63 protein-coding genes and 1 pseudogene (2 of these 64 only partly in view) are annotated in these 53,720 nt (G+C 56.5%); 43 read left to right on the top strand and 21 right to left on the bottom strand.

The window, feature by feature from the left end; translation table 11 throughout:
* Positions 1-655 carry the 3' portion of a 4-hydroxy-tetrahydrodipicolinate synthase gene (gene dapA, locus AC0L6A_RS15475; protein ID WP_473291241.1) on the top strand. 227 nt of this gene lie to the left of the window's left edge, so only the last 655 of its 882 coding nucleotides appear in the window; its start codon lies off the left edge, out of view; its stop codon occupies positions 653-655.
* 94 nt (positions 656-749) lie between these two features.
* Positions 750-1,226 carry an SsrA-binding protein SmpB gene (gene smpB, locus AC0L6A_RS15470; RefSeq protein WP_246927905.1) on the top strand — a complete coding sequence of 159 codons (477 nt, stop codon included), beginning with the start codon at positions 750-752 and terminating at the stop codon, positions 1,224-1,226.
* A gap of 2 nt (positions 1,227-1,228) precedes the next feature.
* Here smpB and AC0L6A_RS15465 read toward each other — a convergent pair whose 3' ends face one another.
* From AC0L6A_RS15465 to AC0L6A_RS15455, 3 genes are read right to left on the bottom strand one after another with little or no spacing between them, the layout of a single operon-like run.
* Positions 1,229-2,989 (bottom strand): bifunctional molybdopterin-guanine dinucleotide biosynthesis adaptor protein MobB/molybdopterin molybdotransferase MoeA, encoded by a 1,761-nt coding sequence (locus AC0L6A_RS15465; RefSeq protein ID WP_473291239.1) that lies wholly within the window; start codon positions 2,987-2,989, stop codon positions 1,229-1,231.
* A complete protein-coding gene (gene mobA, locus AC0L6A_RS15460; protein ID WP_473291238.1) occupies positions 2,986-3,621 on the bottom strand; it encodes a molybdenum cofactor guanylyltransferase MobA in 636 nt (211 codons plus the stop codon). The genes AC0L6A_RS15465 and mobA overlap by 4 nt, the downstream gene beginning before the upstream one ends.
* Positions 3,618-4,508, bottom strand: a complete 891-nt coding sequence (locus tag AC0L6A_RS15455) for a formate dehydrogenase accessory sulfurtransferase FdhD (RefSeq protein ID WP_473293524.1) — start codon at positions 4,506-4,508, stop codon at positions 3,618-3,620. Before AC0L6A_RS15455 ends, mobA begins: the two co-directional genes overlap by 4 nt.
* Positions 4,509-4,555: 47 nt before the next feature.
* On the opposite strand from AC0L6A_RS15455, the gene AC0L6A_RS15450 reads away from it, so the two are divergent.
* Positions 4,556-5,266 (top strand): AzlC family ABC transporter permease, encoded by a 711-nt coding sequence (locus tag AC0L6A_RS15450; RefSeq protein ID WP_473291236.1) that lies wholly within the window; start codon positions 4,556-4,558, stop codon positions 5,264-5,266.
* Entirely contained in the window at positions 5,266-5,598 is a 333-nt protein-coding gene (locus tag AC0L6A_RS15445; RefSeq protein ID WP_473291234.1) for an AzlD domain-containing protein, read from the top strand. The genes AC0L6A_RS15450 and AC0L6A_RS15445 overlap by 1 nt, the downstream gene beginning before the upstream one ends.
* A gap of 30 nt (positions 5,599-5,628) precedes the next feature.
* Here AC0L6A_RS15445 and AC0L6A_RS15440 read toward each other — a convergent pair whose 3' ends face one another.
* The 3 genes from AC0L6A_RS15440 to AC0L6A_RS15430 all read right to left on the bottom strand — a co-directional run bounded on the left by AC0L6A_RS15440 (position 5,629) and on the right by AC0L6A_RS15430 (position 6,938).
* Positions 5,629-6,225, bottom strand: coding sequence for a hypothetical protein (locus tag AC0L6A_RS15440; protein WP_473291232.1), 597 nt, complete (start codon positions 6,223-6,225; stop codon positions 5,629-5,631).
* 37 nt (positions 6,226-6,262) lie between these two features.
* Positions 6,263-6,397, bottom strand: a complete 135-nt coding sequence (locus tag AC0L6A_RS15435; protein WP_473291231.1) for an aa3-type cytochrome c oxidase subunit IV — start codon at positions 6,395-6,397, stop codon at positions 6,263-6,265.
* A gap of 94 nt (positions 6,398-6,491) precedes the next feature.
* Positions 6,492-6,938, bottom strand: coding sequence for a DUF6173 family protein (locus AC0L6A_RS15430; protein ID WP_473291229.1), 447 nt, complete (start codon positions 6,936-6,938; stop codon positions 6,492-6,494).
* Between the two features lie 163 nt (positions 6,939-7,101).
* Between AC0L6A_RS15430 and AC0L6A_RS15425 the strand changes: the two genes are divergently transcribed.
* On the top strand, positions 7,102-8,052 hold the full coding sequence (locus AC0L6A_RS15425; RefSeq protein ID WP_473291227.1) for an NAD(P)-dependent oxidoreductase: 951 nt from the start codon (positions 7,102-7,104) through the stop codon (positions 8,050-8,052).
* On the opposite strand, the gene AC0L6A_RS15420 is transcribed toward AC0L6A_RS15425, so the two are convergent.
* Together AC0L6A_RS15420 and AC0L6A_RS15415 are read right to left on the bottom strand one after the other, a co-directional pair.
* Positions 8,049-9,092, bottom strand: coding sequence for an MBL fold metallo-hydrolase (locus AC0L6A_RS15420; protein ID WP_473291226.1), 1,044 nt, complete (start codon positions 9,090-9,092; stop codon positions 8,049-8,051). The two genes, AC0L6A_RS15425 and AC0L6A_RS15420, sit on opposite strands and share 4 nt — an antisense overlap.
* Positions 9,089-10,810, bottom strand: coding sequence for an acyl-CoA dehydrogenase (locus AC0L6A_RS15415; protein WP_473291224.1), 1,722 nt, complete (start codon positions 10,808-10,810; stop codon positions 9,089-9,091). Before AC0L6A_RS15415 ends, AC0L6A_RS15420 begins: the two co-directional genes overlap by 4 nt.
* A gap of 94 nt (positions 10,811-10,904) precedes the next feature.
* Here AC0L6A_RS15415 and AC0L6A_RS15410 point away from each other — a divergent pair, with 94 nt between their 5' ends.
* Positions 10,905-11,861, top strand: coding sequence for an L-threonylcarbamoyladenylate synthase (locus tag AC0L6A_RS15410; RefSeq protein WP_473291222.1), 957 nt, complete (start codon positions 10,905-10,907; stop codon positions 11,859-11,861).
* Positions 11,862-11,866: 5 nt separating this feature from the next.
* Here the strand turns inward: AC0L6A_RS15410 and AC0L6A_RS15405 are convergent, their stop codons facing one another.
* Positions 11,867-12,445 (bottom strand): YqgE/AlgH family protein, encoded by a 579-nt coding sequence (locus tag AC0L6A_RS15405; protein ID WP_473291221.1) that lies wholly within the window; start codon positions 12,443-12,445, stop codon positions 11,867-11,869.
* A 103-nt stretch (positions 12,446-12,548) separates the two neighbouring features.
* On the opposite strand from AC0L6A_RS15405, the gene AC0L6A_RS15400 reads away from it, so the two are divergent.
* The 10 genes from AC0L6A_RS15400 (at position 12,549) to AC0L6A_RS15355 (ending at position 22,118) form a co-directional block, all read left to right on the top strand.
* Positions 12,549-13,376 (top strand): protein-disulfide reductase DsbD domain-containing protein, encoded by an 828-nt coding sequence (locus tag AC0L6A_RS15400; protein ID WP_473291220.1) that lies wholly within the window; start codon positions 12,549-12,551, stop codon positions 13,374-13,376.
* Between the two features lie 216 nt (positions 13,377-13,592).
* Positions 13,593-13,820, top strand: a complete 228-nt coding sequence (locus AC0L6A_RS15395; RefSeq protein ID WP_473291218.1) for a DUF6732 family protein — start codon at positions 13,593-13,595, stop codon at positions 13,818-13,820.
* Between the two features lie 3 nt (positions 13,821-13,823).
* Positions 13,824-15,056, top strand: a complete 1,233-nt coding sequence (locus tag AC0L6A_RS15390) for a sirohydrochlorin chelatase (protein WP_473291217.1) — start codon at positions 13,824-13,826, stop codon at positions 15,054-15,056.
* Positions 15,053-15,709, top strand: coding sequence for a precorrin-8X methylmutase (locus AC0L6A_RS15385; RefSeq protein WP_473291216.1), 657 nt, complete (start codon positions 15,053-15,055; stop codon positions 15,707-15,709). The genes AC0L6A_RS15390 and AC0L6A_RS15385 overlap by 4 nt, the downstream gene beginning before the upstream one ends.
* Positions 15,706-16,905: a precorrin-6y C5,15-methyltransferase (decarboxylating) subunit CbiE gene (gene cbiE, locus AC0L6A_RS15380; protein ID WP_473291214.1), complete on the top strand. Its 1,200-nt coding sequence runs from the start codon at positions 15,706-15,708 to the stop codon at positions 16,903-16,905. Before AC0L6A_RS15385 ends, cbiE begins: the two co-directional genes overlap by 4 nt.
* Positions 16,902-17,603 (top strand): precorrin-2 C(20)-methyltransferase, encoded by a 702-nt coding sequence (gene cobI / locus AC0L6A_RS15375; protein WP_473291213.1) that lies wholly within the window; start codon positions 16,902-16,904, stop codon positions 17,601-17,603. The genes cbiE and cobI overlap by 4 nt, the downstream gene beginning before the upstream one ends.
* Positions 17,594-19,393, top strand: a complete 1,800-nt coding sequence (cobJ, locus tag AC0L6A_RS15370) for a precorrin-3B C(17)-methyltransferase (RefSeq protein WP_473291211.1) — start codon at positions 17,594-17,596, stop codon at positions 19,391-19,393. The genes cobI and cobJ overlap by 10 nt, the downstream gene beginning before the upstream one ends.
* A complete protein-coding gene (gene cobM, locus AC0L6A_RS15365; RefSeq protein ID WP_473291209.1) occupies positions 19,390-20,181 on the top strand; it encodes a precorrin-4 C(11)-methyltransferase in 792 nt (263 codons plus the stop codon). Before cobJ ends, cobM begins: the two co-directional genes overlap by 4 nt.
* 51 nt (positions 20,182-20,232) lie before the next feature.
* Positions 20,233-21,663, top strand: coding sequence for a cryptochrome/photolyase family protein (locus tag AC0L6A_RS15360; protein WP_473291208.1), 1,431 nt, complete (start codon positions 20,233-20,235; stop codon positions 21,661-21,663).
* Between the two features lie 101 nt (positions 21,664-21,764).
* On the top strand, positions 21,765-22,118 hold the full coding sequence (locus tag AC0L6A_RS15355) for a hypothetical protein (protein WP_473291207.1): 354 nt from the start codon (positions 21,765-21,767) through the stop codon (positions 22,116-22,118).
* Positions 22,119-22,172: 54 nt separating this feature from the next.
* Here the strand turns inward: AC0L6A_RS15355 and AC0L6A_RS15350 are convergent, their stop codons facing one another.
* Entirely contained in the window at positions 22,173-23,345 is a 1,173-nt protein-coding gene (locus AC0L6A_RS15350; RefSeq protein ID WP_473291205.1) for a MalY/PatB family protein, read from the bottom strand.
* A 102-nt stretch (positions 23,346-23,447) separates the two neighbouring features.
* Here AC0L6A_RS15350 and def (AC0L6A_RS15345) point away from each other — a divergent pair, with 102 nt between their 5' ends.
* From def (AC0L6A_RS15345) to AC0L6A_RS15325, 5 genes are read left to right on the top strand one after another with little or no spacing between them, the layout of a single operon-like run.
* Positions 23,448-23,969 (top strand): peptide deformylase, encoded by a 522-nt coding sequence (gene def, locus AC0L6A_RS15345; RefSeq protein ID WP_473291204.1) that lies wholly within the window; start codon positions 23,448-23,450, stop codon positions 23,967-23,969.
* Entirely contained in the window at positions 23,966-24,463 is a 498-nt protein-coding gene (def, locus tag AC0L6A_RS15340) for a peptide deformylase (RefSeq protein WP_473291202.1), read from the top strand. Before def (AC0L6A_RS15345) ends, def (AC0L6A_RS15340) begins: the two co-directional genes overlap by 4 nt.
* The gene (gene fmt / locus AC0L6A_RS15335; RefSeq protein WP_473291201.1) at positions 24,460-25,359 is read left to right on the top strand and encodes a methionyl-tRNA formyltransferase; all 900 of its coding nucleotides are present in this window, start codon (positions 24,460-24,462) and stop codon (positions 25,357-25,359) included. Before def (AC0L6A_RS15340) ends, fmt begins: the two co-directional genes overlap by 4 nt.
* A gap of 38 nt (positions 25,360-25,397) precedes the next feature.
* Positions 25,398-25,637, top strand: coding sequence for a GlsB/YeaQ/YmgE family stress response membrane protein (locus AC0L6A_RS15330; protein WP_473291199.1), 240 nt, complete (start codon positions 25,398-25,400; stop codon positions 25,635-25,637).
* A 35-nt stretch (positions 25,638-25,672) separates the two neighbouring features.
* Positions 25,673-26,335, top strand: a complete 663-nt coding sequence (locus AC0L6A_RS15325) for a hypothetical protein (protein WP_473291197.1) — start codon at positions 25,673-25,675, stop codon at positions 26,333-26,335.
* A gap of 12 nt (positions 26,336-26,347) precedes the next feature.
* Here AC0L6A_RS15325 and rnhA read toward each other — a convergent pair whose 3' ends face one another.
* The 4 genes from rnhA to AC0L6A_RS15305 all read right to left on the bottom strand — a co-directional run bounded on the left by rnhA (position 26,348) and on the right by AC0L6A_RS15305 (position 29,053).
* Positions 26,348-26,800 carry a ribonuclease HI gene (gene rnhA, locus AC0L6A_RS15320; protein ID WP_473291196.1) on the bottom strand — a complete coding sequence of 151 codons (453 nt, stop codon included), beginning with the start codon at positions 26,798-26,800 and terminating at the stop codon, positions 26,348-26,350.
* Positions 26,793-27,383 carry a class I SAM-dependent DNA methyltransferase gene (locus tag AC0L6A_RS15315; protein WP_473291194.1) on the bottom strand — a complete coding sequence of 197 codons (591 nt, stop codon included), beginning with the start codon at positions 27,381-27,383 and terminating at the stop codon, positions 26,793-26,795. The genes rnhA and AC0L6A_RS15315 overlap by 8 nt, the downstream gene beginning before the upstream one ends.
* 49 nt (positions 27,384-27,432) lie before the next feature.
* Complete coding sequence (gene ispH / locus AC0L6A_RS15310; RefSeq protein WP_473291192.1) at positions 27,433-28,392, bottom strand: 4-hydroxy-3-methylbut-2-enyl diphosphate reductase; 960 nt, start codon at positions 28,390-28,392, stop codon at positions 27,433-27,435.
* A 103-nt stretch (positions 28,393-28,495) separates the two neighbouring features.
* On the bottom strand, positions 28,496-29,053 hold the full coding sequence (locus tag AC0L6A_RS15305; RefSeq protein WP_473291190.1) for a LabA-like NYN domain-containing protein: 558 nt from the start codon (positions 29,051-29,053) through the stop codon (positions 28,496-28,498).
* A 102-nt stretch (positions 29,054-29,155) separates the two neighbouring features.
* On the opposite strand from AC0L6A_RS15305, the gene folK reads away from it, so the two are divergent.
* The 12 genes from folK (at position 29,156) to recO (ending at position 38,447) form a co-directional block, all read left to right on the top strand.
* Positions 29,156-29,752 carry a 2-amino-4-hydroxy-6-hydroxymethyldihydropteridine diphosphokinase gene (folK, locus tag AC0L6A_RS15300; RefSeq protein WP_473291189.1) on the top strand — a complete coding sequence of 199 codons (597 nt, stop codon included), beginning with the start codon at positions 29,156-29,158 and terminating at the stop codon, positions 29,750-29,752.
* A gap of 81 nt (positions 29,753-29,833) precedes the next feature.
* On the top strand, positions 29,834-30,190 hold the full coding sequence (gene rpoZ / locus AC0L6A_RS15295) for a DNA-directed RNA polymerase subunit omega (RefSeq protein ID WP_473291187.1): 357 nt from the start codon (positions 29,834-29,836) through the stop codon (positions 30,188-30,190).
* 61 nt (positions 30,191-30,251) lie between these two features.
* The gene (locus AC0L6A_RS15290) at positions 30,252-32,360 is read left to right on the top strand and encodes a RelA/SpoT family protein (RefSeq protein WP_473293522.1); all 2,109 of its coding nucleotides are present in this window, start codon (positions 30,252-30,254) and stop codon (positions 32,358-32,360) included.
* Positions 32,361-32,393: 33 nt separating this feature from the next.
* Positions 32,394-33,041: a DUF2062 domain-containing protein gene (locus AC0L6A_RS15285; protein ID WP_473291185.1), complete on the top strand. Its 648-nt coding sequence runs from the start codon at positions 32,394-32,396 to the stop codon at positions 33,039-33,041.
* A 36-nt stretch (positions 33,042-33,077) separates the two neighbouring features.
* Complete coding sequence (locus AC0L6A_RS15280; RefSeq protein ID WP_473291184.1) at positions 33,078-33,830, top strand: pyridoxine 5'-phosphate synthase; 753 nt, start codon at positions 33,078-33,080, stop codon at positions 33,828-33,830.
* The gene (locus AC0L6A_RS15275; protein ID WP_473291183.1) at positions 33,827-34,450 is read left to right on the top strand and encodes a LysE family translocator; all 624 of its coding nucleotides are present in this window, start codon (positions 33,827-33,829) and stop codon (positions 34,448-34,450) included. Before AC0L6A_RS15280 ends, AC0L6A_RS15275 begins: the two co-directional genes overlap by 4 nt.
* Positions 34,447-34,845, top strand: coding sequence for a holo-ACP synthase (gene acpS, locus AC0L6A_RS15270; protein WP_473291182.1), 399 nt, complete (start codon positions 34,447-34,449; stop codon positions 34,843-34,845). The genes AC0L6A_RS15275 and acpS overlap by 4 nt, the downstream gene beginning before the upstream one ends.
* A gap of 116 nt (positions 34,846-34,961) precedes the next feature.
* Positions 34,962-35,741 carry a signal peptidase I gene (lepB, locus tag AC0L6A_RS15265; RefSeq protein ID WP_473291180.1) on the top strand — a complete coding sequence of 260 codons (780 nt, stop codon included), beginning with the start codon at positions 34,962-34,964 and terminating at the stop codon, positions 35,739-35,741.
* Positions 35,738-36,418, top strand: a complete 681-nt coding sequence (gene rnc, locus AC0L6A_RS15260) for a ribonuclease III (RefSeq protein WP_473291178.1) — start codon at positions 35,738-35,740, stop codon at positions 36,416-36,418. Before lepB ends, rnc begins: the two co-directional genes overlap by 4 nt.
* 4 nt (positions 36,419-36,422) lie before the next feature.
* Positions 36,423-37,340 (top strand): GTPase Era, encoded by a 918-nt coding sequence (era, locus tag AC0L6A_RS15255; protein WP_473291177.1) that lies wholly within the window; start codon positions 36,423-36,425, stop codon positions 37,338-37,340.
* Entirely contained in the window at positions 37,340-37,669 is a 330-nt protein-coding gene (locus tag AC0L6A_RS15250; protein WP_473291176.1) for a DUF1491 family protein, read from the top strand. Before era ends, AC0L6A_RS15250 begins: the two co-directional genes overlap by 1 nt.
* Positions 37,670-37,706: 37 nt before the next feature.
* Positions 37,707-38,447 carry a DNA repair protein RecO gene (gene recO / locus AC0L6A_RS15245; protein WP_473291174.1) on the top strand — a complete coding sequence of 247 codons (741 nt, stop codon included), beginning with the start codon at positions 37,707-37,709 and terminating at the stop codon, positions 38,445-38,447.
* On the opposite strand, the gene AC0L6A_RS15240 is transcribed toward recO, so the two are convergent.
* Positions 38,428-38,820 carry an META domain-containing protein gene (locus tag AC0L6A_RS15240; protein ID WP_473291173.1) on the bottom strand — a complete coding sequence of 131 codons (393 nt, stop codon included), beginning with the start codon at positions 38,818-38,820 and terminating at the stop codon, positions 38,428-38,430. The two genes, recO and AC0L6A_RS15240, sit on opposite strands and share 20 nt — an antisense overlap.
* Positions 38,821-38,859: 39 nt before the next feature.
* The gene (locus tag AC0L6A_RS15235) at positions 38,860-39,420 is read right to left on the bottom strand and encodes a TetR/AcrR family transcriptional regulator (RefSeq protein ID WP_473291171.1); all 561 of its coding nucleotides are present in this window, start codon (positions 39,418-39,420) and stop codon (positions 38,860-38,862) included.
* Between the two features lie 85 nt (positions 39,421-39,505).
* Between AC0L6A_RS15235 and AC0L6A_RS15230 the strand changes: the two genes are divergently transcribed.
* Positions 39,506-39,928, top strand: coding sequence for a DUF3995 domain-containing protein (locus AC0L6A_RS15230; RefSeq protein WP_473291170.1), 423 nt, complete (start codon positions 39,506-39,508; stop codon positions 39,926-39,928).
* On the opposite strand, the gene AC0L6A_RS15225 is transcribed toward AC0L6A_RS15230, so the two are convergent.
* Positions 39,925-41,574 (bottom strand): acyl-CoA dehydrogenase family protein, encoded by a 1,650-nt coding sequence (locus AC0L6A_RS15225; RefSeq protein ID WP_473291168.1) that lies wholly within the window; start codon positions 41,572-41,574, stop codon positions 39,925-39,927. The two genes, AC0L6A_RS15230 and AC0L6A_RS15225, sit on opposite strands and share 4 nt — an antisense overlap.
* 286 nt (positions 41,575-41,860) lie before the next feature.
* Here AC0L6A_RS15225 and AC0L6A_RS15220 point away from each other — a divergent pair.
* Positions 41,861-42,531: pseudogene (locus tag AC0L6A_RS15220) on the top strand (TSUP family transporter).
* Here AC0L6A_RS15220 and AC0L6A_RS15215 read toward each other — a convergent pair.
* Together AC0L6A_RS15215 and AC0L6A_RS15210 are read right to left on the bottom strand one after the other, a co-directional pair.
* On the bottom strand, positions 42,528-43,352 hold the full coding sequence (locus AC0L6A_RS15215) for an alpha/beta hydrolase family protein (RefSeq protein ID WP_473291167.1): 825 nt from the start codon (positions 43,350-43,352) through the stop codon (positions 42,528-42,530). The pseudogene AC0L6A_RS15220 and the gene AC0L6A_RS15215 overlap by 4 nt on opposite strands.
* 109 nt (positions 43,353-43,461) lie before the next feature.
* Positions 43,462-45,060: a phosphoenolpyruvate carboxykinase gene (locus tag AC0L6A_RS15210; protein ID WP_473291165.1), complete on the bottom strand. Its 1,599-nt coding sequence runs from the start codon at positions 45,058-45,060 to the stop codon at positions 43,462-43,464.
* A 374-nt stretch (positions 45,061-45,434) separates the two neighbouring features.
* Here AC0L6A_RS15210 and AC0L6A_RS15205 point away from each other — a divergent pair, with 374 nt between their 5' ends.
* The 7 genes from AC0L6A_RS15205 (at position 45,435) to AC0L6A_RS15175 (ending at position 50,996) form a co-directional block, all read left to right on the top strand.
* Entirely contained in the window at positions 45,435-46,139 is a 705-nt protein-coding gene (locus AC0L6A_RS15205; RefSeq protein ID WP_473291163.1) for a response regulator transcription factor, read from the top strand.
* A gap of 93 nt (positions 46,140-46,232) precedes the next feature.
* Complete coding sequence (locus tag AC0L6A_RS15200) at positions 46,233-47,981, top strand: sensor N-terminal transmembrane domain-containing protein (RefSeq protein WP_473291162.1); 1,749 nt, start codon at positions 46,233-46,235, stop codon at positions 47,979-47,981.
* Positions 47,978-48,421, top strand: a complete 444-nt coding sequence (locus tag AC0L6A_RS15195; RefSeq protein WP_473291160.1) for an HPr kinase/phosphorylase — start codon at positions 47,978-47,980, stop codon at positions 48,419-48,421. The genes AC0L6A_RS15200 and AC0L6A_RS15195 overlap by 4 nt, the downstream gene beginning before the upstream one ends.
* 82 nt (positions 48,422-48,503) lie before the next feature.
* Positions 48,504-49,412 carry an RNase adapter RapZ gene (gene rapZ / locus AC0L6A_RS15190; RefSeq protein WP_473291159.1) on the top strand — a complete coding sequence of 303 codons (909 nt, stop codon included), beginning with the start codon at positions 48,504-48,506 and terminating at the stop codon, positions 49,410-49,412.
* Position 49,413: 1 nt separating this feature from the next.
* A complete protein-coding gene (locus tag AC0L6A_RS15185) occupies positions 49,414-49,806 on the top strand; it encodes a PTS sugar transporter subunit IIA (protein WP_473291157.1) in 393 nt (130 codons plus the stop codon).
* A gap of 6 nt (positions 49,807-49,812) precedes the next feature.
* The gene (locus tag AC0L6A_RS15180) at positions 49,813-50,085 is read left to right on the top strand and encodes an HPr family phosphocarrier protein (protein WP_473291156.1); all 273 of its coding nucleotides are present in this window, start codon (positions 49,813-49,815) and stop codon (positions 50,083-50,085) included.
* Positions 50,086-50,138: 53 nt separating this feature from the next.
* A complete protein-coding gene (locus tag AC0L6A_RS15175) occupies positions 50,139-50,996 on the top strand; it encodes a lysophospholipid acyltransferase family protein (protein ID WP_473293520.1) in 858 nt (285 codons plus the stop codon).
* A 51-nt stretch (positions 50,997-51,047) separates the two neighbouring features.
* Here AC0L6A_RS15175 and AC0L6A_RS15170 read toward each other — a convergent pair whose 3' ends face one another.
* On the bottom strand, positions 51,048-51,923 hold the full coding sequence (locus AC0L6A_RS15170) for a 3-hydroxybutyryl-CoA dehydrogenase (RefSeq protein ID WP_473291154.1): 876 nt from the start codon (positions 51,921-51,923) through the stop codon (positions 51,048-51,050).
* A gap of 194 nt (positions 51,924-52,117) precedes the next feature.
* Between AC0L6A_RS15170 and AC0L6A_RS15165 the strand changes: the two genes are divergently transcribed.
* The gene (locus AC0L6A_RS15165; RefSeq protein WP_473291153.1) at positions 52,118-52,948 is read left to right on the top strand and encodes a DUF6473 family protein; all 831 of its coding nucleotides are present in this window, start codon (positions 52,118-52,120) and stop codon (positions 52,946-52,948) included.
* 80 nt (positions 52,949-53,028) lie between these two features.
* Here the strand turns inward: AC0L6A_RS15165 and AC0L6A_RS15160 are convergent, their stop codons facing one another.
* A protein-coding gene (locus AC0L6A_RS15160; RefSeq protein WP_473291152.1) for an electron transfer flavoprotein subunit alpha/FixB family protein crosses the window boundary here: on the bottom strand, positions 53,029-53,720 show its 3' portion. The gene runs 235 nt beyond the window's last position; the window shows 692 of its 927 coding nt (coding positions 236-927); its start codon lies off the right edge, out of view; its stop codon occupies positions 53,029-53,031.

Raw genomic sequence — 53,720 nt, 5'->3', positions numbered from 1 at the left:
GGGTGCCGGGTCGAACAACACCGCCGAATCGCTGCGGTTTATGGAGCACGCCAAGCGTGTAGGTGCCGCGGCTGGTCTGGTCGTCACACCTTACTACAACAAGCCGACCCAGCGCGGGTTGATTGCCCATTACGAGACGTTGGCCAACGCGGTTGATCTGCCCATCGTGATCTACAACATTCCGGGCCGCTCGGTTGTTGATATGACACCTGAAACCATGGGGGCTTTGTCCAAGCACAAAAACATCGTGGGCGTTAAAGACGCGACCGGCGATCTGGCGCGGGTCAGCTTTCAGCGCATGACCTGTGGTGCGGACTTCATCCAATTGTCGGGCGAAGACGCCACGGCACATGGATTCAACGCTCAAGGTGGTGTTGGCTGCATCTCAGTCACCGCGAATGTGGCCCCGCGCCTTTGTGCGGACTTGCAGGCAGCAACGCTGTCGGGTGATTTCGCAAAAGCGTTGGAGATTGCCGACAAGCTGATGCCCTTGCATCAAGCGATCTTCATGGAGCCAGGTTTGTGTGGTGCCAAATACGGCCTGTCTAAACTGGGCCGCTGCGGCACCGAAGTGCGCAGCCCGCTGACCGAGATCACGGACGAGACCAAATCCGCAATCGACGCTGCCATGCGTCGCGCCGGGTTGATCAACTGATCCAAAGTTAAAAGGGGCCGTGCAATGTCGCGGCCTTTTTCTTTGCGCGCGCGATGGGCTGGACAGTTCGCAGTCCAAGCCCTACATCCGGACCATGGCTAAGACGAAAGAAGATCCCAATTACAAAGTGATCGCCGACAATCGGCGTGCGCGGTATGACTACGCGATCGAGGAAGATATCGAATGCGGTATCATCTTGATGGGGTCCGAGGTGAAATCTTTGCGTCAGGGTGGGGCGAACATTGCCGAAAGCTATGTGGCAGTTGAAGACGGCGAACTTTATCTGACCAACAGCTATATTGCGCCCTACAAACAGGCCATCACTTGGGGACATCTGGAGCGGCGCAAGCGCAAGCTTCTGGCGTCAAAACGCGAGATTTCCAAGATGTGGAATGCAACCAGTCGCAAGGGTATGACCCTTGTGCCGCTGGTCATCTATTTCAATCACAAAGGTCTGGTGAAGGTGAAGGTCGGCATTGCCAAGGGTAAGAAAGCCCATGACAAACGCGCGACTGAAGCCAAGCGTGATTGGGGCCGTCAGAAGCAGCGTTTAATGCGTCACGGCGACTGAGGTCAGACAATTCCAAAACTTGCGTAAGGTAGGAAGCGGACGGGTGCGCCTGGTGAGATTTCCATTGCCTCATCGGGAAGCTCCACAAGACCAGTAGCCCAGCTAAGACCAGAGATGCGGCCAGAGCCTTCGGACTTAAACGCTTCAACCTGACCGTCTTCATTCACGCGCGCGCGCAGGTATTCACGGCGGCCCGCTTTTTTGGATTTCTTGAAGGCTGCCGGCAAGGTGATCGCATCTGTCCCCAACCAAGCCCCCCCTGCCAGAACCGAGAATGCAGGGCGGGCGAAAATCAACGTGGTGACAAGGGCCGCGACCGGGTTGCCGGGCAGGCCGAAGACCGGAGTGCCATTCCACTGGGCCAACACCAGCGGGCGGCCCGGCTTGATGGCAATGCGCCAGTGATGCAGAGATCCAGTTTCTTTCAAAAGCGCCGAGACATGGTCTTCGTCACCCGCCGAAGCCCCGCCAGAGGTGAGGATCACATCTGCTTTGGTGGCTGCGGCGTCAAACGCAGCGCGCAGCGCGTCGCGGTCATCGGCCACATGACCAAGGTCGACAGGGGTGTATCCCCAACCCTCGGCCAGTGACAGAAGCATCGGGCGGTTGGCGTCAAAGGTGCGGGCAGGGTCCAGCGTGCTGCCAGGCTCTGCGAGCTCATCGCCGGTGGACAGGACGCCCACCCGCAAACGTTTGAAGACCTGCGCGTTGGGTAGGCCAAGCGCTGACAGAAGCGCCACGTCTGGTGCACGCATTTTGTGGCCTGCGGATAGGGCAAGCTTGCCGGCTTCCACATCCTCGCCAGCCGCGCGGGCGTTGGCGCCGGGTTTTACGCCTGCTGGGAAACGCAGCGTTTGCCCGTCAATTTGAACGTCTTCTTGCAAGACCACCGTATCCACGCCTTCGGGCAGCAACGCGCCGGTCAGAATGCGAATGGCATGGCCTTTTGGCACCGTGCCGGTGAAAGGGTCGCCCGCAGCGGCGCGATCTGCGATCAGGGGCAGTTCGATCACGTCACCCTTCGGCAGATCCGCATAAGCAAAAGCGTAGCCATCAACTGCGGAGTTTGCTCCGGGCGGATTTGAGCGGGCGGCCATGTGGTCCGACGCAAGGATACGGCCGCGTGACTGCGCTGTGGGCGCAGTTTCGGTGTCGACCACGGGTGCGAGGCGGGATTTCAACGTATCCAGCGCCTCGTCCACCGGGGTCCAATGCACGCCGGGTGGCAGGGCAAAGCAGTTATTTTTCAACCCGTAGGATTTACGCGGAGCAAGGCCGGTGGTCTCTGCGATGAAGTCTGCGATTGCTGCGGTGTCATCCAGATCGAAGATTGGAAGGTCCAAGTCGGGCAACAGCTCATCGCTGGCCACGGCGCGGATCGTATCATTGGAGGGTGCTAATAGCGCTTCGCCGGTGGCAGCACGGTGAGCTTCGATCTTGGGATGCGGCGCGCCTTTGAATCCTTCAACCAGCACAAGGTCACAGGGCTTCAGGCCCCGGATCAGCTCGGCCAATCGGGGTTCAGGATCATCGCGCAATTCGTGCAAACTGGCGATGCGGGCGGATGATACCAGCACAACCTCTTGCGCCCCCGCGACGCGGTGTCGGTGGGTGTCAGTGCCAGGTTTCTCAAGATCCACACCGTGGTGGGTGTGTTTGAGCGTCGAAACCCTTAACCCCTGCGCAGTAAAATGCGCCACAAGCCGTTCCATCAACCCGGTCTTTCCGCTGTTCTTCCAGCCAGTGACACCGAAAATTTTCATTGGGTGGTCTCCAGCAAAGCTTGCGCATGGGCAAGATCGTCCGGCGTGTTCACATTGAAGAACGGATCGAACGGCGTTGGCGGAAAGCTTGCAACTGCTGCGCCGTGTTTGTCGGTCCACAGTACCACTTTGCGCAAGCCGCCCTTCAATGCCTCGCGCAGATCATCGCGCAACGAGACTGGCCACAGCCCAAAGGTAGGTTGCCGCATCGCACCTCGTTGCGGATCAAGCGTGGCCGCCAAAGCAATCTCAACACCGTCGCGCTGTGCGGCGATCATCAGGCGATCTGCCAGATCGCGCGGAAAGAACGGGGTGTCAGCAGCAGCAGATATGACATGGGTCGCACCGGTCTCAGCCGCCCAATCAAGACCCGCCAGCACGCCCGCCAATGGCCCGGCGAACCCTTCAATACTGTCGGGCAGAACTGGTAGACCAGTGTCCGAAAACCGGTCCGGATCACCATTGGCGTTCAAAGCCATCGCGCCGACTTGGGGGGCGAGCCGATCAATCACACGAGTTAATAGCGTGCCGTCGCCCAAAGGCAGCCGCCCTTTGTCGAGTTGTTGGTCTTCTCCACCGCCCATCCGGGTGGCAAGACCCCCAGCAAGGATTATGCCTGCTGGCCGGGTCATTTCGCGGCCCCTTTCCGACGGTGCTTGCCATCTTCGCGTACCATGTGGGATGGGTCTACATCGCGGATCAGGCGGTCTTCACCCGACAAGCATGTAAACCGCTGGCCGCGCATGCGCCCGATCAGGGTCAGGCCGATATCCTGTGCAATCTCGACGCCCCACGCGGTGAAACCAGACCGTGAGACCAACACGGGTATGTCCATCTGCGCGGTTTTGATCACCATTTCCGAGGTCAGTCGCCCCGTGGTGTAAAGGATCTTGTCGTCGCCTGTCACATTCTGGTCCAGCATCCAGCCTGCCACTTTGTCGACTGCGTTGTGACGTCCGACATCCTCCATATAGACAAGCGGCCGATCGCCCTGACACAGCACTGTGCCGTGGATGGCCCCTGCTTCAAGATACAGCGAAGGCGTGCGGTTGATCTTCTGCGACAATGCATAAAGCCAAGATGTTTTTACGGATGATGGGGGAAGGGTCAGTCCTTCTAGCCCTTCCATCATGTCGCCAAACACTGTGCCAACCGCGCATCCTGACGTGCGTGTTTTGCGCGCCAGTTTGTCTTCGTAGTTGGTTTCAGTCGCCGTGCGCACCACCACTGTGTCGATGTCTTCGTCATAGTCCACGCCGGTGATGTCGTCGGCTTCAGACAACATGCCCTGATTGCGCAGAAATCCAAGAGCCAGAAACTCCGGGTAATCGCCGATGGTCATGGCGGTCACAATCTCGCGCCGGTTCAGGAAAATCGTCAAAGGACGCTCTTCGACCACGTTGATGGTCACGGGCGTGCCGGTTTCATCATGTCCCGTCACTGCGCGTGTCAGCCGCGTGGCCCCGGGATCCGGTGCAATTAAGTACTCTGACAGATCGTGTTCCGTGGCCAATTGCAACTCCTGTGCGGACACCTTAAGCGTTAGAAGCAATCTAGGATTTCAGCATGACAACGTCCAACCCGAAACGACATTTCTTGCGTGGAACGCGTGATGCGCTTCCTTTTCTGCTTGTTATTATCCCTTTTGCCGCGCTTTTCGGTGTGGTGGCGACCGAAGCAGGTCTGAATGTGGCTGAAGTCATGGGATTCTCGGTGCTTGTGATTGCTGGGGCGGCCCAATTCACGGCTGTCCAGATGATGACCGAAAACGCCCCAACGGTGATCGTTATTCTAACGGCCCTTGCGGTGAATTTGCGCATGGCAATGTACAGTGCATCTTTGACCCCCTATCTGGGCAGTGCCCCGATCTGGCAGCGTGGATTGGTTGCGTATCTGATGGTCGATCAGGCTTATGCTCTGTCTCAAATCAAGTTCGAAATGGAGCGTGATCTAACCATGTCCGAGCGGGTCGGGTACTATCTAGGAACCGTCGCGCCGCTTGCGCCATTTTGGTACGGAGCAAGCTATCTTGGCGCGGTCGCTGGCGCACAGGTACCACCCGAAATGGCGTTGGATTTCGCGCTGCCTATTACCTTTCTGGCTATGATCGCCCCCTCGTTGCGAACCTTTGCACATGTAGCCTCGGCCGGGACGTCCGTAGTCCTTGCGCTGGCAATGGCGTGGATGCCCTACGGCACTGGGCTGTTGGTCGCAGCCTTCGGTGCGATGATCGTCGGCGCACAGGTTGAGCTGTACATGGAACGGAGGGCCGCGTGATGGAAGAGTTGAACCACACCACCGTTTGGTTCGTCATCTTTGCGATGGCGATTGGTAGCTTCCTGATCCGTTTCAGCTTTTTGGGCCTGATAGGGGACCGCCCGATGCCCGAATGGCTGCTGCGCCATTTGCGATATACACCCGCGGCGGTTCTGCCTGGTTTGGTTGCGCCGCTGGTGTTGTGGCCCGCTGCAACGGGGGGCATCCCAGATCCTGCGCGTTTGGCTGCAGCGCTGGTGACATTGTCGGTGGGCTATTTCAGCAAGAACGTATTGGCGGCCATCTTGTCAGGTGCCGTCACGCTTTATGCGCTTCTGTTTTTGTTGGGATAACGCGGAACGAGAATACCGAAAACGCGTGGATTAGATGCCACGCGTTCTGATTTCGTTATCTTTATGTGGGTCGTTGTCGCTGAAGCTTTGGCTACGCACACCGGGAAGTTGCCCGAAAGCTTCCATGATCTTCTTCGGATAATACGTTTGCGGGATCGAACTGAACCCGGGAAGGCTTCGCAAAATCGCGCTGACCGATTGACCACAATGGGCCTTGGGGACAGCGCCATATTGCTCGGCTGCGCGTTTTGCCATTTCAGCGACCTGTGGTGACACAACAAGATCTTGTTTGATCACGTCATAGGTAACCCGGGCGTGGTAATCGATGTAGAAATCCACGGCCTTGTCCGTCATGCCGTAATGTACGTCATGACGCTCGGGCAAATTGGGGTGATTGAACGTGCCGGCCGGGTCAAAGATGACCCTTTGTGATCCGTTGATCAGAAGCGCCGAATGTGCACCAGAACCAGATGCCTTGGATACAACCGTAATCAACGTGATGGTCGAAGGGCCATCATGCCGATAGTTGGCTTCCGTGACGGACTGATCACTGGCCCAGATACTTTCCGCGCCGCCGCAACCGGCAAGCGAAACAACCAACGACAGCACAGCAAGCAAGCGTACCATAAGACCCTCGAACCTAGAAAATTGGTAACGTGTCGCCTTAAGCGCCGACGATAGCCAAGAAGACCAAAACGGCCAGAATGACGATGACCGACCATTTGGTCACGTTCATGAAGCCCGCATAGGTTTTTTCCTGAGAGCTCGTTTCCATGGTGCCATGCACGTGTTCAGCCATGTTGTGAATCCTGTTCTGAATTAGCGTTTTGCCTCAATTAGCGGATTTCCGGGCCTCTGTCACGGCCCGGATTACCTTTGCGACACAGACTTTCTTATTCTTCTTCTAACTGAGCTGCCAGTCGAAAGCCGATACGGTTTGGTTCCGCACTCTGAATCTGCTTGGGAAGCGCGCGCAGCATGACCGACAGCTGACTTACATGCTGAACCAGCTGGGTTTTCGTGCCTTCCCCGTCTGATCCGTAATAGGTGATGATGTCAGGGTCGAAAAAGCCGATCCCTTCGATCCGAAGCACCCCGGCATCTCCGCCGGCAAAGCCCATGGCGATCTCGTGCTCGTTATCCAGCTGTTCTTCGAAGTTTTTGATATAGAGAATCAGCCGCTCATATGCCCATTGCGCAGGGCTTTTTTGCTCAACAGGAGTTTCCGCAAGCTTTGCGGGTAGTTCTTGATCCTCAACCACGACCGGACCGGCTTCGCTGCAATCAACGGTATGCGAACGCGGTTGGCGGGGCGGGGTTTTGGGGGTGTCGTCAGACATACAGGCACCGTTCTTTGAAAGTTGCATTTCATAAAGACTGGCACAGGGAAGGCCGGGCGTCACGTCACGATCTGATGATTTGTACAAAAGCTGTGCGATGTCGGAAACGGGACAGCAGAAAAGTCTGCGGACTGAAAGCCTGCCTCCAACAGGGAGGATTAGAATGAAGATCGGATTTGTAGGGCTTGGGAATGTCGGCGGCAAACTTGCGGGAAGTTTGCTGCGCAATGGCAAGGATTTGACGGTTTTGGATTTGAACCCAGAATTTGTTGCCTCATTTGTAGCGCGTGGGGCAAAATCTGCGGAAAGTGCGGCAGACTTGATGCGCCACTGTGATGTTGTGATCACGTGCTTGCCATCGCCCGCGGCCTCTAATGCTGTGGTCAGCGAGATGTTGGACGAGGTCTGCGAGGGTAAAATCTGGCTTGAAATGTCGACCACGGATGAAGCCGAAGTACAGCGGTTGGGGGCCGAGGTCATAGCGCGCGGAGGTGCGGCTGTGGATTGCCCGGTCTCGGGTGGGTGCCACCGGGCGGACACTGGCAATATCTCGATCTTCGCGGGCTGCGATCGTGCCACGTTTGAACGCGTTTTGCCGATCCTTACCGTGCTTGGGCGGCGGGTTTTGCACACAGGTGAATTGGGGTCCGCCTCGGTTCTGAAGGTGATGACGAACTATCTGGCGACCGCGAACCTGTTGACCTGTTGCGAAGCGCTTGTGACGATGAAAGCGGCCGGGCTGGATATGGCAACCACCTATGAAGCCATCAAAATCTCGTCCGGCACATCGTTTGTGCATGAAACAGAGAGCCAAGTGATACTGAACGGATCGCGCGATATCTCGTTCACGATGGATCTGGTGAAGAAAGACATTGGACTGTTTCAGGCGATAGCTGATCGGGCCGATGTCCCATTGGAAATCTCGCCTTTGATGATTGAGATTTTCAAAGACGGGATCGCGCGTTTCGGCGAACGGGCCCAGTCAGACGACATCATCCGCCGATTGGAAGAAGCCACTGGTTTGGACATCACTGCGCCGGGTTTCCCTGCCGAGATGGTGGATGATGAGCCAGAAGAGGCGGGACACGAGGTCGTGCCGCGCGGACGGGCTTAGACTGACTGCCAAATCCACGCGCCATCTTCACGCATCGTGCGGGTGGCGCGTCCTTCATGCAGCAAATGGTTCAGATGCCCGACAGCTTCGACCAACGCCAACCCGTATTCGCCACCTCTGATCTCGCGTTTGAACAGCGGCAGGAAACATTCGCCTGCTGTGTGTGGTTCGGATAGGAACTTTGCAAGTCTCTCTAAGGCGCTGTGGTGGTTGTCGATCAGCTGCCGCATACGTGTAGGCAAGCCTGTGAAGGGCAGTTTGTGACCGGGCAGGACCAGTTGGTCGGGCGTTGCGTATTGCTTTAGGCGTTCGTTGGCTTCCAGCCAGTCACCAACCGGGTCGGCATCCGGTTCCGTCGCATAGACACCAAGGTTCGGGCTGATTGTCGCCAAAAGCTGGTCGCCACCGATCACCACTTCACCATCCGTAGACCAGAGCGTCGCATGTTCTGGCGCGTGGCCGTTGCCAATGCGCACATCCCAATCACGTCCGCCGAAGTGAATGCGGCTGCCTTCCTTGATGCGTTTGAAGCCAAGCGGCATATCGGCCACGATATCGGCGTAGTTGAACGGGCGTTCGGTCAGGCGTTTTTCATAGACCTCGCGGTCCATACCTGCCGCGCGCCAATAGGCGAGCGTTTCGTCCACAGGCTCCATCTGTTCGTCCAGCAACAACATGCGAGCGAAAAGCCATGCGGTGCGGGTGGTGACCAGCTCTGCACCGTGCTCGCGCTGAAACCATCCTGCCAGCCCCACGTGGTCAGGGTGGTGGTGCGTGACAATGACCCGCACCACAGGTTTTCCACCCAAAGGACCGGCCAGCAGGCGTTCCCATATGCGGCGGGTTTTCTTTGAGTCAAATCCCGTGTCGACGATGGTCCAGCCCTCAGGATCTTCGAAGGCGAAGACATTCACATGATCCAGCGCCATAGGCAGCGGGAGGCGCGCCCAAAGCACACCATTTGCCACTTCGATAACCTCGCCTTCAGCAGGGGCGTCGGGGAAGGGGAAGCTGAGCTTTCCGGTTTTGGCGTTACTCACGATGCCAGATCTTCTGGGCTAAGCGCATAAAGGCCGCCGGCACCCGCACGAGCTTGCGCGAATTGTGCGACATGTTCGGGAAGCAAGCGATTGATGTGGAAGCGGGCAAGCTCGGTTCGTGGACCTTTGCCACCTTCTGCAATCGCTGCTTTCAGGTGCATATGAGCCCCCAGCACGCGGGCAAATCCCATCAAGAAGGGCACGGCACCGGCGAAGCGGTCTTGCATGTCTTTCTGATCGGCCATCCACTCTACGCTCTCGCGCAGGTCTTCTGCGGCGGACCAAACGGCCTCGGACATCGTCGGGAATTGGGCGCGCGCACCCTCGGCTTGTGTTTCGATCTCTTCCAGCAGGCGGAATGCAGCCTCGCCCCCGTCCATCATCTTGCGGCCAACCAGATCCATCGCCTGAATGCCGTTGGTGCCTTCGTAGATCGCAGTGACACGCACGTCGCGGCAGTATTGCGCAGCGCCTGTTTCTTCGATGAAGCCCATGCCGCCGTGGACCTGTACGCCAAGATGGCTGACAAGAATGCCCGTTTCAGTGCCATAAGCTTTCACAATCGGCGTCAGGAGGGCAGCGCGGGCTGTCCATGCGTCGTCGCCGGTGGCGTTGGACATGTCGATGGCCTTGGCCAGCGACAGCGCCATGGCACGGGCAGCAAATAACTCGCAGCGCATTTGGGTCAGCATGCGGCGGACATCAGCGAAATCGACGATCATGCCTGTGCCTTTGTCACCCAGCGGAGTGCGGCCCTGTTTGCGTTCAAGCGCGTAGGTCAGCGCCTTCTGGTAGGCCCCTTCACCTGCGCCCAAGCCTTGCACACCCACGCCCAAACGCGCGTTGTTCATCATGGTGAACATGGCGGCCATGCCTTTGTGCGGTTCGCCGATCATCCAGCCCTTTGCACCTTCAAAAGACATAACGGCCGTGGGGCTGCCGTGCAGGCCCATCTTGTGTTCAAGGCTGACCACGCGCAGGTCATTCATTTCACCCAGATTGCCATCGGCATCAGGGATCAGCTTTGGCACGAGGAAGAGTGAGATACCCTTTGTGCCCGGCGCGCCATCGGGCAAGCGGGCCAGAACCAGATGGCAGACATTTTCAGTGATGTCGTTGTCGCCCCAGCTGATGAAAATCTTCTGGCCCGTCACAGCATATGTGCCGTCACCATTGTCAGTCGCTTTCGAAGTCAGCGCACCCACGTCTGAGCCTGCCTGCGCTTCAGTCAGGTTCATCGTGCCCGCCCATTCGCCGGAAATCAGTTTGGGCAGATAGAGTTCTTTGATCTCGTCCGAGGCATGATGTTCCATGGCTTCAATCTGGCCTTGGCTCATCAACGGGCAAAGCTGAAGTGACAAGTTCGCCGCCGACATCATGTCGTTCACGGCTGTTTGCAGGGTCAGGGGCAGGCCCATGCCGCCATATTCCGGGTCTGCGGCCATACCGATCCAGCCGCCCTCGGCGATTGCGGCGTAGCTGTCGGCAAATCCGGGCGATGTGCGCACAATGCCGTTTTCCAAAACGGCGGGGGTCAGATCGCCATCGCGGTGCGACGGGGCCAGCTTGTCTTCACACATCTTACCGGCTTCGGTCAGAACCGCCATCGCCACGTCACCTGTGGCTTCGGCGAAGCGATCGGTTTGCGGCAAGTCGTCATAGCCAATGATGTGGTCGAACAGGAACTGGAAGTCATCGGTTGTGGCGCGGTAGGTCATGTTCGATCCTTGGCTTCTGGGCCTTGGCCCGTTAACTGGTCAGTGATGATCCCTTACCGAAGGTCAGTAGGGCGGCAAAGGAAAACGCAGCGTCATGACACAGCGCGAGCTGAAAACCGAGCATCTAAAGGCGAACGCGACTGGTGTGGCGCGGGCGGCGGAATTGCTGTGTTCGGGCGCGCTTGTGTCCTTCCCGACCGAGACTGTTTACGGGCTTGGTGCGGACGCGACTAATGACACCGCTGTAGCGCGCATTTTTGAGGCTAAAGGCCGGCCTCATTTCAATCCGTTGATTGTTCACCTGCCGTCCGTCGAGGCGGTGTCTGACTATGCGGTTCTGGACGGTGAGGCGCGCGATTTGGCCATGGCCTTTTGGCCCGGCCCTTTGACGCTTGTGCTGCCACTTAAGCCAGATGGACCGTTGTCGGCGCTGGTTTCAGCTGGTTTGCCAACCGTTGCGATCCGCGTTCCAGAACATCCCTTGGCGCAGAAGCTATTGGCGGCAGCGGGTGTTCCCGTTGCAGCGCCGTCCGCAAATCCGTCGGGACGGATCAGCCCCTCGACTGCGCAGCATGTTCTGGAGGGGTTGTTCGGTAGGATCGAAGCAGTTTTGGATGGCGGCCCTTGCGGGGTTGGCGTTGAAAGCACGATTGTAGGGTTCGATCCGGCACCTACACTATTGCGCCCTGGCGGCTTGCCAATCGAGGCATTGGAAACTGCAACTGGGCAAGCTCTCGCCATTCGCGGGGAAAGTGCATCGATTAATGCGCCAGGGCAGCTGACGTCTCACTACGCACCCGATGCACGTATGCGATTGAACGCGGGTGAAGCGCGTCCCGAAGAACGAATGCTAGGCTTCGGTGATGTCGAGGCCGATCTGAACCTGTCGCCCTCAGGCGATCTGGTCGAAGCTGCAGCGAATTTGTTTGGCTATCTGCACAGGCTGGATGCTGAAGGGAATGCTCCAATTGCGGTATCACCCATTCCGGATCATGGGCTGGGGCGTGCAATTAATGATCGCTTGCGTCGGGCCGCTGCCCCGCGGACCTGATGGATTCAGGCGTTTCCGCCTTCAGCGGACAGAAGTAGCGGATCAATGCCCAGCTGTGCCAACGCAGCGGTCCATTTGTTTTTATCATCCGCAGCAAACACGATAGCTTTCTCAGCGTCACAGGTCAGCCATGCGTTTTGCTGGATTTCATCTTCGATCTGGCCCGGCGACCATCCGGCATATCCAAGCGCCGCCAATGCGTCCTCTGGACCTTCCCCATGTGCGATCGCTTCAAGAATGTCGCGCGTTGCCGTCATCGAAAACGCGTCATCCACCTTAAGTGTGGAATCGTCGTTGTCATATTCGCCAGAATGTAGAACGAATCCCCGGCCCCCTTCAACGGGACCGCCAAAGAATACTTTTCCTGCCTTGGTGATCGAACTGGCATCAATCTCAAGCTGGCTCAGCACATCCCCAAGTGACAGATCTTCGGATGGTTTGTTGACGATTAATCCCATTGCCCCTTCAGGCGAATGGGCACACATGAAAACAACGGAATTCTCGAATCTGGAATCCCCCATGCCGGGCATGGCAATCAACAGCTTTCCGCTCAGGTTCATTTCACTGTCATCGATGTCGTTCATACTTAATAGAAAAGCGGGCCTAGGGGTGGTTTGCAAGGGCTGGTCACAACTTATCTAGTAATTGTGATTTCACATGCAGGAATTGCTCACTATGTATTCGGGTATGAAACTTAAGAACGCCTTCCTGTCTGCCTGCCTAAGTGTGATGTCTTTGGCGACGCCAGCTGTTGCTCAGTCTGGGGCACCCGTATCACTTGAGGATGTGGCGCAGATTGATGTGTTGCCGGGATGGCGCGATGCGTCTGGCAACCACATGGCCGCGCTGCGCGTGCGATTGGCGGATGGATGGAAAACCTATTGGCGCAGTCCGGGCGAAGCTGGCATCCCTCCAAGCCTTGATTGGCGTGGATCAGGCAATCTGGCAGGTGTGACCTTCCATTGGCCCGTGCCCGAGGTCTTCGATACAGCCGGTATGCGAACCATTGGGTATTCCGGTGATCTGGTGCTGCCCATGACATTGACCCCTGAGATGGTTGGTCAGCCAATCTCGTTGAAGGGTAAGGTCAATCTGGGTGTTTGCAAGGATGTCTGCATGCCGATGGATGCGCGGATATCTGTCACCCTGCCGGTTGAAATGAAAAGCGCTGCACGTCCCATCAAGCGCGCACTGCGGGCGCGACCTGATACAGCGACCGAAGCAGGAATGCGAAAAGCCACCTGCCAAGTCGAGCCGATTGCAGATGGATTGCGACTGACGGCTCAGATCGACATGCCGCGTGTAGGGCGGGGCGAGGTGGTGGTGGTCGAAACCCCTGATCCGTCACTTTGGGTCAACACCGTGTCGACCGAACGATCCGGCAAAACTCTGACAACGGTCGCCGAACTGGTGCCCACATCTGGTAAGCCCTTCGTGCTGAATCGCGCGGACGTGCGGCTGACAGTTCTGGCCGCAGGTCGTGGCGTGGATATTCGGGGGTGCACGGGCAGCTGATCCGGTCGCACGCGCTTTAATGTCGCCATTCGGCACTTCGGTGCCGCCTTTCCCATTGCACCTGTTCCATTCGCTTTCTATACGAGAGGCAGACGAAGCCCATTGGGCCAGAGAGGTTGGCTGTTGAAGATTGACCCAGATAGGGGATCGGACACAGCGTCGTTGAAGAAAAGAGGCAACCTTTTTGCGCCCGCAATTTGCGTGAAAGGATGTCGCATGACCCGTCTTGCACTTGTTCTTCTAGGCCTATTGGCCGGCCCGGCCATCGCCCACCCCAGCCATATCGGAGAGGTCGCAGGACATGACCATATCGGTGCGATCATCTTGATCGGTCTGGCAGCGGGAATTGGACTTTGGGCGGCTTTGAAAGGCCGCAAGGACGATGAGGCCAGCGCCGAAGAGGCCGAGATTGAAGAGACTGACGAAGAGCCGCAGGAGGCCTGATCCATGTCGAAAATTGGTGTGATGATTTGCGGGCATGGCTCGCGTAGCCAGGCCGCCGTTGATGAATTCGCGGTCCTAGCTGAAAAACTCCCGGCATACTTTCCGGACGACTGGATGACCGATTATGGCTATCTGGAATTTGCCAACCCCGTGATCCGTGATGGGCTGGATCGCCTGCGCGAAGCGGGTTGTGATCGTATTCTGGCCGTGCCGGGTATGCTGTTTGCCGCGATGCACACCAAGAACGACATCCCAACCGTGCTGAATTCCTATGCGGAAAAGCACGGCGTGGACCTGACTTATGGGCGCGAGCTGGGCGTTGATCCCAAGATGATCGCCGCCGCCGGTGCGCGCATTCAAGAAGCCGTCGAGGCTGCGAATGCAGACAAAGGCGAAGTCCCACTGGAAGAAACCTGCCTTGTGGTGATCGGTCGTGGGGCGTCTGACCCGGATGCAAACGGCAACGTCGCCAAAGTTGCCCGTCTTTTGCAGGAAGGTATGGGATTTGGCTGGCTGGAAGTCGGCTACTCCGGCGTGACCTTCCCCTTGGTCGAGCCCTGCCTGAATCATGTGACCAGGCTGGGCTACAAGCGCGTCATCGTGTTCCCATACTTCCTGTTTACCGGCATTCTGATCGATCGGATCTATGGTTTCACCGATAAGGTGGCCGCCGAGAACCCGGACATCGATTTTGTGAAGGCGGGTTATCTAAGCGACCATCCAAAAGTGTTGGAGACCTTCGCAGAACGCGTGACGGAACAGTTGGGCGATATGCGTCCGCCAAATTGCGGAACTTGTGGCTATCGCACGCAGGTTCTGGCGATGGATGGCGGAGAAGAAATCACAATCTCGGTCGATGATCGCGAGAAGCATCCAGCCTTTGCCGATGTGCCGCCCCCGACTTGCGTGATGTGTAAATACCGCGTCGAGGTTCTGGGATTTGAGGACGAGGTTGGCGCTATTCAAGAAAGCCACCACCATCACGTGGAAGGGCAGGGGGCATCCGCGCCCGGCTCGAACGTGGCGGATTGCAAATTGTGTGACACCTTCTGCACTGGCGAATGCCGTCTTCATATGGGGCATCACCACCATCACGATCATGACCATCATCATGACCACGGGCACGATCATGACCACGATCACGGACATCATCACCACCATGATCACGACCATGTGCACGCTGAATACCCTCATGCGAAGCACCCGCATGGCCCAGAATCGGCGCGGTCAAAATGAACGCGGGCCGGCCCCCTCTGCGCTATGAGCGTGACCCGATGGCGATATACGCCGAAAGCTTCGCGACCCTGCGCCGCGAAGCGCGGCTAGATCGCTTCCCGGGTGGCATGGCGGCCCTTGCCACGCGTGTGATCCATGCTTGCGGTATGGTCGAGGTCGCAGACCGTCTGGCCTTTTCGTCAAACGCCTATGAAGTCGGCCACGCAGCGTTGAAATCCGGCGCGCCGGTCCTTTGCGACTGCGAGATGGTCGGCGCGGGGATCATCCGCCGCTATTTGCCCGCGGACAACGAGGTGATCGTCACGCTGAACGACGCGCGCACGCCGGGCCTTGCGAAAGAGATCGGCAACACGCGCTCGGCCGCGGCGGTCGAGCTGTGGGCGGACAAGCTTGAGGGCGCGGTCGTTGCTGTCGGCAATGCGCCAACCGCGCTGTTCCACTTGTTAGAACTGATCGACGCAGGCGGCCCGAAACCGGCCGTGATCCTTGGCTTCCCCGTTGGCTTCGTCGGCGCTGCCGAAAGCAAGGCAGAGCTGGCCAACAATTCGCGCGGCTGCGAGTTCGTCGCCCTTCGTGGCCGTCGCGGTGGATCGGCCATCGCGTCAGCCGCCGTGAACGCCTTGGCCGCCGGATTGCCGGAGGAAAAGACATGAGCCAGCCGTGGCTACATATTATCGGGATTGGTGAAGAAGGCGTCGATGGGCTTGCCCCGGCGACCCGTGCCGTTCTTGACGCCGCCGAGGTCATCATTGGCGGCAGTCGCCACCATGACATGGTCGCGGGTGACGCCGAACGTCTGTCCTGGCCCTCGCCCTTCGACAGCCTGATTGCCGAGCTTGAAGCGCGGCGCGGCAAACGTGTGGCGGTGCTGGCGACAGGTGATCCCCTGTGGTTCTCGGTAGGTGCCAAAATCGGTCGCCATCTGAACCCGTCCGAGATTGTCTATCATCCCCAAGTTGGCGCGTTCCAACTGGCCGCCGCCCGGATGGGCTGGTCGATGGCGGATCTGGAAACATTGACCGTGCATGGCCGCCCGGTTGAGCAGATGATTGCCTTCATCCAGCCAGACGTGCGCTTGCTTGTGCTGACCACTGGTTCCGAGACCCCCGGCCAGATCGCAGCCTTCTTGACCGAACGTGGTTTCGGAAAGTCCCATATGACTGTTCTGGCTCATATGGGTGGCGAGAATGAAGCGCGGTTTGACGGGTTGGCGGAAAGCTGGGACCACGACGTGCCCGAATTCAACACGCTGGCTGTCGAGTGTATCGCGGCCCCAGATGCGGCCCTTTTGCCGCGTGTGCCGGGGCTGGCAGACAAGCTGTTTCAATCCGACGGCACCATGACCAAGCAAGAGGTCCGTGCGATTACATTGGCGAAGCTGATGCCGATGCGCGGCGCGCTTTTGTGGGACATTGGCACAGGCTGTGGATCGGTCGCGGTCGAATGGATGCGAGGTGCCCGCTATGCCCGCGCTGTTGGTATTGAACCCCGCGCGGATCGGCGCGCCATGGCCGCAGCGAATGCGCTGGCGCTGGGCGTGCCACGTCTTGAACTGGTGGACGGAATGGTTCCCGCTGCGCTCGACGGGTTAGAAGCCCCTGATGCTGTGTTCATCGGCGGTGGCCTGTCGGACGAAACCTTTGATGCCGCATGGGCTGCCCTGCGTCCGCTTGGACGTTTGGTCGCCAACGCCGTGACCATCGAAAGCGAAATGTGCCTGACCGCGCTGCACAAGAAACACGGTGGGCAGTTGGTGAAACTGTCCGTAGAGCGCGCCGAGGGGCTGGGATCGCTTTCCGGCTGGAAACCACTGCGACCGGTCACTCAGTGGAGCCTGATTAAAAGATGAACGGAACCCTGTATGGGATCGGCCTTGGCCCGGGTGACCCCGAGCTGATGACGCTGAAAGCCGCGCGCCTGATCGCTGCGGCGAAGGTCGTGGCCTATCCAGCATTAGAGAAGGGCGATAGCTTCGCCCGCTCGATTGCTGCTGACCTGATCGCTGAAGACGCGGATGAGATCCGCATCCCCGTGCCGATGACCCTTGAGCGCGCTCCGGCGCAGGCCGCCTATGATGCGGGTGCTGCACAGATCGCCAAGCGATTGACTGCGGGCGATGACGTGGTCGTGCTGTGTGAAGGCGACCCGTTCTTTTACGGGTCCTTCATGTATCTTTTCGCGCGCCTGTCGGACCGGTTTGATTGCGAAATTATCCCCGGCGTGACGTCGATCACCACGGTGGCTGCACGGGCGAAAAAACCACTGGTCGCGCGCAACGAACGGCTGACCGTTCTGCCTGGCCCCTTGGATGAAGCCGAAATGCGGTCGCGTATTGAAGGCGCAGAGTCGGTGGCGATCATGAAAGTCGGGCGTCACTTGCCGAAAATCCGCGCAGTGATCGATGACCTTGGTCTGACCGACAAAGCCACCTATGTGGAACGCGCGTCCCTACCCGAAGAGGTCGTATTGCCGCTATCTGAAGCCCCTGAAAAGGCCCCCTATTTCTCGATGATCCTGCTTGCGAAAGGAACCGATCCATGGCTGTAAGCCCCGTCGTCATCTGCCTGAATAAATCAGGTGAAGAATTGGCCCACCGGGTCGCCAAACTGCTGGGCGCACAGGTCCACGGGCGGGAAGGTCGCGTTGGGAAAGCTGATGCTTTCTTCCCAAATGCGCTTGATCATACGCGGATGTTGTTTGCGGCAGGCACGCCTATCGTTGGGGTTTGCGCAGCGGGCATTCTGATCCGCGCTGTGGCCCCCATTCTGGCGGACAAACGTGCAGAACCTCCGGTCGTATCTGTGGCTGATGATGGCTCGGTCGTTGTGCCGCTTTTGGGCGGGCATCGCGGGGCGAACCGTCTGGCCAGTCAGATCGCAGCCGAGATCGGTGCGACGGCAGCTGTTACAACGGCGGGTGATGTGTCGCTGGGCGTCGCATTGGACGAGCCGCCAGTGGGATACCGTTTGGCAAATCCGGAAGATGCGAAAGAAGCCATGGCCGAACTGCTTTCCGGCGCAGGTGTGTCCATCGTTGGCGAAAACATTTTTGACATCGAGGACGCAGGCGGTTCCGTTGAACTGGCCGTGACCGAAGCCTCGGTCGAGACCGGCTCAAATCGCCTGGCCTATCACCCCCAACGCTTTGCGCTGGGTGTGGGCTGCGCGCGTAATGCTGACCCGGAAGAACTGTGGCAGAACGTTTCCGCGCAGTTGAAGGCCGCGAATATCGCGGTAGGCTCGATTGCTTGCGTGACCTCATTGGACCTTAAGGCAGACGAAGCCGCCATGAACCAGCTGGCCGCGCGCTTGGGTGTGCCGTTCCGGGTGTTTACGGCAGAGGAACTCGAAGCAGAAACCGCTCGTTTGGCAAACCCGTCGGACGTGGTGTTCGCGGAAGTTGGCTGTCACGGTGTGTCCGAAGGCGCAGCGCTCGCTGCCGCCGGTCCTGACGCCAAGCTGGTCGTCGAAAAGGTGAAAACCGCCAACACCACCTGTGCTATCGCCCGTGCACCGGAACCCATCACCGATATGCGGGGCCGGTCACGCGGTAAGCTGTCGATCGTCTCGATCGGACCGGGTCAGCACACATGGCGCACGCCCGAAGCCAGCCATCTTCTGCAAGAAGCAGAAGAGCTGGTGGGCTATGGCCTCTATATCGACCTGATTGGCCCGCTGGCCGCTGGCAAAACCCGCTCGGACTTCCCGCTGGGTGGTGAAGAAGATCGTTGCCGTTATGCGTTGGAGCAAGCGGGCAAAGGCAAAAACGTCGCGCTGGTTTGTTCGGGTGACGCGGGCATCTATGCGATGGGCGCGCTGGTGTATGAACTTCTGGACCGTACCACCGAAGAAAAAGGCGTCAGCGATGCAGCGCGTCGGGTCGAAGTGGTGTCCACTCCCGGTGTGTCCGCGTTGCAAGGGGCAGCCGCCCGGGCAGGTGCGCCATTGGGTCACGATTTCTGCGCTATTTCGCTGTCGGATCTTCTGACGCACCGTGAAGACATCGTGAAACGTCTTCACGCCGCCGCCGAGGGGGATTTCGTGATCGCCTTCTACAACCCGGTCTCGATGAAGCGTCGCACTTTGCTTGCTGAGGCACGCGACATTCTGCTGAAACATCGCCCCGCCGATACGCCGGTCATGTTGGCATCGAACCTAGGTCGTCCGACCGAAAACATCCGCTATCGCCGTCTGGACGAATTGCAGGTGGACGAGGTCGATATGCTGACCGTTGTGCTGGTTGGATCGTCCAATTCTCGCCTTGCCCAATTGGGCGAAGGCCCCCGTATGTTTACCCCGCGCGGCTATGCCCGCCGCATTGATGGAGACCTGTCATGACCGTCTATTTTATTGGCGCAGGCCCCGGCGATCCCGAACTTCTGACCCTAAAGGCGCAGCGTGTGATTGGCGAATGTCCCGTCTGCCTTTACGCGGGTTCCTTGGTCCCCCCACAGGTGGTCGAATGTGCCCCGGAGGGTGCAAAGGTGATGGATACGGCTGCGATGACGCTGGACGACACCCACGCTGAAATCAAAGCTGCCCACGCGCGCGGCGAAGATGTAGCCCGTGTGCATTCTGGTGACCCGTCGCTTTACGGTGCGATTGCCGAACAAATCCGTCGTTTGAATGCGGATGGAATCGACTATCAGGTTATCCCCGGCGTACCCGCATACGCCGCTGCTGCCGCTGCTCTGGGGCAGGAGCTGACCATCCCAGAAATTGCGCAATCCATCGTTCTGACGCGTATGTCGATGCAGTCGACTTCAATGCCCGAAGGTGAAACGCTTGAGAACTTCGCCAAGACGGGCGCGACGCTGGCCATTCATCTTGCTGTGCGCAACATGCGCGAGATCGAGCGGGTTTTGATCCCGTACTACGGTGAAGATTGTCCCGTTGTGGTTGCCTATCGCGTTGGCTGGCCGGACGAGATGATGATCCGTGGCACGCTGGCTGATATTCGCAAGAAAGTGCGCGCCGAAAAAATCACCCGGACAGCGCTGATTCTTGCCGGGCCCGCATTGGATCGCGGTCGTGATTTCAAAGATTCAGCACTTTATGATCCGGCAAAACCACATGTGCTGCGTCCAGTGGTTGGGGTTGATCTGGTCGAGGACCACAATACTTGATCTAACTGCGGGGGCGGGACGTATTATCTAAGTCCCAAACACGAGGCTTTCATGAGCACATCCCGTCCCGCTATCCTTTTGTTTCGCAATGATCTGCGGTTGTCAGATCACCCCGCCCTGACCGCAGCGGCATCTGATGGCAAACCTGTCATCTGCTTGTTCGTGAATGATCCGGATACTGCGGACCCAATTGGTGTGGCGCAGCTGTGGTGGCTGCATCATTCTTTGACTGCGCTGGGGAAACAGATCGGGGATCTGGGCGGGCAACTTGTGTTGCGCGCGGGCAAGACGCCGGATGTGTTGGATCAGCTCATCCAGACAACGGGTGCAGATGCGGTGCATTGGTCGCGCCGCTATTCACCGAACGCCATCGCGGCAGACACCTCGTTGAAAGCGCACCTGAAAGACAAAGGCATCTACGCGGCAAGCCACACAGGCCGGTATCTGTTCGAACCGTGGCAGGTGGTGACAAAATCGGGCACACCATTTCGCGTATTCTCGCCCTTTTGGCGGGCGTGTCTGGCGCAGCTAGATACGGTCAAGGCCCCCTTGCCTGTGCCAGACGTGAAATTCATGCGGGATCTGCCGTCGGACGCCTTGTGCGATTGGGCGTTTCTGCCCACTGCTCCGGATTGGGCCGCTGGGTTTGATCCTCTTTGGACGCCGGGCGCGGCCGGGGCGTTGGCGCGGTTGGATGATTTTCTGGAGACGCGCGTGCAGGGCTATGCGCAGGGTCGAGATTTCCCGACAGCAGAAAACGTATCGAATCTCTCACCTCATCTGCAAATGGGTGAAATCACACCGCGCCAGATCCTGACCAGCCTGCGACGGGCCGAAGCGCTGGGTGATGCCAGGCAAAATGATAGCGCCAAATTCCTGGCCGAAATTGGCTGGCGCGAGTTCTCGGCCTATTTGCTGTTTCACAACCCGGCCCTACCCACGGACGAATTCCAGCAGAAGTTCGCTTCGTTCAGATGGCGCGACGCGCCTAAGGAACTGGAGGCATGGCAGAAAGGTCTGACCGGATATCCCATCGTCGATGCGGGCATGCGCGAGTTGTGGGTAACGGGTACGATGCATAACCGAGTGCGCATGATCGTGGCCTCGTTCCTGGTCAAGCACCTGCGCGTGAACTGGCGCGCGGGGCTGGCATGGTTCCAAGACACACTGTTGGACGCAGATGTCGCGTCGAACGCAGCAAGCTGGCAGTGGGTTGCCGGGTGCGGGGCGGATGCCGCGCCCTATTTCCGCATCTTCAACCCCATCATGCAGGCCGGAAAGTTTGACCCGAATGGCGACTATATTCTCCGCTGGGTGCCCGAACTGGCCGCGCTGCCAAACAAGTATCTTGGCGCACCATGGCAATCCCCGCACGCGGTTTTGCTGGATGCGAAGGTGTCCTTGGGCGTGACTTATCCCCATCCCATCGTCGATCATTCCAGCGCCCGTGCCGCCGCGTTAGAGGCGTTCGCCGCATTGTAGGCCCGCTGAAACAATCTGCGAAACTGTTCAAAAGAAGATGGTTAACTTGACCGTTACAATTCTTGTGGCATGATGATCCCCTGCGATATGGGAATGGATGGATGCTTGAATTTCTGCCGAAAGAAGTGCGCGAAGGGCTGGAAGCTGCGCGCAAGAAAGACCTTAAAAAGAAAAGCCGTTTGCGCATTCACGTGAATGAAGAAATGTTCCCGGTGCTGAAGTTCTGGGACACGGGATTCGCCCTGGACGCCGAACGTGCGCCACATCTGCGCGGGCTGGTGGATCTGTATGACGGGTCACGGCATCTCTATCAGTGCTTGATCATCGCCTCGGAAGAGGAAGAAGGACAGATGAAGTACGAATTTAAGCGCAAGGCCGAGGCACATGACGCCGTGCCACGCGACTATGCGCGTGAAGACAATGCACCTGTCGCATTGATCGAAGGCCAGGGCTGAGCGGAACCCGTGTGCAGCACCTGAAATGCTGCACACAGAACAATCCTTTTGAAACTACTGCAAATCCGCGAAAGCGCGCTGCATGCGCGCAACCGCGTCTTCGACGCGCGCGCCTTGCGTGGCCAGGTTGAAACGTTGGAATCCATCGCCTCCGGTGCCGAAGGCCGGGCCGGGGCTGACGGCGATCTTGGCGTCATCGCGGATGCGAGCGATCACCTGATCGTGGGTCATGCCTGTAGCCGAGAAATCAACCCACGCCAAGAAGGTGGCTTGAAGCGGCATAGATTTGACGCCGGGGATCGCATTGATCCCTTCGTCAAAGATCGCTTTGTTGCGCGCAAGATGGTCCATTTGAGCATCAACCCATTTGGCCCCTTCCGGGGAATAGGCCGCCGTAATCATTGTGACCGCCAACATGCTGGGTCCGTAATCAAGCGCGTAAAGCTTTTGACGCATCTTGTTGCGCAAAGCGTCATCCGCAATGATCAGATTGCCAGTACGTTGTCCGGCAATGTTAAACGTCTTTGATGCGGCGGTGATCGTGACAAGCCGTGGGATGGCTTCTGGTGCCGCCACCGCCGTAGGAATGAAGGTGTTACCAGCATAAACCAAGTCTTGATGGATTTCGTCCGAGACCAAAAGTAGGTCGTTTCTTTCTGCGAAGGCTGCGACGGCTTTCAATTCGTCTTTGGTCCAGACACGGCCAGATGGGTTTTGCGGTGAACACCACAAGATAATTTTTTCGTTGCCGGTGAGGCGCGATTGCGCGTCCTCAAGGTCGAGCTCGTACCGGTCGTCTTCCAGCTTCAGCGGACATTCGACCACTTTGCGATTGTTCTTCTCAATCTTCAGCGCGAACTCGTGATAGACGGGCGTGAAGATGACCACTCCGTCACCGGGCTCGCTCCAGGTTTGAATGGATAGCGCAACTGCGTTCCCAAGACCCTGACTGGTCAGCACCCAGTCCGGCTCGACGTTCCAGCTGTGGCGCGTGCGCATCCACCAAGCAACCGCTTCTTTGTAGTCATCATGCTCCCAAGAATAGCCAAAAACGCCATGCTCGACGGCCTTTCGTGCTGCCTCGATAATGCAGGGGGCGGTTTGGTAATCGCTGTCGGCGATCCACATCGCCAGACCATCGTCCGGGGATACGCCAGAAAACTGCTCCATCTTATCCCATTTCGAATCGTGGGTGCCGCGGCGTTCGATGATCTCGTCAAAATTCATAGTGCATTCCTTAAGGTCTGATCTTTCGTGCAGGTTAGCGGCTTTGCCCGCAGGTGCAAGCGGACCATTGCACCAGACCAAAGCATGTCCTACATGCTGCACATGACCATCAAACCGATCCTTATTCACCCTGACCCGCGCCTTAAAAAGGTGGCCGATGCTGTGCCCGACATGTCTGACGACTTACGGACGCTGGCTGATGACATGTTGGAAACCATGTATGACGCGCCGGGCATTGGCTTGGCCGCGCCACAAATCGGCATTCTAAAGCGCTTGATCGTTTTGGATTGCGTGCGCGACGAGAATGAAGCGCCGCAGCCCATGATCATGTTCAACCCCGAGGTCATTCAGTCCTCGGACGATCTGAATGTGTACGAGGAAGGATGCCTATCGATCCCGGATCAGTTTGCCGAAGTCACGCGCCCGAAAGAGGTGAGCGTGCGCTGGCTGGATCGCGATGGGAATGTTCAGGAACAGGACTTCGATGGGCTGTGGGCCACCTGTGTGCAGCACGAGATTGATCACCTGAATGGTAAGCTGTTTATTGATTATCTGAAGCCGTTGAAGCGTCAGATGATCACCCGCAAAATGCAGAAGCTGAAACGCGAGCTTGCGCGGCCGTGACCCACCGTCCTTATGTGAAATATCCGCACAAGTGCCTGCGCACCGCTGCCGAACCGATCGAGGCCGTGACAGATGACACTCGCGCCATTTGGGGCGAGATGATCACGGCTATGGACTCTATGCCCGGCGTTGGTCTGGCGGCCCCGCAGCTTGGGATTATGCAGCGCCTTTGCGTTGTGGATGCCTCTGATGAACGGGGTCAGGCCATCCGTATGGCGAACCCCGAGATATTGCATGCCTCCACCCAAATGCGAGAGCATCAAGAGGCCAGCCCGAACCTGCCGGGTGTGTCGGCTGTTATCGAACGCCCCCGCGCTGTCACTGTGCGTTTTCTGAACGAACAGGGCGACGTTGAAGAGCGTGATTTGGTGAACATCTGGGCGACTTCGGTGCAGCACCAGATTGATCACCTGAATGGCAAGGTCTTCGTTGACCACCTGTCGCGGCCAAAGCGCGAAATGCTGGTGAAGAAGTCAAGGAAGCTAAACCGATGAGACTTGTGTTCATGGGCTCGCCCGATTTTTCGGTTCCGGTACTAGAAGCATTGGTCGAGGCTGGACATGATATTGCCGCTGTTTATTGCCAACCTCCGCGTCCCGCTGGTCGCGGCAAGAAAGATCGACCCGGGCCAGTGCATGCGCGTGCGCTGGAACTGGGGTTAGAGGTCCGCCATCCCGTTTCCCTAAAGGGTGCCGAAGAACAAAAAGAGTTTGCTGATCTGAAATCGGATGCCACGGTGGTGGTGGCCTATGGATTGATCCTACCCCAAACTGTTCTGGATGCTCCGCAATATGGGTGTCTGAACATCCACGCATCGCTTTTGCCGCGCTGGCGTGGGGCGGCCCCTATCCATCGTGCGATCATGGCTGGGGATGCAGAGACCGGGATTTGCATTATGCAGATGGAGGCTGGGCTGGATACTGGTCCCGTCTTGTTGCGGGAAGCCACAAAGATTTCTGCAGATGAAACGACGGCGCTTTTGCATGACCGCTTGTCTGCAATGGGTGCGCGCATGATTGTCGATGCATTGGCCCGATTGCCGGAGCTGACTTCCGAGGTGCAATCGGAAGATGGGGTCACCTATGCCCACAAAATCGACAAGGCCGAGGCGCAGATTGATTGGTCACGCCCAGCGGTTGAGGTCGATCGCCATATTCGTGGATTGTCGCCCTTTCCCGGTGCGAAGTGCCTCATCGCTGGCGAGCAGGTGAAACTTCTTTCCTCGCGTTTGGCAAAAGGGGCCGGTGTGCCGGGGCAGGTGCTGTCTGGACTGACCATTGCCTGCGGCGACGGTGCGGTCGAGGTGTTGCGCGCGCAGCGTCCCGGTAAACGCGCCATGGATGCCGAAGACTTTCTGCGTGGATTTGAGATGCCTGATCAGGTCAGTTGACCCTTTCAATTTAGCTGGTCTGACCCCATACTTATGCCATGCCTTTCGTTTTATTGATCATAATTGGTGCCGCTGCGGGTTTTCTTGCCACGCGCATCATGGATGTACGTACCGACGTTCCCACTACCATCGCCATTGGTGTTGGTGGGGCATTGATCAGCGGATTGCTGATGCGGTTCCTTCTAGCCATCGGCAGCTTTGCGTTTGGAGCTATTGGTGCCGTGTTGGGCGCCATCCTTGTCATTTGGCTGTGGCAGCGTTTTTCCAGGCGCGGTTAAGACACGGTTAACCTTCATTCCGCACAATCGGCAGCATGCGGATACGATGGATCATCTTCTTCGTTCTCTTTTTGGGCGTGACCCCCATTCAAACTATGGCCGGGGCATGGCCTCGTGAGAAAGGCGAGGTGTTCGTGTCAGCGATGACGGCACAAGAAACGGATCGGCTACAAGATTATCCTGTTGGGACGGCCTATGTTGAATATGGGCTGCGCCACAACATCACGGTCGCGGGCAAGATCACCTATGACTTTGCTGTGCAGGAAGCGACTGGGTACGAGCTGTCGGCCAGATGGCATTTCCCGGATGATGACAAGCAACTGAAAAAGGCGGTGAGCCTGACCTTGTCTGGCCCTGTTGAAGATCCGCGAATAGAGCCAGGGGTGCATCTTGGTTACGGGTTCAACACGCCTTTTGGCACCGGCTGGGCGGATCTTGAGGTTTACGCAAGCGTTTCAACACAAGGCATGGAAACCGATTACGGCGGCTATGGTGTGCTGGGATTGAAGCCACATGATCGCTTACTGACGATGCTGGGTTTGGATGTGATGATGACGCCCGATACGACTTTTGTGAAAGCCATTCCGTCGATTGCGTGGGAGCTTAAACCGAACCGCCATCTGACCCTGCAATACACGCGCGGTTTGCAGGGCATCGAAGAAAGCGAGCTTGGAATGGGATTGTGGCTGCAGTTTTAAGATGAAGCAGCTTTAATCCTTGAAAGGGGCCATCCCTGCACGCGCCAGCTCGTCCGCGCGTTCGTTTTCCGGATGACCGGCATGCCCTTTCACCCATTCCCAAGTGACGTGATGGCGGGATTGCGCTTCATCGAGGCGTTGCCATAGCTCTGCATTTTTTACAGGTTTCTTGGCGGCGGTCCGCCAGCCGTTCTTTTTCCAGCCATGGATCCACCCGGTCACACCGTTCTTCACATACTGACTGTCGGTGATCACGGTGATCGCGCAGGGTTTGCCAAGGGTTTCAAGCGCACTGATCGCGGCCATCAACTCCATCTGATTGTTGGTTGTTAAGGCCTCGCCGCCTTTCAGCTCGCGCTCTTTTACGACGGTATCGCCTTCCTTTGCTTGCAGCAAAGTACCCCAGCCTCCGGGGCCGGGGTTGCCCGAGCACGCCCCGTCCGTATACGCATAAAACTCAGCCATTCGCGTGCATCCAAATTCCCTGATAGGCCACGCCATCAAGGCCGACTCCATCTTCAGTTTCCCAAATCTCGGGGGTGAAGCCAGCGGTTTCCAGCAAACCGATCAGCTCGTCAAGCGCGTAGTAAGTGTAATGCCGCCCCAGAGGGTCGCGGGATTCTCCGCTTCCCAGTTTCAACCCAATATGCAGCTTGCCTTCCGGCTTTAGGGCTGTTCGCAAACGGGCCAAATGTCCGGACATATCGCCGCGTGGGGCGTGCAGAAGTGAATAGCTGGCCCAAATCCCGTCAAAGGCATCTGTCTGGTCGATCTGGTCAAACGTGGCTTGGCGTGCGCTGACACCCAGCTCGCGCGTGATTGCAACCATGGACGCGCTGGCATCCACCGCATCAACGGTGAACCCGGACTTCAGGAAATGGACCGAAGCGTCACCGGGACCACAGCCAAGATCAAGGACATGCCCGCCTTGGCGTAGTTTAGACGTGAATGCGGTTAGTCCCGGCTCAATACGGTTTCCACGCCGCGCGACGTATTCTTTCGCTTGGGTGTCGTACACTGCGATGGTTTCGGCGTCTAAACGGCTCATGTGCGGTCAGCTGCCAAACGCAGCCCGAGTGTTTCCAATCCGGCCGATATCATGCTGCACCTGATGTCTCACGCAGCACGCGGGGCACCTTAAATTCGATGTTTTCCTGCGCGGTTTCGACCAATTCAACGGTCACGACATAGCGGTCTTTAAACGCGTCGATGACTTCATCCACAAGCAGCTGAGGGGCCGAAGCGCCGGCCGTCAATCCGACGGTGCGGATCCCTTCCAGCGAACGCCAATCAATTTCCGTGGCGCGTTGAACAAGCATCGAATAGTCGCAGCCATTGGCGCGGGCAACTTCCACCAATCGGCGCGAGTTCGAACTGTTAGGCGCACCGATCACCAAAAGCGCATCGGATTTTGGCGCAATCGCTTTAACCGCATGTTGGCGGTTGGTGGTCGCATAACAGATGTCTTCCTTATGAGGGCCGACAATGGCCGGGAAGCGGTCGCGCAGAGCAGCAACGATCCCAGCCGTGTCATCTACCGACAAGGTGGTTTGTGTAATATAGGCCAGCTGGTCGGGATCGCGCGGCTTCAATGTGGCGACATCCTCGGCGGTTTCGACCAATAGGACTTCGCCATCGGGAAGCTGGCCCATGGTGCCGACGGTTTCGGGGTGACCTTCATGGCCGATCATCACCATCTGCAAGCCATTATCATGGTGACGCTCAGCCTCGATATGGACTTTTGAGACAAGCGGGCAGGTTGCGTCAACGAAGACCATCTCGCGGCGCGATGCTTCGGCGGGAACCGATTTTGCGACCCCATGCGCCGAGAAGATGACCGGACGGTCATCGGGGCATTCGGTCAGCTCTTCGACAAAAATCGCACCCTTTGCGCGCAACCCGTCAACGACAAACTTATTGTGCACAATCTCGTGGCGGACATAGATGGGCGCGCCCCATTTATCGATCGCCATTTCGACAATCTTGATGGCGCGATCGACACCAGCACAAAAGCCGTTTGGTGCTGCAAGATACAATGTCAGGGCGGGTTTGGTCATGACGTCCTCCGATCAGCGTCAGAGGTAAGGGTTTTCGATCCGGGCGTCCAGAGCAACACCAGAAAGGAAGCAGGCCGAAGCGGTTACTTCGGCCTGATCGTTATCAGTCTTGGTCTTCGGTGTTATCAAACTCACGTGGTGGACGACCGATTACATCCTTTAGCTCGTCAAGCTCGATGAAATTATCGGCTTGGCGACGCAGTTCGTCTGCAATCATTGGCGGTTGGCTGCGAATGGTGGAGACGACTGAAACGCGTACACCTTTCCGCTGAAGTGCGGCCGCAAGTGGACGGAAATCGCCGTCGCCTGAAAACAGGACCGCATGATCAATGTGATCAGCCAGCTCAAGCGCATCCACGGCCAGTTCGATGTCCATGTTGCCTTTGACTTTGCGTCGCCCCATGGAATCTGTGTATTCCTTGGCCGGCTTCGTCACCATTGAGAAGCCATTATAGTGCAACCAGTCCACCAGCGGGCGAATGGGTGAGTATTCGTCATTCTCCAGCAAGGCGGTATAGTAGAATGCGCGTAACAGTTTGCCACGCCGCATAAATTCTTGGCGAAGCAGCTTATAATCGATATCAAACCCCAGCGACTTGGCAGCCGCGTAAAGGTTGGATCCGTCGATAAAAAGCGCAAGTCGCTCGTCGCGATAGAACATTAATTATCCTTTCTAATTCTCTTCGCCGAGCAATTCCGTGAGTGGTAGGATAGAAATCACTTAACGAAGCAAACACCTTTCGCAATCTAGGGAACACGCGCGGTGCCGCAAGCAAAAAATCTTAAAAAAACCTATACAAAAGCGTTGGTTCTTCTAGGAAGTAACGTAACGTTTGCGCTATCAGATTCTGCGTGTCTTGTACGCGATGCCTTAAATAGTTTTTCAGGCCGAGGCCTAAGAATCACCTCCAATAGTAGATATTATAGCACAGCTTGCTTTCCGGCAGGCGCTGGGCCCGATTTTATCAATGTAGCCGCGCTATTAGAGGTGGAAATCACAGCGGAAATTCTACTCGCGAAGCTGCACGAAATTGAAGATGAGTTTGGGCGAGAAAGACCGTCTCGGTGGGCACAACGAACATTGGATATCGATCTTATCGCTTATGATGATCTTGTCCTACCAGAGCGTGATACATTTCTGCACTGGCAAAACCTGCCGCTTGAAGAGCAGATGAAGCAGGCGCCAGAGCAATTGATTTTGCCCCACCCGCGTCTTCAGGATCGGGCTTTCGCGCTGATTCCCCTGGCTGATGTTTATCCAGACTGGCGGCATCCTGTTTTGGATCAAACCATCAAAGAGATGGCAGATGCGCTTCCCGAGACATTAAAAAGTGAGGTTTCGCCCTTTGAATTGGTCTGAAACCGGGCGTTTGTGCTTGTCATTGCGTTTTCAGAGTCTTAGATAGACGTTTCACATCCCCTTGCAAGGAATAGAGCTGACATGGCCCGTGTGACGGTTGAAGATTGCGTAGACAAAGTACCGAACCGGTTTGATCTGGTGATGCTTGCGTCGCATCGCGCGCGTGAAATCTCGGCAGGTGCTGAGATCTCAGTTGATCGCGACAATGATAAGAACCCCGTAGTGGCGCTGCGTGAAATCGCAGACGAAACCCAGACGGCGGACGAGCTGCGCGAACGCATGATCGAAGACCACCAGACTCAGATCGAGGTGGATGAACCCGAAGAAGACAGCATGGCGTTGCTTATGGGTGCTGAATCTTCTGACAAGCCGGCAGACGATGATATGTCGGAAGAGAAGCTTCTGCGTGCGCTGATGGAAGCGCAGGGTCAGGGCTAAACGAAAGCGAACGGGGGCGTCACGAGTGACGAGCTGGAAAGACGAGCTTGTTGATCTCGATATCGACGGTCTGATCGAACGCATTTCGGCCTACAATCCAAAGTCCAATTCGGACCTGCTTATGGCCGCCTATGAATATGGCGGCCAAATGCATTTTGGGCAGTATCGCCATTCCGGTGACCCCTACTACATGCACCCCTTTGCGGTGGCCGAGATTCTGGCGGACATGCAGCTGGACGACGCAACGATCGTCACAGCGTTTTTGCACGACACGATTGAAGATACTGGATCCACCTATAGCGAAGTCAATGAACTGTTTGGCAAAGAGATTGCCGAGCTGGTCGACGGTGTCACCAAGCTGACCAATCTTCAGCTTAGTTCGTCCGAAACAAAGCAGGCCGAGAACTTCCGAAAGCTGTTCATGGCCATGTCCAAAGACATGCGCGTTATTTTGGTGAAGCTCGCCGACCGTTTGCACAACATGCGTACGATCAAGGCAATGCGCCCTGACAAACAAGTGCAGAAATCGCGCGAGACGATGGATATCTACGCCCCGCTTGCTGGTCGCATGGGGATGCAGTGGATGCGGGAAGAGCTAGAGGATCTGGCTTTCCATGTGCTGAACACCGAAGGTCGCAGTTCGATCATGCGTCGTTTTCTTCGTCTTCAGAAGGAAAGCGGCGATGTGATCGAAAAGATCACCGGCGACATCCGGCTTGAGCTCGACAAGGCAGGTATCGAAGCGACGGCGTTTGGGCGTGCCAAAAAGCCCTACTCCATCTGGCGTAAGATGGAGGAAAAAGGACAAAGCTTTTCGCGTCTGTCTGATACCTATGGGTTCCGCGTGATCACCGAAACCAACGCAGATTGCTATCGTGTACTCGGTGCGATCCATCAACGGTGGCGCGCTGTTCCAGGCCGTTTCAAGGACTACATCAGTCAGCCGAAATCCAACGGCTACCGTTCGATCCACACAACGGTGTCTGGCCGTGATGGCAAGCGGGTCGAGGTTCAGATCCGCACACGCGAGATGCATGAGGTGGCGGAAACCGGTGTGGCGGCACATTGGTCCTATCGCGATGGGATCAGGGTAGAAAATCCTTTTGCCGTTGATCCCGCCAAGTGGATATCATCCCTTACCGAACGGTTCGAGGCTGCCGACGATCACGATGAATTCCTCGAGCATGTGAAGCTTGAGATGTACCAAGACCAAGTGTTCTGTTTCACCCCGAAAGGTGAGGTGGTCAAACTGCCACGTGGTGCCACGCCTTTGGACTTTGCTTACGCCATCCACACGCGGATTGGTGACAGCTGTGTCGGCGCCAAGGTCGATGGGATTCGTGTGCCGCTGTGGACCCGCGTTAAGAACGGCCAGTCGGTCGAGATTATGACCGCAGAAGGTCAAAGCCCGCAGGCGACATGGATCGACATCGTTGTGACCGGCCGTGCCAAGGCCGCGATCCGGAAGAAGCTGCGCAGTGACGACCGCGAACGCTATGTCCGCTTGGGTCACGAACTTGCTCGCCTCGCGTTTGAACATGTTGGGCGTAAGGTCAGTGACAAGGCACTTTCCACAGCCGCCAAGCAACTACGGCTGAATGATACGGATGAACTTTTGGCCCGACTTGGGTCAGCTGAACTTCAGGCGCGTGATGTTGTAGGCATTCTTTATCCCGAGGCTAATCAAGAAGGCGACGAGATCGATGGTGAAGTCGCAGTGGTTGGTCTGGCCGCCGGACAAGATTTTGCGCCTGCTCAATGTTGCCAGCCTGTACCGGGCGAACGGATTGTAGGGATATCCTATCGCGGTCGGGGGGTGATGGTGCACACGATCGACTGTGATGCACTGGCCGAGCTTGATGACGACAGTTCGCGATGGGTGGATTTGCATTGGCATTCGGGCAAGCACCCGGCGATCCATGTCGTTAGCATCGAATTGACGATCTCGAACGACGCGGGTGTATTGGGGCGTATCTGCACCTTGATTGGTGAACAAAAGGCCAATATCTCGGATCTAAGATTCGAGGATCGAAAACCGGATTTCTATCTTCTGATCGTCGATGTTCAGCTTAGGGATGTCGAACATTTACATGCCATCATGCTTGCGCTTGAGGCTGACAGTGACGTGGCGTCGGTGCAGCGGCACCGGGATATAACGCGTAAACCATAATCAACCCGTTAGGGCAGGCCAAAGGAAGCACAGGTGTTTAAACGAAACCCGCGATCGTATTTGCGAATCGTAGCGGAGTTCTTCTATCCGCGCGGCGGGTGGTATCGTGCGGCACAATATGTGATCCATCGGCTACGGCGTCTTCCTGATCCAGCGCATCGGATCTCGCGCGGAATCGCGGCTGGAGTGTTTGCGTCTTTCACTCCGTTCTACGGACTGCACTTTCTGACTGCGGCCATTCTGTCGTGGCTGTTGCGCGGCAATGTTCTGGCATCGCTTCTGGCTACCTTCGTGGGTAACCCAATAACCTTCCCGCTGATTGCGGAGCTTTCCGTCAATCTGGGCCATGCCATGCTAGGGCATGAGGTGACGGTTCATCTTCCTGAAATCGTTTCAAGTTTCGCTGCGGCCACAAATGGTTTGTGGAGCAACTTCAAGGCGATGTTCACGGACGCTTCGGCTGATTGGTCCGAGCTTAGCCGTTTCTATGGCCGGGTTTTCAAACCTTACTTGGTGGGCAGCCTCATTCCCGGTGCTGTCGCGGGGACGGCAGCTTATATTTTGGCCAATCCGCTGATCCATGCCTATCAGCGACGCCGGATCAAGAAGCTGAAGGTGCGATATGAAAAACGCATGGCCGAACGGTTTTCCGAGGGTGGCGATCCCACGAAAAACGAGTAACACTTACCCAAACGGAATAAGTGCAGGAGCACGGACATGACCCAGACGGCTGACAAGCTTCGGCTTGGCGTGAATATTGACCACGTGGCGACCGTACGGAACGCGCGCGGTTCTGCTTACCCAGACCCAGTTCGCGCCGCGCAGTTGGCGCAAGAGGCTGGGGCAGATGGCATCACTGCACATCTGCGCGAAGATCGCCGCCATATCCGGGACGAAGACATTGATGGTCTGATGGCCGATTTGACTGTGCCATTGAACTTCGAATTTGCCGCAACTGATGAAATGCAGGCCATTGCGCTGCGCCACAAACCCCATGCAGTTTGCCTTGTGCCTGAAAAACGCGAGGAACTGACGACCGAGGGCGGGTTGGACGTTGCGCGCAACGACAATCGTTTGGGTGTCTATGTCACGCCCCTGCGGGATGCAGGATGTCGCGTGTCCATGTTCATTGATGCGGATGCTGATCAGATCAAGGCGTCGGCCCGGATTGGCGCGGCTGTGGTTGAGCTGCACACCGGGGCTTACTGCGATTTCCACGCCGAAGGCGATTTTTCCAAACGTGATGCTGAACTAGAGCGCTTGCGCGAAGGCGCTGCTTTTGCGCATTCGCTGGGGCTTGAGGTGCATGCAGGCCACGGCCTGACCTACGACACCGTCGCCCCCATCGCCGCGATGCCAGAAGTGGTTGAACTGAATATTGGACATTTCCTGATCGGAGAATCCATATTCCACGGATTGCCAGATGTCATCGCCGAGATGCGTCGCCTGATGGATCAGGCGCGCGGATGACAGGGTTCGAGCTTGCCATTGTGTGGCTCGGTTGGGTGCTGGCGGGTGCCTCGCCTGGGCCGGCCACGCTGGGTATTGCAGCGACGTCGATGTCCGAAGGTAGGCAGCAAGGGATCGCGTTTGCTTTAGGAATCCTGGCAGGTGGCGCTTTCTGGGGAATAACGGCGGCTCTTGGAATGGGGGCGTTGATGCTGTCTTACGGCTGGCTGTTCGCCACGATCAAATATGCGGGCGCTGCTTATCTGCTTTATCTTGCAGTCCGGTCGCTAAAATCCGCATTTGCTGTGAAATCAATTGATGACGGTGCCGTTGCTAGAGGATCGCGAGTAGCTGCATTCAAAAAAGGTGCCTTGGTACACTTGACCAATCCCAAAGCGATTTTGTCTTGGGGTGCGGTTTTCTCTATCATCCTGCCTCCTTCTGCGCCGGGATCGCATATCGCTGGCATGTTTGCCTTTTTGTATACAGGAGGCGTTCTGGTTTTCATTGGTTATGCCTACCTGTTTTCGACCCCAAAAGCGGTTGCGATATACCGCGACGCACGTCGTTGGTTTGAGCTTGCGTTCGCCGCCCTGTTTGGCGCCGCCAGCTTGAAAATATTAACGGTGCGTGCTGAATGATCCTTGGCATCGGAACAGACCTTGCGAATATCGAACGCATTCAGGGCACTCTGGATCGTTTCGGCGATCGTTTCCGCCATCGCGTTTTTACCGAGCGCGAGCTCGCCAAGGCCGCGCGTCGCAAGGACGAAGCTGGAACTCTTGCAAAGCGCTGGGCTGCGAAAGAAGCGTGTTCCAAAGCGCTGGGTACTGGGCTTGCGATGGGGATCAGCTGGCGCGACATGGCGGTATCAAACCTGCGTTCAGGCCAACCTGTGATGGAGGTTACGGGCTGGGCCAAAGAACGACTGGGCGACATGACGCCAGACGGGCACGAGGCCGTGATCCACGTCACCCTGACGGATGATCACCCTTGGGCACAGGCATTTGTGGTGATTGAGGCGCGACCCGCCTAAAACCCTGCTCAAAGCCGCCAAAACGGTGGGCGAAACTTGACTCCTGCCCCCCATCCGCCCATATCGCCCTCAACAGATTTCGGTCCCTTGCGGCCTGACAAACAAAAGGCAGAGACATGACCGAGAAGCAGAAAGATGGCCTGTGGGAGAACGTTAAAACGATCTTCTGGGCGCTGATCATCGCCGGAATCTTCCGCACCCTGTTTTTTCAGCCCTTCTGGATTCCCACCGGATCGATGAAAGATACACTTCTGATCGGCGATTTTCTGTTCGTGAACAAAATGGCCTACGGCTATTCCAAACACTCCTGCCCCTTCTCAGCCTGCCCGATTTCAGGACGCCTGCTTGGATCCGAGCCCGAACGTGGCGATGTCGTTGTGTTCCGCCACCCGACCCTTGGCACCGACTATGTGAAGCGTTTAGTCGGTCTGCCGGGTGACAAGATTCAGGTTAAGAATGGTATTCTGTCGATCAATGGCGAAGAGGCAACTCAGGTGCCAGCCGGAACGTTCTCCGAGATCAAACTGCCACAAGGCCGTTTCCGAACGATCCCGCAATGTATCAATCGTCCCGTTGGCGAAGGGGCTGAGTGCCTGAAAGAAAAATTCATCGAGACATTGCCAGGCGGAGTCAAGCATTCCGTCCTGAACTTTGCCACGCGCAGCGTAGACAACACCAATGTGTTTACGGTCCCCGCAGGCAACTATTTCTTCATGGGTGACAACCGTGACAACTCGATCGACAGCCGTGTTAGCCCCAATGCTGGCGGCGTAGGATTTGTGCCCGCCGAATACCTTCTGGGTCGTGCGGATCGCATCATGTTCTCGGCTGCGGGCAAACGTCTGTTCTATTTCTGGACATGGCGTTCTGACCGCTTCTTCAAGGCAATCGAGTGAAGCTCTCGGCGGATCTTCAAGCCTTCGCGGCACGTATCGGGTACGAGTTTTCGAAACCCGATCTGTTGATCCGCGCCCTGACACATGGATCACTTTCATCGGCCACGCGGCCTGATAACCAGCGGCTAGAGTTCCTGGGCGACCGGGTGCTTGGATTGATTATCTCTGAAAAGCTTCTGGCAGATGATCCCAATGCGCCAGAAGGAACGCTTGCCCCGCGCTACAACGCTTTGGTGCGTAAGGAAACCTGCGCCGACGTCGCCCGTCAGGTAGACTTGGGCGAGGTTCTGAAATTGGGCCGGTCTGAAATGAAGACCGGCGGGCGACGCAAGCTGGCGCTTTTAGGGGACGCAATGGAAGCGGTCATTGCTGCGGTCTATCTTGACGGTGGGCTGGACCCTGCGCGTGATATGATCCTTCGACTGTGGGGCGACCGTATCCATAAGGTCGAAGCCGACGCGCGCGACGCGAAAACCGCGCTTCAGGAATGGGCGCAAGGGCGCAAGATGTCGGTGCCAAAATACGTGGAAACAGGGCGCGAAGGCCCGGACCACGCGCCAATGTTCACCATCGAGGTGCAATTGGCGGATGGAAAAACAGCTACGGCGCAGGCCAATTCGAAACGCGCCGCCGAACAGGCTGCTGCAAAGGCGCTTTTGGCGCAGATTGAAGGATAAACACATGTCAGATGCTCAGACACGCGCGGGTTTTGTCGCCCTGATCGGCGAACCCAATGCGGGCAAGTCGACACTGACCAATCAAATGGTCGGGGCCAAAGTCTCGATCGTAACACATAAGGTGCAAACGACCCGCGCGCGCATTCGTGGCGTGGCGATCGAAGGCGACGCACAGATCGTATTCGTGGACACACCCGGCCTGTTTCAACCACGCCGCCGTCTGGACCGCGCTATGGTGGCCGCGGCTTGGGGTGGGGCGTCCGATGCGGATGTCATCGTCCTGTTGGTCGAAGCACATCGCGGCGTGACCGACGGCGTTAAGCGGATCCTTGAAGGTTTGGAAGAGATCGGGAAGGGCCGCACTGTTGCCCTTGCCATCAATAAGATCGACAGGGTGCAATCAGAGGCTCTGTTGGCTCTGACCAAAGACATGAACGAGCGTTTCAATTTCTCTGAGACCTTTATGATCTCGGCCGAGAAAGGTCATGGCGTGAAAGACCTGCGTACATGGCTGGCCAATCATCTTCCAGAAGGTCCTTGGTTGTATCCGGAAGATCAGATTGCCGACTTGCCCATGCGCATGATCGCCGCCGAGATGACGCGCGAGAAACTGACCCTGCGCCTGCATCAGGAACTGCCCTATCAGCTGACGGTCGAGACTGAGGGCTGGGAAGAGCGCAAAGACGGATCCGCCCGCGTGGATCAAATTATCTATGTCGCTCGCGATGGTCACAAAGGGATCATTCTGGGCAAAAAAGGCGAGACGATTAAAGCTGTCAGCCAATCCGCCCGCGCCGAATTGGAAGAGTTCATGGGTCGAAAGATCCATTTGTTCTTGCAGGTCAAAGTGCGCCCGAACTGGCTTGAGGAAAAAGAACGTTACTCGGAAATGGGGCTCAATTTCCGCGACGGGAATAAGTGATGCGTCTGACCGCGGATGTTTGGGTCTCGGCCTATCTGACGCGCTTGCGGTTGCAAGATATTCCGGCCTTCATCACCCAAAAGGGCGACCCGACTGCGGGGGCTGTTTTGGTCAAGATGAACACCCTTGACGGGCAGGCAGTGGCCTATCAACGCAGCTTCGACCTGATGACGGGCGAACGCTGCTGGTTGGTTCTGTCTGAAGGGGGCGAGGCTGACGTCGATGCCGCCCTTACCCGCCAAAAGGGCTTTGATCCTGACCTTTGGGTGATTGAAGTCGAGGACCGCGCAGGCCGCCACTTGCTGGATGAACCAGGCCTTTCCGACTGATCCCTCTGTGTCTATGGTCCTCGTAGGAGGTTGAGCGATGGATTGGCGGGATCAAGGGGCGCTTTTGTCCGTGCGCAAACACGGAGAAACCTCTGCCATCATTGATGTTTTCACCAAGGAACACGGGCGTCACGCCGGTGTTGTGCGGGGGGGTGTCAGTCGTAAGATTGCTCCAATCCTACAGCCCGGCGCGCAGCTGGATGTGGCGTGGCGTGCGCGTCTTGAAGAGCATATTGGCAGCTACACCGTGGAACCCTTACGCAGTCGCGCATTGGTCATGTCTGACCGCACAGCGCTGGCCGGTTTGAATGCGATCACTGCCCTTCTAGGCTTCGCCCTGCCGGAACGTGAACCCCATCCAGTGTTATACGAGCGCACCCAATCTATGCTGGATCTTCTTGGAGTGAATGAAGCCTGGCCCACGGCCTATTTGAAATGGGAATTGGCATTGCTTGAGGAGTTGGGCTTCGGCCTAGACCTGTCCGAATGCGCGGTTACCGGTGGTCGGGATGATTTGGCTTATGTCTCGCCCAAAACTGGGCGGGCTGTGTCCGCTGAAGGGGCAGGCGAATGGGCCGAACAGCTTTTGCCCTTACCGCCAGAGCTTTTGGGTGCAGGTGACGGCACGTTATCTAATGTGCTGGACGGTTTGATAACCACTGGTCACTTCTTAACCCACGGGGTGGCGCATGCATTGGGTGATAGGCCCTTACCAGAAGCACGTGCCCGCTTTGTGGACCGCCTAAAACGCGATGCGATCAAGGCGCATCGGTCGTAAATACCATCTCGCTCCCGGCCTCGTTAGACAGGATCAGTGTATTTCCAGAGGCTTCTGCAATTTGCATCTGGCTTAGGGCTGTGAAGAAGGCGCTTTCAGCCGCTAGATCCGCGCATGCCATTTTGGTTGATGCGATGGGACCCGTTTCAAACCAAGGGTAAGGGGCTTTCTGAGCGGCTGAATAGCTGTTGCAGGGGGCTTTACCCGCAATACGTCCCTTTTCGGGGAAGGCTATCGTGGCTCTGGACGGAAACGCATCCCCATTCAGCTCTACCAGCCGCCATTCTGCGTCTGTGTTGGCATATCCCGATATGGTTTCGTCTTTGCAGCCCATCAGGCTTGCGGTCGCTGCGATGAATAGAAGTAATCTCATGAGCGATAAGATAGGGATGTGGGTGCACGTTTTCCAGTTCTACGCATCACGCAGGGCTAAAAGGGCAGCCAGAAGCGTGCTCATCGCATCTTGATTGTCCGCACCGTCTTTGGCCGACAGCGTGCCCATACCGATGTAGGCGCCGTAGATCATGCGCGCAAAATCGGGATTGGTCAGGTCTAGATCTGACAGAATCTCTGAGAGATAGGCCATTCGTTTCTGATCAACACGCTCCACGGAATTCGCAACCGTATGGTTGCTTTGCGCCCATGCGCGGATGGCGGGTTCAGCGGCGTCCCCACCATGTTCGGGGTCCGTCGAGGTGGAGATTTCGCCAAGCGTGTAAAGCCTGCGAACCGGATCCTTCTCGGCGTCAAGAAAACGCGTGATATCATCAACGGCTCTTTCCTCCCATAGGGCGAGCATTGCCGCGTGAAATGCGGGTACATCTTTGAAATGCCAGTAAAAAGAACCCTTTGTTGCACCGACTTCGCGCGCAAGGGGTTCTGCTTTCAAGGCTTGAGGGCCGGATCGGGCAAGGGCGCGGAACCCAGCCAGGATCCAGCTTTCAGCGGTCAGTCTTTCTTTTGATGCTGCCATCGACGAAGCTCCATACGTAAGCGTATTGACAACTTAGCAATCGCGTGCACCATACGCAAGCGTATGTATAAAAAGGAAGCCGGAAATGCAGACGATTCTATTGTACCTCACCTATGCGATCTTGTTTGGGACCGCTGCGGCGCACGTGCTTTGGGCCTTGGGGATCTGGTGGCCCGTACGCGATGAAGCAGGATTGGCCCGCGCCGTGGTGGGCGCACCGGGGATTACACGTATGCCCCCCGGATGGGCGGCCGGGCTCGTGGCCGTTGCTTTGTTAATCGCCGCTTTAGTCCTATCTGGCCTCACCAATGGGTCCACCTTGGGACCAAGCTGGCTTCTCGACGTTATGGGTTGGGGATTGGTAGCCGTTTTCGGCCTACGCGGGCTGGTCAGCTATGCGCTTCCGTCGCTGGGCGTGCAGACGGAAGAGCCGTTTGCGCGGCTCAACCTGATTTTTTATAGCCCACTTTGTCTTATCTTGGCATTGGGCTTCTGGTCGGCGCTCTAGCCCAGCAAACGACGTGCGATGACCTGCGCCTGAATTTCAGCAGCACCTTCAAAGATGTTCAGGATGCGGGCGTCGCACAACACGCGGCTGATTTGGTATTCCAGCGCAAAGCCGTTGCCGCCGTGGATTTGCAGTGCGTTATCCGCACAGGCCCAAGCGACGCGCGCGCCCAGCAGTTTTGCCATCCCGGCCTCAAGATCACAACGCTGATCGTGATCCTTTTCCCAAGCCGAGAAATAGGTCAGCTGGCGTGCCACCATGATCTCGACCGCCATCATGGCTAACTTGTTAGCAACGCGCGGGAAGTTGACCAGCGATTTGCCGAATTGCTTGCGGTCTTCGGCGTACTGCATGCCAAGCTCAAGCGCGTTCTGCGCAACACCAATGGCACGAGCTGCGGTCTGGATGCGGGCAGCTTCAAATGTTTTCATCAGCTGCTTAAAGCCCTGACCTTCTTCGCCGCCTAGCAGGTTTTCGCCCTTCACTTTAAAACCATCAAAGCCCAGTTCGAACTCTTTCATGCCACGATAGCCCAGTACTTCGATCTCGCCGCCGGTCATGCCTTCGGTCGGGAACGGATTCTCGTCATCGCCCGGGGTTTTCTCGGCCAAAAACATGGACAGACCGCGATGGTCTTTGCTGTCGGGGTTGGTGCGTGCCAGCAGCGTCATCACGTGGGTGCGGGCGGCGTGGGTGATCCAGGTTTTGTTACCTGTAACCTCATAGTCCCCATCGGCATTTTTAACCGCACGGGTGCGCAGAGAACCGAGGTCGGACCCGGTGTTGGGTTCAGTGAAGACGGCCGTCGGCAAGATCTCGGCCGACGAGATTTTCGGCAGCCATTGTTCTTTTTGCTCATCCGTCCCGCCTGCAAGGATCAGCTCGGCCGCGATTTCAGAACGGGTACCCAATGAGCCCACGCCAATATACCCGCGCGACAGTTCCTCGGACACAACAACCATCGAGGCTTTTGACAGGCCCAGCCCGCCATATTCCTCGGGGATGGTCAGACCAAAGACACCCATTTCGGCCAGTTCTTCAAGGATTTCCAGCGGGATGTATTCGTCTTTCAAGTGCCATTCATGTGCGTTGGGCACAACGCGGTCGTCCGCATAACGGCGGAACTGCTCGCGGATCATCTCAAGCTCTTCGTCCAGCCCGGTCGCCCCGAAGGTGGCGTGGCCAGCGTTATCTTGCATGAGTTCCACAAGGCGTGTGCGGGCAGCTTGGTTATTGCCATTCGCGACCAATGTGTTGATCGCGTCGGTGTCCAGTACGGCACCATCGACGCCCATATCTGCCAGACGCGCCATCTCGTTCTGGCTCATCATCATGCCGCCCTTTATCTGGGCCAGGTATTCGCCAAAGGCAATCTGAAGGATCAGCTTTTCCATTTCGCCGAACCGACCTTCATCGTTCAGGCGACCTGCCCAAGCATTCATCTGGCGCAAGCTTTCGGCATAGGTTGCAAGCCATGACAGGGCATGAGCTGCGGCTTGATGCTCTTCCAACTTTGCGCCTGATACACGGTCGCCCTCCGAAACAAGTGTCCGGACATTTTCCTTGGCGGCGTCGAAGGTTGCATTGACCGGGGCAAGCGCCGCACCGGTCAGGTCTAGAAGGTTGTCGATCAGGGCGCTGGTCATCGTGGTCTCCTGTCAAAAGACGCCCAGATTCGGCGTCTATTTTGCGTCTGCAGAGAGATAGTCATTTTGCAGGTGCAGCGCAATAAAAATACAACAAATGCCTTCATATCGAACGAAAATGACGTAGCGATTTGTGGGGTGCGTCGCGAAACCGGCTCTTGTAAAAGAAAGATACAGCAGGAGAAACGCCTTGGGCATACTTGCCGATCTTCCCCTATTGACGCTGATACTCGCGTTCGGCGTGACCCTTTTTGGAGGGTTCGTGAAGGGTGTCGTGGGCTTTGGAATGCCGTTGATCATGATTTCCGGCTTGGCAACGGTCTTGTCTGCCGAGGTTGCACTGGCGGCACTGATCCTACCAACAGTTTTAAGCAACGGGATGCAGGCGATACGTCAAGGAGCATCGGCAGTTTGGCACGCGGTCTCGAAATTCCGTCTATTCCTTGTCGTTCTTATCGTTATGCTTGCCTTAAGCGCGCAGCTTGTGAGTTTTGTGCCGACAGATGTGATGTTCATCGCAATCGGGATTACGGTCGTCGCGTTTTGTGTGATGCAGCTTGCTGGCTGGATCCGCGCCTTAAGCCTGAAAACAAGTTTCGTGATGAAGGCTTGGCCGCTGCGCTTGCTGGGTTTGTGGGTGGCTTTTCTGGGATATGGGGGCCGCCGACGGTAGCCTACCTGACCGCGATTGAAACACCGAAAGCCGAGCAGATGCGCGTGCAAGGTGTCATCTATGGCATTGGGGCGGTTGTGTTGTTCGTGGCCCACATCAAATCCGGTGTGGTGAACTCCTACACAGTTCCGCTATCCCTTGCGATGCTCGTACCAGCATTTGTTGGCATGGTGCTGGGGGGGCGTTTGCATGACCTGATGCCGCAGAAGCTTTTTAAGCGGGCGACCCTGATTGTACTGACCATCGCGGGATTAAATTTGATCCGCAAAGGCTTGGTCGGTTAGGCGATCAGCGCCGGCCAAAGCTTGGCGTTTTCGCGTCGGAAGACGTCAACATGTCCGACTTTCTTTAGTCCGAATTGCTGTGGCGTAAGCGCTAGATGTTCAGTGTCGGTGCCGGGATAAAGCTCTGTCATTCGTTCCACGGCAATTGGCGGGACTGATGTGTCATCTGACAGCGACACAGTGCGAACAGGGCAGGAAAACGCAGCCATCGGGGCGGCGGGGATGAGTGGGTCTTTTGCCGGGTACCCCCGAGTGGTGCACCAGCGTTTCCATTGTCTGAAAACCGGGCCGGGAATATCAGTACCTAAGCCCGAGACCTGTTTGGGTACATACCCAAAGGTCGCGGAGGAAAGAGGACCGACCGCAAACCACAAGGCGCGCACCGAGGCTTGAAAGGGCCATGGATGGTCCGTGGTGTGGACTGGTCCTGTGCAAACAGTGATCACCCGCGAAATAGCATCAGTGTTCTGTTGTCGCGCCAGCATGAGCCCACCTAAGGAATGCCCCATCAACCAAAGTGGCGATCCCCCAGCGCGGGTTGTCATCCAATCCCTTGCAGCTTGGGTGTCGTGCAGTCCCCAATCCAACATCGTGGCCGTCACATCCCGCATGGGACCGCGCGTCGATGCGCCGAAATCTCGGTAGTCATAGGTCAGGCAGGACACGCCCTGTGTTTCGGCAAGCCAGGCTGCGAAGTGACGATAAAACCTGTGTGGCACCCCGGTTGCGCCGTTCATGACAGCGAATGCGCGCGGTTGTTTCGCGGCAAAGAAGCTGCCGATCAATGGCGCGGGGCCGGGTATGGTAACGGTTTCAACCATAGGGGCATGCAAGCGCAAACTTGACGTTCACGTAAAGCATGACTGCACGTAAGCCAAAAGAAAACGCCCCAGCGTTGACCGGGGCGTTTGTAAGCATTTTGTGTTCGGCTTAACCGATTGCGACGGCTCTCACGTCGTCATCAATGTCGCCTTCATACTGTACGAAGTTGTCAGAGAACATCTTGACCAGCTTGGCCGCTTGGGCGTCATAAGCAGCGGTGTCATGCCATGTGCGGCGTGGGTCAAGAAGCAGATCGGCAACGCCTTCTACTTTCACCGGAACTTCGAAGCCGAAGTTTTCGTCCTTGCGGAACTTGGCTTCAGCCAATGAACCATCCAAAGCCGCAGTCAGCAGGGCGCGCGTTGCACGGATCGGCATACGCGAACCTGTGCCGTACGCGCCGCCAGTCCAACCAGTGTTCACCAGCCAGCAGGTTGCACCGTGCTTGGCAATCTTGTCACGCAACAGCGCACCATACTCGGCCGGACGGCGCGGCATGAACGGCGCACCAAAACAGGTCGAGAATGTGGGCTCTGGCTCGGTCACACCCTTTTCGGTGCCAGCCACTTTCGAAGTGAAGCCCGACAAGAAGTGATACATGGCTTGTGCCGGGGTAAGGCGCGCGATCGGAGGCAGAACACCAAACGCATCACATGTCAGCATGATGATGTTCTTGGGGTGCCCGCCAATAGCGGTGTCCGAGGCGTTGGCAATATAGTGCAGCGGATAGGCGCAACGCATGTTGGCCGTCAGGCTGTCATCTTCAAAGTCCAGCTCTTTGGTCTCTTCGTCATAAACCATGTTCTCGATCACGGTCGCGAACTTCTGGGTTGTGGCGTAGATTTCGGGCTCGGCTTCGGCAGACAGGTTGATGGTCTTGGCATAACAGCCACCTTCGAAGTTGAAGGTGCCGGTGTCCGACCAGCCATGTTCGTCATCGCCGATCAAAGTGCGTTCGGGATCAGCCGACAAGGTGGTTTTACCCGTGCCCGACAGGCCGAAGAAGATCGCGGTATCTACCGGGTTGCCTGTCGCGTGGTTGGCCGAGCAGTGCATCGGCATCACACCCTTTTCAGGCAGCATGTAGTTCAGAAGCGTAAAGACCGACTTCTTGTTCTCGCCCGCATACTCGGTGCCGCCGATCAAAATGATCTTGCGGTCAAAGTTCAGGGCAATCACTGTTTCCGACCGACAGCCGTGACGCTTTGCGTCAGCTTTAAAGGTTGGGCAGTTGATGACAGTGAACTGCGGGTCAAACTCATCCAGCTCGTCGCGATCAGGGCGACGCAGCATATGGCGGATGAACAGGTTGTGCCAAGCAAGCTCGGTCACAAGGCGCACATCAAGGCGATAGGCTGGATCAGCACCGCCAAAAAGATCTTGGACGTAGTAGTCGCCGCCCTTCATATGCTCCAGCATATCTTCGTAAAGAACGTCAAACTTGGCCGGATCCATCGGCGGGTTGTTTTCCCACCAAATATGCGGCTCAACGCTGGGTGTTTTTACGACAAATTTGTCCTTGGGCGAACGACCGGTATGTTTACCGGTTTCAACCAAAAAGGTGCCGCCTTGTCCAAGCTTGCCCTCGCCGCGGTCCAAAGCGGCTTCGATCAGAGCAGGCTCCATCAAGTTATAATAGACATTGCCCAGCCCGGTGATGCCTTGATCTTCCAAGCGGCGTGCTGGGTTTACCCGTCCAGTGGTCATTTATTCGCTCCTGTCGCCGGTCTCTTTGTAAGTATCCGGCGTATCTGTTTCACATGAGAGCACGAGGCCCCGCCCCGCACGCCAACCCTCATGTGAACGAGGGCCGGTAAACGGCCTATAGCACGCGGGCTTTCTGATGGAACAGGTTGCATTGCTCAGTTAGCGCAACCAAGACCGTGTTTGCGCAATCAACAGGTTTCAAATCTGTGCCAGAGACCAGCTATAATCGTGTTTAATTCTGACTCGCGGCGTAAGAAAGCTGCGTTGGTGACGTACGATTCGTAATTCTCAGTTGATTCGTCGCGGAGAACGCGAGAATATGTAAACAAGAATTAATGAATAATTACGGCGCGAGCAGTGCGGGGAACTTCGTTATGTCCAGGATTGCCTTAGTAGATGATGACAGGAACATCCTGACATCAGTGTCAATTACACTCGAAGCTGAAGGCTTTGAGGTTGAAACTTACAACGATGGTCAAAGTGCACTTGATGCCTTTGCCAAGCGGTTGCCAGATCTGGCTGTGTTCGACGTCAAGATGCCGCGCATGGACGGAATGGACCTGTTGCAGCGCGTTCGTCAAAAGACATCGACGTTGCCAGTCATTTTTCTAACGTCCAAAGATGACGAGATTGATGAGGTGCTAGGTCTGCGCATGGGGGCAGATGATTATGTCACCAAACCATTTAGTCAGCGGCTTTTGGTCGAACGCATCCGCGCTTTGTTGCGCCGCAATGAAGTAATTGCCAACGACGATGCCGGTGAAGTCGAAGAGGGCCGTGTCTTGGAGCGGGGCGAGCTTCGCATGGATTCCTTGCGCCACGCTGTCTCCTGGAAAGGCAACGACGTTTCACTAACAGTGACCGAATTCCTGCTATTGCAGGCCTTGGCCCAGCGGCCGGGATTTGTGAAAAGCCGCGATCAGTTGATGGACGTTGCATATGATGATCAGGTCTACGTGGATGATCGGACCATCGACAGTCACATCAAGCGCCTTCGCAAAAAGATGCGTACGGCGGATGGGGAATTCTCGGCCATCGAAACGCTTTATGGAATTGGATACCGATATAACGAGGAATGACGCAGGTGTTACGCGTCAGGCAGGAAGTAAGAGCGTTTGAGGGCCAGTAAGAAAAAAGCATCGGAAAGCGATGTCGTCCTAGGGGAAGACTGGATGTCTCCTCAGGATGAATACGATACCGCTTTGCGCGATACCCGGGCAGAACGCGGGCTGATATCGATCAACAGATCGCCACTGGCGCGCAAGATCATCACCTTCAACCTCTTTGGTTTGGTGGTTTTGGTGGCAGGTGTTCTGTACCTTAACCCATTCCGGGACAGTCTTCTTTTCCAGCGCGAACGGGGTCTGGTGGTCGAGGCCGAATTGATCGCCGATGTCTTTGAGGCGCAGCTTGCTCAAGCAGAAGAATCGGCCCGAATCGTCGAAGAGACCTTATCGGAAGCCGTGGATAGTGTGTTGTCCAATGACACGGTTGTAGAGCAGGAAGCCATCGAAACGCTGGAAACTGATCTGGTCGAATCTGCCCCATCCGAGTTTGCTAATACACTCTCGAACCTACACCTTCCTATTGGCCTTGAAGTGTTTGTGTTTGACGAGAAGGAAGCCTTGCTTGCAACCTCGGTCGGTCGTGACCGGGGCGAAGCCACACCCGTGGACGGACTTCAGCGGGATGTGGGGTCGACCGTCATTACGGATATGCTCAATTCGGTCTGGGAGACCGTATCGGGTTTTGCAAACACGGGTCTTGGGAAAGATCAGCCGCTTGATACGGAAAGCATGGCCCGAAGCCTTTATTTCCGTGCCATGCTTGGTGCAACGCAAGTTGCCAATGGTGTGGACCCGAACGGCGGGACAGTTTTCACTGTGGCGACGCCCATCTTGTTAGATGGCGCACCGAAAGGCGTGGTTGCAATTACCAGTGCAGCCGGCGAGCTTGATCTTCTTGTACGCGCAGAGCGCGAGCAGCTTTTGCAGATGTTTGTTATCGCCATTCTGGTGTCAATCGGGCTGAGCTTGGTGCTGGCTTCCACGATTGCGAACCCATTGGCTGATTTGGCCACGGCGGCTGAGCTTGGTGGCGAAAACGACCCGCGAAATGTTAAAACTCGTCGTGTCCGCATTCCCGATCTCACCGGACGACCGGATGAAATCGGTCGGCTTTCCGGAGCGTTGCGTGGCATGGTGACGGCTTTGTATGATCGCATTGATGCGAATGAACAATTTGCTGCAGATGTCGCACACGAAATCAAGAACCCTTTGGCCAGCTTGCGTTCGGCCGTTGGGACGTTGCGGTTGGCCAACAAAGAAGAACAGCGCGTGCGGCTGTTGGACGTGATCGAACATGACACCCGACGGCTTGATCGCTTGGTCAGCGATATCTCAAACGCTTCGCGGTTGGACAGTGAATTGGTCCGCGAGGACGAAGAAGAGTTTGACCTGATAAAAATGCTGCGTAGCCTCTCGGACTATCTGGGTGGCGAGGCACATGAAAAAGGTATAGATTTCATTACGGATCTGCCGGACAATCCCATCATGACAAGCGGTCTTGAGGCTCGATTGGCGCAAGTCTTTGTCAACCTCATAACAAACGCTCTGAGTTTCTGCGAAAGTGGCGATGCCATTCGCGTTTGGACCCGTCGGCGTGAAAACCGCGTTTTGGTTGTGGTTGAAGATACGGGCCCCGGTATTCCAGATCAGGCGCTTGGGAAGATCTTTGACCGCTTCTACTCCGAGCGCCCTCAGAACCAATTCGGCAACAACTCGGGACTGGGTTTGGCAATTTCAAAGCAAATCGTCGAAGCGCATGGCGGTGTTATCTGGGCAGAGAATATCCGCCCCACCGATGCTGATCTGACATCGGATCCGTTGGGCGCGCGTTTCGTGGTCGGGTTGCCGGTATGAGCGAAACCTTAGCCACCGCACGCTACCATGCGACAACAGTTGCGGTGGACGGTGCGGCGGTCATGATCACGGGTCCATCCGGGTCTGGAAAGTCCGCCTTGGCGTTAGAATTGATTGGCCTAGGGGCTTGCCTTGTCGCAGACGATCTAAGCCAGATTGAAATTCAGAATGACGAGCCGATTGCAGTTGCACCGCCTGAAATGGCAGGGGTGATTGAAGCGCGTGGTGTGGGATTGATCAAAGTGCCCCATTGCCCCCAAGCTCGACTGCGACTTGTTGTGGATATGGGCCAGATTGAAACGGCGCGGCTTCCGTCTTCACTCGCAGTAACAGATGTTAACGGATGCGCGATTGAGTGTCTGTTTCGCGTGGATGCACCTTATTTTGCAATTGCCATCGTCAATCTGCTACGAAGCGGACGCTACGCTGCCGAAATCTGAAATGGTTGAACTTTGGCACAGTTCGCAATCGTGCGGTATGTCTCGAACGGGAACCTAGATCGACGGTTCCAAAGGAATGACCATGACGGATAACAAAACCGAGCCAGAACAGAAGATCGTGTTGGTTACCGGGCCCTCTGGGGCAGGTCGAACCACGGCAATCAGGGTGCTCGAGGATATTGGGTACGAGGTCATCGACAACCTGCCTCTGTCCCTCATTGAACGAATGCTATCCGGTCCGGCCCTGACACGTCCTTTGGCGCTGGGCGTTGATGTTCGAAACCGCGACTTCTCGACCGAGATGCTGTTGCAGGTTATCGAAGACCTGCGCGAAGACGAAGCCTTTGCTGTAGAGGTCCTATATATGGACTGTTCGCGCGACGTATTGGTGCGCCGCTATTCGGAAACCCGCCGTCGTCACCCGCTTGCACCCGATGAAACACCCGAACTGGGCATCACCCGAGAGATTGAGCTGCTGGTCCCAATTCGGGGACGTGCTGATGTGCTTATTGATACCTCGGAATTGTCACCCCATGATCTAAAGGACGAGATTATGCGCTGGCTTTCTGTGTCGGGCGCTGAAGAGCTTGCTGTTTCTGTGCATTCGTTTTCGTACAAGCGCGGGGTGCCACGTGGGTTGGACATGGTGTTCGACGCACGCTTTCTGCGCAATCCGCATTGGGAACCAGCTTTACGCGCGCTCGACGGCCGAAGCGACGAGGTTTCAAGCTACGTGGCTGGGGATTCGCGCTTTGAACAGTTCTTCACACGCGTGCAGGAATTGGTCGAATTTCTGATCCCAGCGTTCGGCGAAGAAGGAAAAGCACACCTTTCGATTGGGTTTGGGTGTACCGGAGGGCAACACAGGTCGGTTGCCCTTGCGGAAAACTTGGCGAAGTCGCTTGCAACTAAGGGATGGCAGGTGTCAATTAGGCATCGGGAATTGGAACGCCGCGCCGGGACAGCAGCGGCAATAACATCGAGGGTATAGCGTGATCGGTATCGTGATCGTCGCGCATGGCGGGCTTGCAAAAGAATATCTGGCGGCAGTCGAACATGTGGTCGGCAAGCAGCCGGGTATGCGTGCGATCTCGACCGATGCGGAATGTGACCGTGAAGACAAGCGGTCCGAAATTCGCAAAGTCGCCGACAGCGTCGATCAAGGGGACGGTGTAGTGATTGTTGTCGACATGTTCGGGGGATCACCCGCCAATCTGTCGCTGCCCGCCTGTTGCAAATCCGATCGCAAAATCCTGTATGGCGCCAATCTTCCAATGCTTTTAAAGCTGGCCAAAACCCGCCATCTTTCTGTCGAAGCATCGACCCAGAAAGCGCTGGCCGCGGGCCGAAAATACATTGACTGCATTGATGTGAGCGAGGATTGAAAACGTATGAGTACGAACCGAGATCTTGAGATTATCAATGTTAAGGGCCTGCATGCGCGGGCCTCGGCTAAATTTGTCGATACAGTGGAAAATCATGATGCCCAAGCGCGCGTGTCCAAAGACGGGTTGGATGCAGATGGGGATTCCATTATGGGGCTTTTGATGCTTGCAGCTTCGCAAGGGACAAGCATCAAGGTAGAGACATCTGGCCCACAAGCTGTAGAATTGATGAATGCGCTTGAAGCATTGGTAGAGGACAAGTTTGGCGAAGGTATGTAAGCCGGTATTAGGCTAGAGGTGAGTTAGACGTGACGCATGAAGCGGAAAATAATATGGCGCAGGCCAATTCTACCGCGGCGGTCCCTCAGAACTATGACCGTCGCAGCCTGACCTATGCGAACTCGCTTAACAATCCGCTTCAAGGATTGATCATTCGCTGTGTCGAATGGGTGACTGGGAAAGTGTCGATCCTGCGTATGGTGCGTAGGCTCGAGCGTCGAGGTGCTCCCAAAGGTCAGGCGTTCTGGGGTGCTTGTCTTGATGTGATGGGAGTGAAGCTTCAAACTCCTGATGATCAGCTAAGCAACATTCCAGCCGAAGGCCCGGTTGTGGTGGTGGCAAACCATCCGCATGGGTTGACCGATGGCATGGTTTTGGCCGAACTGATTGGCCGCCGTCGCGAGGATTATCGCATTCTGACCCGTTCGGTTCTGGATGGATTGGACGAGGTTGCGTCTTCTTACATGATCCCGGTCCCATTCCCACATGACCCCGATGCTCAGAAAAAGATGGTCGAAATGCGCGCCCAGGCCATGAAACATCTTAAGGATGGCGGTTTGGTCACGCTTTTTCCATCGGGCGTCGTAGCATCTTCTGACAGCATGATGGGCCCCGCGATCGAGCGTGAATGGAATGTTTTCACAGCGCAGCTCGTTCGCCGTTCGGGTGCACAGGTTGTCCCGATATTCTTCCCGGGGGCCAATTCGCGCTGGTATCAAATTGCCAATCGCTTTTCCGCTACAATGCGGCAGGCATTGCTGTTGCATGAGATTGTGAAAAGCTGCAACCAATCCATTTCACCGGTGGTGGGTGAGGCATTGACGGAAGAGCAGATGGAATCTCTGCAATCGGATCCACGGGGATTCATGGCTTGGCTCAGATCACATACTTTGGCACTTGCAGAGCGATGAAAGCAAAAGGCCCCAGCGGGGCCTTTTTTGTCTTTCAAATTGGATAGTTGATTATCGGGTCGGTACGGGAGTTTCCCCGCGATAATCGTAAAATCCGCGTCCGGCTTTGCGGCCAACCCAACCAGCCTCGACATACTTCACCAAAAGCGGGCAGGGACGGTATTTCGTATCCGCCAGCCCGTCATGCAGCACGTTCATGATTGCAAGGCATGTGTCCAGACCAATGAAATCACCCAGCTCAAGCGGCCCCATTGGATGGTTGGCACCCAACTTCATTGACGCGTCAATGGATGAGACCGAGCCAACACCTTCATAAAGCGCATAACAAGCTTCGTTGATCATTGGGATCAGGATGCGGTTCACGATGAAGGCGGGATAGTCCTCGGCACTTGCAGCCGTCTTGCCCAACTTTTCCACCACCGCAAGACAGGCCTTATAGGTGGGTTCATCTGTGGCAATGCCGCGGATCAGTTCAACCAGTTGCATCAGCGGCACCGGGTTCATGAAATGGAACCCCATGAAGCGTTCCGGGCGGTCTGTTCCACTGGCAAGACGCGTGATCGAAATCGAAGAGGTGTTTGAGGTCAGGATCGTGTCCGGGCTTAGATGCGGCAAAAGCGTATCAAAGATCTGCTTCTTCAGGGCTTCATTTTCAGTTGCCGCTTCGATGACCAGATCTGTTGGACCAAGGTCGGGCAGGGACAGCGTGGTGCTGATCCGTCCCATTGCATCATCTTTGTCCTTCACGGAGATTATCTCGCGCGAGACCTGACGCTCTAGGTTCTTGGCGATCCGAGCGATGGCAGCATCCAGACTGTCCTGACTAATGTCGTTCAAGCGGACTTCGTATCCGGCAACGGCCAATACATGTGCAATTCCGTTACCCATCTGCCCGGCGCCGACAACGCCTATTGTCTCGATGCTCATATGTATTTCCTTCTGGTCACGCCGCACGGGCATAGCCCCGCGTTACGTTTGGTTATGCCCAGACTATGCGCCGCGTGGTTCCGGGTGCAAGGGTTAAGCCGAAGCTAATGAAATATCAGGCATTCTAAGATTAGCGTTTTGGCAAGGCTTTGGGCGCACAGTCCTTTCCGGGTGAAATAATTGGAGTGGGTGGCATGGCTTATGAGAACCTTGGGAAAGGGTCGTTGGACTACTTCCCGTGCCGATACAAAACATCAAAAATTCTGTTCCGGGGACCAAAGCGCAGTTTGAGCAGCCCCTACATCGCGGTGCTTGGCGGGACCGAGACATATGGCCGTTTCGTCAAGCAACCTTATCCCGATCTATTGGAGGCACGATTGGACCGTTCTGTGGTAAACCTCGGCTGCCCGAATGCGGGGCTGGAAGTGTATCTTCACGATCCAGCACTTCTGAAACTGTGCAACAAAGCCAGTGAAATCATTGTTCAAGTGCCGGGTGCGCAGAACCTCTCGAACAGGTTTTATGCCGTGCACCCACGTCGAAATGATCGTTTTTTGCGCGCGTCGAACATGCTCAAATACCTGTATCCAGAGGTGGATTTCACGGAATATCACTTTACGCGCCATCTGTTGGGGGCGCTTCAGTCGGTTTGTGAACAACGCTTCGCCTTTGTGCGCAAAGAACTAAAGCAAGCTTGGGTGGGGCGTCTAAAGGCGTTGCTATCTAGGTTGGAAAGCCGCGTCACACTTGTATGGATTGCTGATCATATGATTGTAAGCGGCACTGTTGGTGATGCGCTTGGGTCTGATCCTTTGTTTGTGGATCGAGATATGATCGACAATATTCGCCCATTTGCCCGCGACTTGATTGAGGTTGCCCTGACGCCTGCCGAAATCCGAGAAGGGCAAACTGGGCTGATCCACTCGGAAATGGACGCGCCGGCTGCAGGAAAGATGCTGGGAACCATTGCACACGAGCGTACCGCGAATGAGCTGGTTCGATCTTTGTCCACAAGCCGTGTTTAGGGGCAGCTTCAAAACATGGCTGCGCAAAAGAAAAGGCCCGCAGGGTTGCGGGCCTTTTAGATCTTTTTCTGACGATCAGATCAGACTGCGTCGGTCAGGGCCGGGACGGCCTCGAACAGATCTGCAACCAGACCGAAATCCGCAACCTGGAAGATTGGGGCTTCTTCGTCTTTGTTGATCGCGACGATGATCTTCGAGTCTTTCATACCAGCCAAATGCTGGATTGCGCCCGAGATGCCGATGGCGATGTACAGTTCCGGGGCAACAACCTTACCGGTCTGACCAACCTGCAGATCGTTCGGGGCATAGCCCGAATCAACTGCTGCACGCGAAGCACCAACGGCGGCGCCCAGCTTGTCGGCCAGTTTCTCGATCAGGGCGAAGTCCTCTTCCGAACCAACGCCACGGCCACCTGAAACAACGACGCCAGCCGAAGTCAGCTCGGGACGGTCGCTTGCGGCAACTTTGTCTTCAACCCATTCCGACAGGCCCGGGTTCTCAGCAGCGCCGATGGCCTCAACCGCAGCCGAACCGCCTTCACCAGCCGCATCAAAAGTCGAGGTGCGGAAGGTGATAACCTTCTTGGCATCCGACGATTTGACGGTTTGCATAGCGTTACCAGCATAGATTGGGCGTTCGAATGTGGAACCATCCACAACAGCCGTCACATCCGACAGGATCATCGCGTCAAGAAGAGCTGCAACGCGAGGCATTACATTCTTGGCGTCGGTGGTGGCAGGTGCCACGATGTGTTCGTAATCGCCAGCCAGCG

The sequence above is a fragment of the Aliiroseovarius sp. D2-2 genome, from assembly GCF_055809455.1.
This window is presented reverse-complemented; position numbering and strand designations above follow the sequence as displayed.

What these genes read in the sequence shown, in the direction of transcription:
- AC0L6A_RS15305 (WP_473291190.1), bottom strand. Translation starts at nt 29,053, where the DNA reads ATGTTCTATCGCGACGAGCGACTTGCGCTTTTTATCGACGGATCCAAC.
- AC0L6A_RS15425 (WP_473291227.1), top strand. Translation starts at nt 7,102, where the DNA reads ATGAAGATCGGATTTGTAGGGCTTGGGAATGTCGGCGGCAAACTTGCG.
- AC0L6A_RS15280 (WP_473291184.1), top strand. Translation starts at nt 33,078, where the DNA reads ATGACCCAGACGGCTGACAAGCTTCGGCTTGGCGTGAATATTGACCAC.
- AC0L6A_RS15385 (WP_473291216.1), top strand. Translation starts at nt 15,053, where the DNA reads ATGAACGCGGGCCGGCCCCCTCTGCGCTATGAGCGTGACCCGATGGCG.
- AC0L6A_RS15230 (WP_473291170.1), top strand. Translation starts at nt 39,506, where the DNA reads ATGCAGACGATTCTATTGTACCTCACCTATGCGATCTTGTTTGGGACC.
- AC0L6A_RS15315 (WP_473291194.1), bottom strand. Translation starts at nt 27,383, where the DNA reads ATGAGCCGTTTAGACGCCGAAACCATCGCAGTGTACGACACCCAAGCG.
- cobJ (WP_473291211.1), top strand. Translation starts at nt 17,594, where the DNA reads ATGGCTGTAAGCCCCGTCGTCATCTGCCTGAATAAATCAGGTGAAGAA.
- rapZ (WP_473291159.1), top strand. Translation starts at nt 48,504, where the DNA reads ATGACGGATAACAAAACCGAGCCAGAACAGAAGATCGTGTTGGTTACC.
- AC0L6A_RS15330 (WP_473291199.1), top strand. Translation starts at nt 25,398, where the DNA reads ATGCCTTTCGTTTTATTGATCATAATTGGTGCCGCTGCGGGTTTTCTT.
- AC0L6A_RS15405 (WP_473291221.1), bottom strand. Translation starts at nt 12,445, where the DNA reads ATGAACGACATCGATGACAGTGAAATGAACCTGAGCGGAAAGCTGTTG.
- AC0L6A_RS15240 (WP_473291173.1), bottom strand. Translation starts at nt 38,820, where the DNA reads ATGAGATTACTTCTATTCATCGCAGCGACCGCAAGCCTGATGGGCTGC.
- smpB (WP_246927905.1), top strand. Translation starts at nt 750, where the DNA reads ATGGCTAAGACGAAAGAAGATCCCAATTACAAAGTGATCGCCGACAAT.
- AC0L6A_RS15175 (WP_473293520.1), top strand. Translation starts at nt 50,139, where the DNA reads ATGGCGCAGGCCAATTCTACCGCGGCGGTCCCTCAGAACTATGACCGT.
- fmt (WP_473291201.1), top strand. Translation starts at nt 24,460, where the DNA reads ATGAGACTTGTGTTCATGGGCTCGCCCGATTTTTCGGTTCCGGTACTA.
- AC0L6A_RS15195 (WP_473291160.1), top strand. Translation starts at nt 47,978, where the DNA reads ATGAGCGAAACCTTAGCCACCGCACGCTACCATGCGACAACAGTTGCG.
- AC0L6A_RS15225 (WP_473291168.1), bottom strand. Translation starts at nt 41,574, where the DNA reads ATGACCAGCGCCCTGATCGACAACCTTCTAGACCTGACCGGTGCGGCG.
- AC0L6A_RS15180 (WP_473291156.1), top strand. Translation starts at nt 49,813, where the DNA reads ATGAGTACGAACCGAGATCTTGAGATTATCAATGTTAAGGGCCTGCAT.
- AC0L6A_RS15435 (WP_473291231.1), bottom strand. Translation starts at nt 6,397, where the DNA reads ATGGCTGAACACGTGCATGGCACCATGGAAACGAGCTCTCAGGAAAAA.
- AC0L6A_RS15465 (WP_473291239.1), bottom strand. Translation starts at nt 2,989, where the DNA reads ATGAAAATTTTCGGTGTCACTGGCTGGAAGAACAGCGGAAAGACCGGG.
- cobI (WP_473291213.1), top strand. Translation starts at nt 16,902, where the DNA reads ATGAACGGAACCCTGTATGGGATCGGCCTTGGCCCGGGTGACCCCGAG.
- AC0L6A_RS15445 (WP_473291234.1), top strand. Translation starts at nt 5,266, where the DNA reads ATGGAAGAGTTGAACCACACCACCGTTTGGTTCGTCATCTTTGCGATG.
- rnhA (WP_473291196.1), bottom strand. Translation starts at nt 26,800, where the DNA reads ATGGCTGAGTTTTATGCGTATACGGACGGGGCGTGCTCGGGCAACCCC.
- cbiE (WP_473291214.1), top strand. Translation starts at nt 15,706, where the DNA reads ATGAGCCAGCCGTGGCTACATATTATCGGGATTGGTGAAGAAGGCGTC.
- AC0L6A_RS15440 (WP_473291232.1), bottom strand. Translation starts at nt 6,225, where the DNA reads ATGGTACGCTTGCTTGCTGTGCTGTCGTTGGTTGTTTCGCTTGCCGGT.
- AC0L6A_RS15200 (WP_473291162.1), top strand. Translation starts at nt 46,233, where the DNA reads ATGTCTCCTCAGGATGAATACGATACCGCTTTGCGCGATACCCGGGCA.
- AC0L6A_RS15390 (WP_473291217.1), top strand. Translation starts at nt 13,824, where the DNA reads ATGTCGAAAATTGGTGTGATGATTTGCGGGCATGGCTCGCGTAGCCAG.
- AC0L6A_RS15410 (WP_473291222.1), top strand. Translation starts at nt 10,905, where the DNA reads ATGACACAGCGCGAGCTGAAAACCGAGCATCTAAAGGCGAACGCGACT.
- AC0L6A_RS15360 (WP_473291208.1), top strand. Translation starts at nt 20,233, where the DNA reads ATGAGCACATCCCGTCCCGCTATCCTTTTGTTTCGCAATGATCTGCGG.
- AC0L6A_RS15235 (WP_473291171.1), bottom strand. Translation starts at nt 39,420, where the DNA reads ATGGCAGCATCAAAAGAAAGACTGACCGCTGAAAGCTGGATCCTGGCT.
- lepB (WP_473291180.1), top strand. Translation starts at nt 34,962, where the DNA reads ATGACCGAGAAGCAGAAAGATGGCCTGTGGGAGAACGTTAAAACGATC.
- AC0L6A_RS15275 (WP_473291183.1), top strand. Translation starts at nt 33,827, where the DNA reads ATGACAGGGTTCGAGCTTGCCATTGTGTGGCTCGGTTGGGTGCTGGCG.
- AC0L6A_RS15430 (WP_473291229.1), bottom strand. Translation starts at nt 6,938, where the DNA reads ATGTCTGACGACACCCCCAAAACCCCGCCCCGCCAACCGCGTTCGCAT.
- AC0L6A_RS15250 (WP_473291176.1), top strand. Translation starts at nt 37,340, where the DNA reads ATGCGTCTGACCGCGGATGTTTGGGTCTCGGCCTATCTGACGCGCTTG.
- ispH (WP_473291192.1), bottom strand. Translation starts at nt 28,392, where the DNA reads ATGACCAAACCCGCCCTGACATTGTATCTTGCAGCACCAAACGGCTTT.
- AC0L6A_RS15170 (WP_473291154.1), bottom strand. Translation starts at nt 51,923, where the DNA reads ATGAGCATCGAGACAATAGGCGTTGTCGGCGCCGGGCAGATGGGTAAC.
- AC0L6A_RS15395 (WP_473291218.1), top strand. Translation starts at nt 13,593, where the DNA reads ATGACCCGTCTTGCACTTGTTCTTCTAGGCCTATTGGCCGGCCCGGCC.
- AC0L6A_RS15415 (WP_473291224.1), bottom strand. Translation starts at nt 10,810, where the DNA reads ATGACCTACCGCGCCACAACCGATGACTTCCAGTTCCTGTTCGACCAC.
- def (WP_473291204.1), top strand. Translation starts at nt 23,448, where the DNA reads ATGACCATCAAACCGATCCTTATTCACCCTGACCCGCGCCTTAAAAAG.
- AC0L6A_RS15355 (WP_473291207.1), top strand. Translation starts at nt 21,765, where the DNA reads ATGCTTGAATTTCTGCCGAAAGAAGTGCGCGAAGGGCTGGAAGCTGCG.
- AC0L6A_RS15450 (WP_473291236.1), top strand. Translation starts at nt 4,556, where the DNA reads ATGACAACGTCCAACCCGAAACGACATTTCTTGCGTGGAACGCGTGAT.
- AC0L6A_RS15325 (WP_473291197.1), top strand. Translation starts at nt 25,673, where the DNA reads ATGCGGATACGATGGATCATCTTCTTCGTTCTCTTTTTGGGCGTGACC.
- AC0L6A_RS15215 (WP_473291167.1), bottom strand. Translation starts at nt 43,352, where the DNA reads ATGGTTGAAACCGTTACCATACCCGGCCCCGCGCCATTGATCGGCAGC.
- AC0L6A_RS15350 (WP_473291205.1), bottom strand. Translation starts at nt 23,345, where the DNA reads ATGAATTTTGACGAGATCATCGAACGCCGCGGCACCCACGATTCGAAA.
- rpoZ (WP_473291187.1), top strand. Translation starts at nt 29,834, where the DNA reads ATGGCCCGTGTGACGGTTGAAGATTGCGTAGACAAAGTACCGAACCGG.
- AC0L6A_RS15210 (WP_473291165.1), bottom strand. Translation starts at nt 45,060, where the DNA reads ATGACCACTGGACGGGTAAACCCAGCACGCCGCTTGGAAGATCAAGGC.
- mobA (WP_473291238.1), bottom strand. Translation starts at nt 3,621, where the DNA reads ATGACCCGGCCAGCAGGCATAATCCTTGCTGGGGGTCTTGCCACCCGG.
- acpS (WP_473291182.1), top strand. Translation starts at nt 34,447, where the DNA reads ATGATCCTTGGCATCGGAACAGACCTTGCGAATATCGAACGCATTCAG.
- cobM (WP_473291209.1), top strand. Translation starts at nt 19,390, where the DNA reads ATGACCGTCTATTTTATTGGCGCAGGCCCCGGCGATCCCGAACTTCTG.
- recO (WP_473291174.1), top strand. Translation starts at nt 37,707, where the DNA reads ATGGATTGGCGGGATCAAGGGGCGCTTTTGTCCGTGCGCAAACACGGA.
- AC0L6A_RS15205 (WP_473291163.1), top strand. Translation starts at nt 45,435, where the DNA reads ATGTCCAGGATTGCCTTAGTAGATGATGACAGGAACATCCTGACATCA.
- AC0L6A_RS15400 (WP_473291220.1), top strand. Translation starts at nt 12,549, where the DNA reads ATGAAACTTAAGAACGCCTTCCTGTCTGCCTGCCTAAGTGTGATGTCT.
- AC0L6A_RS15165 (WP_473291153.1), top strand. Translation starts at nt 52,118, where the DNA reads ATGGCTTATGAGAACCTTGGGAAAGGGTCGTTGGACTACTTCCCGTGC.
- era (WP_473291177.1), top strand. Translation starts at nt 36,423, where the DNA reads ATGTCAGATGCTCAGACACGCGCGGGTTTTGTCGCCCTGATCGGCGAA.